Source organism: Ruegeria sp. HKCCA4812, assembly GCF_013034245.1.
Classification (GTDB): domain Bacteria; phylum Pseudomonadota; class Alphaproteobacteria; order Rhodobacterales; family Rhodobacteraceae; genus Ruegeria.
In genome coordinates this window covers 57,143-113,318 of sequence record NZ_WQFQ01000008.1, presented here as the reverse complement: position 1 = coordinate 113,318, position 56,176 = coordinate 57,143, and the positions used below count along the sequence as shown (strand labels likewise).

Genomic DNA, 56,176 nt, shown 5'->3' with positions numbered 1-56,176 from the left:
TCGAACCTGATCTGGAATACGCGCGGTGAACGCCAGTGTTTCCAGTTCAGCCCGCGGGACACTCAGGAAATCAACTGGTTTCTGGCGCGGGACAAGAACGCTCAGATTTCGGTCATTACCGGCGCTTGGGCGATCCCATTGTTCCGATCCAATATGAACTTCTCGGAAATCCGGAGTGAAGCGGCGCGCCTGCAACAGATTGAAACCAAGCAGCTGGAGGTGCTGACATCGGTCTGGACCAAGGCGCGGATGCGCAGTTGGACGCTGGCCGACTTCATTGAATCTCCGATGGATGCCTTGCAGGGCATTCTAGAAGAAATCGGAATGCAGCAGACCAGCCATCTGACCGAAGTGCCAACCATGGTCGATCTGTCCGGATTCGGGAAGTTCCTGCAAAACCTCAAGAATCAGGGAATGCACCCATATCTGATGGGCGATTTCCCGGCGGACGATGTGTTCGGTCGCCAGGAAAAGCCATACCGAAAACCGTATCTGGTGCAGTGATTGCCCATGTCAGCCCAATTTGACTACTTCGTGATTCTGGCCGCCATGCGCACAGGTTCGAACCTGCTTGAGGCCAACCTGAACGCGCTGGACGGGGTCACCTGTCACGGAGAGGCGTTTAATCCGCATTTTGCGGGCAGCCTGAAATCCGATCATCTGCTTGGCCTTTCGCTGGAAGACCGGGATGCGGACCCCATGCGAATGCTCAAGGCGATCAAATCAGCACCGGGTGACATCAATGGCTTCCGATACTTCGAAGACCATGACCCACGTATCCTGAAACCTATGCTGAACGACCCGCGCTGTGCCAAGATCATTCTGACCCGCAACCCATTGGACAGTTACCTGTCGCTGAAAATAGCACAGAAAACGCAGCAGTGGCTGCTGAAGAATGTGAAACGCCGCGTCGACGCGCAGGTTGACTTCGACGCCGACGAGTTTTCGGATTACCTGAACCAGCTGCAAGACCATCAGCTTATGGTGCAACGGCACCTGCAAAAGACAGGCCAAACCGGGTTCTTCATTCACTATGACGACCTGACCGAGCTGGAGGTCATAAACGGGCTGGCTGCATGGCTGGGGGTTGAGGGTCGGCTGACCCGACTGGATGATACCCTGAAACCGCAAAACCCGGCGCCGGCTTTGTCGAAGGTCACCAATCCTGATGAAATGAAACAAGCCCTGTGCGATCAGGATCGGTTCGGATTGCATCGGTCAACAAGCTTTGAGCCGCAGCGCGGCGCGGCTGTACCGCTTTATGTTGCCGCTGCAAGGTCTCCTTTGATGTATTTGCCCATTCGGGGCGGAATAGAGCCTGTTATCGTGCAATGGCTCGCTGATCTGGACGGATGTCAGACCGACAAGCTGATCACGGATCGAAACCGCAAACAGGTCCGCTCATGGAAACAGGGCCATCCCGGACATCGGCAATTCACTGTTCTGCGTCACCCTCTGGCCCGGGCACATACGGCATTTTGCAGTCATATTCTGAATACGGGGCCGGGCAGCTATAAGATGGTGCGGAATTACCTTCGCAACCGGCTTAAGCTGCCGATCCCGGGGCAAGTGCGGGACAACAATTATTCTGTCGAACAACACCGCGAAGCTTTTTCGGGCTTTCTGGATTTTCTGCGCCTCAACCTCAACGGGCAGACACCGGTCCGTGTGGACGGCACGTGGTGCAGCCAGTCCAGGACGTTGGAGGGAATCGCATCCTTCACTATGCCCGATCTGATTCTGAGAGAAGAGGATCTGATGACGGCCTTGCCGGATCTGGCGCGTAGCATGGGGCATTCAAACCCGCCTCAGCCTGGCTCCTGCGCACCGGATGAACCATACGCTTTGCACCTGATCTACGACAAAAACCTCGAAGCGCTGGCGGTTGAAGCCTATCAGCGCGACTATGAAGCATTCGGATTCAGTGACTGGGCGCCAGGATCGGCCTAAGGGCGCAGGGTTATCAGCGTACCTTTGTTGACCATCGCATAAATCTCTTCGATTTCGTCATTCTTGACTGCGATGCATCCAGCTGTCCAATCCCGCTTCTTTTTTGCGCGTCTCCGCTCTGAGCGCAGATTGGGTTCACCGTGGATGAAGATATCCCCACCCGGATCAACGCCCGCAGCCTTGGCTTTGGCGACATCCTGCGAGTTGGGATAAGAAATGCCCAGGGATAGGTGATACCGGCTTCTGGGGTTGCGACGGTCAATCAGATAGGTGCCCTCGGGCGTTCTACCGTCACCGCGCTGGTTCTTTGTTCCATTCGGGGCAAACCCCAAATCGACGTCATATTCCTTGAGGATCTTTTCGTTGTGCAACAAGTAAAGTTTGCGCGTGCCCTTGTTGACCACCAAAGAGGTCACCTCGGGTCCGTTATAAGTCAGAAATCTTGGGCCGCTAGAGGCACAAGCCGAAAGGCTCAGCGTTGCCAACGCGCCTAAACCGAATACTCGACGATCCATGTTTCACTGCCTGCTCTGCTTTTTTTCGATCATTATGCCAAAAATGGGAAAAACTGAAATCACTTTTTGATGTTCGACTGCTCGGCCAGTCGACGTTCGATGCTTTCCAGCCGTTCAAGAACCTCATCGCGATAGGCATCGGTTTTAACCTCATCCTCGGCATGATGGGCATCCTGCATCGAATTGACGATCAGACCCACCAACAGGTTCACCACCGCAAAGGTCGTGACCATGATGAATGGAACAAAGAAGACCCAGGCATAGGGATAAACCTCCATCACCGGGCGCACGATGCCCATCGACCAGCTTTCCAACGTCATGATCTGGAACAGCGTATAAGCAGACAGGCCCAGATCGCCGAACCAATCCGGGAACGATGCCGAAAACAGCTTGGTCGAGATTACCGCACCGATATAGAACAGGATTGCCATCAGCAGAAACACACTGGCCATGCCCGGAAGGGCCGAGATGAACCCTTCGACCACGCGACGCAGACGAGGCGCCACGGAAATCACGCGCAACACCCGCAGAATTCGCAGGGCGCGCAGCACCGACAGACCTCCGGCGCTGGGAACCAGGGCAATTCCTACGATCAGGAAATCGAATATGTTCCAGCCATTTGCGAAGAACCTGCGCCCGGTGGCAATCAGCTTCATGGAAATTTCAGCCACAAAGATCGCCAGGCAAAGCCTGTCCAGCGCCACGATCAAGGGGCCGGCCAGTTCCATCAGGGTCGGCGATGTCTCCATCCCCAAAAGAATGGCATTGAAAATGATCACGGCCGTTATGAACCGCCCGAAAACGGGCGCTTCGATAATATTCAGCAAACGCTGTTTGGACCCCATGTGTCAGTTTCCCCGGTAAGATCAAGATGCTGCGTTCAGAACAAACCGCGCAGCAAGTTCCGTGTGTGTTGACCATCGAAATTGGTCAACGACCTGTACCCATTCAAGGGTGTAACCCGCGTTAACCAGCGTTTTTGCATCACGCGCAAAGGTGACGGGATTGCACGAGACATAGGCGATCACCGGGCGTTGCGCCTGTGCAATCTCATCTACCTGAGCTTCGGCACCGGCACGAGGCGGATCCAGAACAATGGCGTCGAAAGATTTCAGCTCGTCCGGCATCAGCGGGCGGCGGAACAGGTCACGGGCCTCGGTCGTTACGCGTTTCAGCCCTTGTGCCCTGCGCCAGCCCTGATCCAGCGCCTCGATCATGGCGGCCTCGCCTTCAACCGCGTGAACTTCGGCGCTTTCCGCCAACGGCAAAGAGAACGTTCCGCTGCCCGCAAACAGGTCAACGATACGTTTCGCACCCCGTGTAGCCTCGGAAACTGCCTTTAACAGAGCCTTTTCTCCGTCCTTTGTTGCTTGCAAGAAAGCTCCGGGGGGTGGCGTGACTCCGGCTGCTCCAAAGCGCTGAACCGGCGCATGCCGCATGGCAATAACCTCATCATCCCAACTGAGCCGGGCCAGCCCATGTTTCTCGGTCGCCTGCGCCAACGCCAGTTCCAAGGGGCCGTCCAGCGGTTTGCCACCTGTTACGGCCACATCCAGACCAGCTTCGGACAGTGTGAGCGTGACAGCCAGAACGCCCTTGCGGCTTGCTCCCAGGGTGGCCAGCGCCTCGGCCACCGGAATGGCCGCGATCAAGGCCGGGTCAAGCAACCGGCAATCGGGTATCTCGGTGATCGTGTCGGATGCACGACCGTGAAACCCCGCCAACGTGCCCTTTTTCGTGCGCCTTACGGCAATCGTAGCCCGCCGACGTGACTGTTCGGGCGATGTGTGTATCGGGCGCAGTGGAGCTTTGAGATCCTGCGCCATCAGCGCCTTGCGGACGACTTGCAATTTCCAGTCGGTCACAAATGCATCGGATGCGTGCTGCAACTGGCAGCCACCGCACGCTTTGTAGTGGCGGCAAGGCGCTTTGACACGGTGTTCGGACGGTGTCTCGACCCGGATATCGGTCAATTGCTGACCGACAAGGGTGCCGCTGACGATTTCGCCGGGAAGTGTACGAGGGGCGTAAACAGGGCCATCGGCAATACCGTCGCCCTGATGTCCAAGCCTTGTGATTGTGAATTGCTGCGTCATGAGAGGCCTGATAGCCGGGCTTTCGCAGCAAAAAAACCCTTATTCCGCAGCTTCCGCCTGAATGAACCCGCCCGACTGGCGGTGCCAGAACCGCGCATACAGCCCACCCAGGTCCAGCAGCGCCTCATGCGTTCCGGTTTCAGCGATCCTGCCCTCGTCCAAAACAACAATCCGGTCCATTTCGCTGAGTGTCGACAGCCGGTGCGCAATGGCCAGAACCGTTTTGCCCTGCATCACCCGATGCAGCGCGGTCTGAATCGAAGCTTCAACCTCGGAATCCAGCGCCGATGTCGCTTCGTCGAGAACCAGAATCGGCGCATCTTTCAAAATGGCGCGCGCCAGAGCGATCCTTTGTCGTTGCCCGCCGCTGAGTTTCACGCCCCGTTCACCCAGATGAGCATCATAGCCTTTTCGACCATGAGCATCTTCAAGACTCAGGATGAAATCATGCGCTTCGGCCTTTTTTGCGGCCTCGATCATCTCGGCCTCTGAGGCGTCCGGCCGGCCATACAGAATGTTCTCACGAGCAGACCGGTTGAACATCGCCGTTTCCTGCGTGACCATACCTATCTGTCGGCGCAGGCTGTCTTGCGTTACCTGTGACACGTCCTGGCCGTCGATACAAATGGCGCCACTTTCCCTGTCATAGAGCCTGAGCAACAGTGAGACGAGCGTGGATTTCCCCGCCCCGGATGCTCCGACAATGCCCAGTTTTTCGCTCGGGTTGACGGTTAGGCTCAAATCCGTAACGCCACCGATATCGCGACCGTAAGCAAAGCTGACGCCTTCGAAAGAAATCGACCCTTCGGTCACGTCAAGGTCCTTCGCCCCGCGCATATCTTCGACCCGGTCGCGCTTGGCCAGCGTTTTCATCCCGTTTTCGATTTCACCGACATTGGCATACAGCCCCATCAAGGTGAAACTGACCCAACCGGTCATCTGAGCAATTCGGATCGAAACCGCCCCGGCAGCCACGATATCCCCGGCGGTCGCCATGCCGCCCTTCCAAAGCCACAAGGTCGCGCCCAGCAGCAAGACAGGCAGGACACCGGCCAGTGTCATGAGGATAAACCGGAAACTTGCCGACAACTTGCCGAAATCCAGCGATTTTTCACGCAGATCCACCATCGATTCACGCGCCGCTTGATCTTCGAATTCCGAGTGGGCGAACAGCTTCACGGTTTTGATGTTGGTGATCGTATCGACCACCTGCCCAGACACCATCGCCCGCGCCCCGGCCCGCGCGGCGGAACGTTTGCGGATGCGCGGCAGATACCAGCGCACCAGCATGAAATACACAGCCAGCCATGCTGCGAAGGGCAGCATCACCAAAGGATGAATAGACCCTAACAAAAGCAAAGACCCCACCAGAGACGCCAGGGCAAACACAATCGCGCTGATCGTTTCCGACACGACCGAAGCCATGGCGTTCGATGTCTGCATCTGCTTTTGCGCGATCCGACCGGCAAAATCATCGTCGAAATAGGTCACCGACTGACCCAGGGTCCAACGGTTCAGCTTGGCCAGAACCAAAGGTGTGATGTTTGGCATGACAATGTAGTTGTTCGACAAGGATGACAGGCCAAACAGGATCGGGCGAAGCAACATGAAGAAGGCGACCGCACCGAGGATCATACACATATTGGCAGCGGTCAGAAAATTCTCGGGCCCGCTGGCGGTCGCTACATCAATCACGCGGCCCAGTATCCAAGCCGTGACCGCCTCCATCGCGCCTGCAATGGCCGAGAAGAACGCCGCAACAAACAGCATTGGCCACGCCCCGGACAGGCTCCAGCGGATGAACGCCCCCAACGTCTGCGGTGGGGGCGTTTCGATGTTCCTGAACGGATAGATGAGGTCGGCAATCCTCATTCAGCAGCCTCCGGGTTCATGAAACCACCAGATTGCCGCGCCCAGAATTGGGCGTAAAGGCCACCTTGCGCCAGAAGATCAGAATGCGTTCCTTCCTCGACGATACGGCCTGCATCCATCACCAGAATGCGATCCATCTGCGCGATGGTACTGAGCCTGTGGGCAATGGCGATTACGGTTTTTCCTTGCATCATGCCGTAGAGGGTTTCCTGAATTGACGCTTCGACCTCAGAATCTAGGGCGGATGTCGCCTCATCCAACAACAAGATCGGCGCATCCTTCAGGATCACCCGCGCCAGCGTCACACGCTGCCGCTGGCCACCTGACAGCTTCACCCCCCGTTCACCGACATGCGCGTCGTACCCGGTCCGACCCTGCGGATCTTGCAAATCGAGGATGAACTCATGTGCTTCGGCCTGTTTGGCGGCGGCGATCATCTGTGCCTCGGACGCATCTGGCCGGCCGTAAAGGATGTTGTCGCGGACCGAGCGATGCAGCAAGGCGCTGTCTTGTTGAACCATACCGATATGGCTGCGCAGACTGTCCTGGGTGACATGTGCAATGTTCTGACCGTCAATATAAATCGCACCGCGCTCGACATCGTAGAACCGCAACAGCAGCTTTACCAGTGTCGATTTGCCAGCGCCGGAACGACCGATTAAACCAATCTTTTCGCCGGGCTGGACGGTCAGGTTGATATGGTCCAAACCGCCGGCCTCGCGACCATAGTGATGCGAGAGGTCGCGGATCTGGATCTCACCCTTGGCAAGCCGCAAGGGTTTCGCGTCAGGCGCATCAAGCAAGTCGATGGGCTGGGCAATGGTCTCCATCCCCTCGGACACGATACCAAGTTGGCGGAAAAAGCTGGTCAGGGCCCACATGATCCATCCGGTCATGGCATTCAGGCGCAGGGTCAAGGCGGTAGCCGCCGCAACGACACCGACCGAAGCGCTGCCTTGCATCCACAAGGCAATCGCCCAGCCCACAACACCCACGATCAGCATACCGTTCAAAGTGACCAGAACGGCATCCATAATAGTGAAAATCCGCATTTCGATCTGAAATGTCCGACGGGTTTCCTCGATCGCCTCGCGGGCATAGTCCAGCTCTTGCGGGCCATGGGCAAACATTTTGACCGAATGGATGTTGGTATAGCTGTCCACCACTCGCCCCGTGACCGTCGAACGCGCATCCGAGGCCGCTTTTGACGCCGGACCAACACGCTGAACGGTCCAGCGCACCAGTATGGCGTAGAATCCGAACCAGATCAGCAACGGGATCAACAAACGCGGATCCGCCGCATACAGCAGGATCGCCGCACCGATCAAATAGGCCAACGAAAAGGAAATCGCGTCAAAAACCTGAAAGACCACTTCACCCGCCGCTGGAGGTGTCTGCATGATCCGGTTTGCAATCCGCCCGGCAAAGTCGTTTTCGAACCAGCCAACCGACTGACGCAACACGTGTTTGTGCGCACGCCAACGGATCAGCGTACCAAAGTTCGGCAAAATCGTATTGTTCAGCAGAAGTACGTCGACCAAATGCAGAAGCGGACGCAACAGCAACACAAAGGCTGCCATCAACAACAATTCCGTTCCGTGATTTTGCCAGACCTCTGCCGGCGTGCCGCCCAACAGATCCACTACGCGACCCATGTAGTAGATCAGCCCGATTTCAACACCCGCGACGATTATGGAAACCAGCGCCGCCCAGAAAAATACCCGGAAAAAGGGCCGCGAATAATCCAGCATGAAGGGCCACAACCGCGTCGGCGGTGCGTCAGCCTCACGGTAGGCAACAAAAGGGTCAACAAGGTTTTCGAAATAGCGAAACATGGAAAGTGCTCCGATTGAGCAGGAAAATAGACGTGCGAAGAAAGATGGCGCCTGAACACCACCCTTTACGGGGCAGGTGTCCCGGCTTTAGCCGAACCAGATCCCGTAATACATTCGCATTCCTCCATCCATGTGACAGGCGCAACTAAGCACAAAGGATCCGAGATGTCATCCCCTTTTGAGACTTCGCGCTAATGTGCCAACAACTCTTCGCGTGACAGCGAAAAACCGGATGCGATCCAGCGTTTTTCCAGCTCGGCCAGCTTCTTGCCCAGCGCCGGGCCGGTGAAGTTGGGGATCAGATCTCTGGCCTGGACAGGGAAACGCGCTGCTGCGCCTGCATGCAGATCGCGCCGCAAATCTTCGGACCAGGGTTGTTCCAGAAAGGCGCAGCGCAAAAGCGTCTCGTGCAATCCCCCTTCATCGCCATAGCGGTATCCCAGTTCAGCAATACTGGTTGTGGACTGTGCTTCTTCACGCATCCTGATCAGGCGTTGCAACTGCGAACGGCTCAACCGCAATGTCGCGGCATCATCGGGCGAGGCAATGGCTGCCAGACGACGCACCGGATCGGGATCGGCACCAGCCGCCTGTTCCAGCGCGATCAAAGGGGCCAAAGACCGATCGTCCGCCCCCGGCAACACCCGGGCCAAAACACCGGTACTGCGCATGGTCGCAACGGCAGGGGCCGGATCAGGCGATGCCAGCAATTTCAGCAGCTCTGCCCCGATCCGCCCGCGCGACAATGACTCCAGCCCGTCAAGATTGGCGCCGATGGCGGCCAGGGCATCGGGGTCGAAACCGCCATCCGGATCCCCGTACCAGGCGTGAAAACGGAAGTAGCGAAGCGAGCGGAGATAGTCTTCGCGAATGCGGTTCTCGGCGGTTCCAATGAACCGCACCAACCGGGCCTCGAGGTCGGGAAGACCACCCAGAGGGTCCAGCACGGTGCCATCGGGTTGGGCATAGAGCGCGTTCATGGTGAAATCCCGTCGCGCCGCGTCTTCTTCGACATGATCGGAAAATGCCACCACCGCGCGACGGCCATCGGTTTCCACGTCACGGCGGAAGGTGGTGACCTCGTGCGGGATGCCCGCGCTGACCACCGTGATCGTACCATGCTCGATGCCGGTCGGAATGGCCCTGAGCCCGGCGGCCTGCGCCAGCTCGACGATCTGCCCGGGCCTTGCATCGGTGGCGATGTCGATATCCGACACTGGAGCACCAAGCAGCGCGTTGCGCACGCATCCACCCACGAAAAGCGCCTGAGCCCCGGATGAGGTCAGGGCCGAACAGACCTTTTGCGTCGCTGGTTCACTGATCCAAGCTTCGTCAATCAGCATCATTCATTCACCCGTGCAGCAAGCCCGCGCAATATGCGGGCGGTCGCGCCCCAAATGTAATAGGGGCCGTACGGAACTGCGTAGTATCTGCGTCTCTGGCCGCGCCATCGGCGCGACTCGACCAGATAATTCTCAGGATTCAAAAGATGGGCAAGGGGGGTCGAGAAAACTTCGTCCACTTCGCCGGGTTCAGGCACGGGTTGGAACCTGTCCCGCAAAACTGCGACAACCGGTGTTACTGTGAACGAGGTCACGGTCTCATGCGTCGGCAGAAATCCCAGGATCTCGGGCATTTCAGGGGGCAGGCCGATCTCTTCCTCAGCTTCCCGCAGAGCCGCAGCCGTAACATCAGCATCGGTTTCGTCCTGTTTGCCACCGGGAAAGGCGATCTGGCCCGGGTGATGCTTCAACGCGGATGAGCGTTTGGTCAGGATGACCTGCGGTGTGTCATCAGCCAGGGAAATGGCCACCAGAACACCGGCGGGTCGCAACCGTCGTCCGGGCGGCAGAACGGTATCCGGGTTCAAGTCAAAGTCGCTGGACCCGTGACCGGGGCGGCGCAGGGCCGCCCGGATCTTTTCAACCGGGTCATGCACCTTTGGGGTCTTCGGCATCGAATCCGACAGTTGCCGGGTCCAACACATAATGAGCCCCGCAGAACTGACAATCCGCGGTGACTTCGCCCTCGGGCGTGGTCATCTTTTCGATATCCTTGGCCGAATAGATCGACAGGCTCTGTCGCACACGATCCTCGGAACAGGTGCAGCCAAATTGCACGGACTGCGCATCATAGACACGCGGCTGTTCCTCGTGAAACAGGCGAACCAGAAGGTCGGTCGGCGCAACAGAGGGGCCGATCATCTCCAAATCCTCGACGGTATCCAGCAGGATATTGACGCGACCCCAGTTTTCACCTTCTTCGCCATCGACCAGATCGGCAGCGGTCAGGATGTCACCGGTTCCTTCACCCGACGCGGCAAAGGGCGACGCTTTGGGCATGTGTTGCAGCATGATGCCGCCTGCACGCCAATGCTCGCCCACGCCCGGCTCGGTCGATTTGCCGAAGCTCAGCGAAAACCGCGTCGGCAGCTGTTCGGATTGCGCAAAATACGACTCGGCGCAGGCGCTCAGCGATCCACCGGCCAGCGGAGTGATGCCCTGATACGGCTGCGTGCCCTCTCCCTGATCGATCATGATGGCAAAATACCCTTCGCCCACCTGATCGAAAGGCGCAGAATTGGAAAGCCGGTCCCGGTCAAAGCTGGCATAAGCCCGTATCTGGGCGGGCTGGCCCTCTTCCTGCGGCGCATAATAGTCGGTTGCGATCATGCGCACCGCCCCTTTGGACTGTACCTGCAACGACAGTTTCCAGCGCAACGCAACCGTTTGGCCGATCAACGCGGTCAGCAAGGCCATCTCGGCCACAAGCGCCTCGACCTGCTCGGGATAGTCATGCTGTTTCAGGATACCATCCAGCACGCCATCCAGACGGGCCACGCGGCCGCGCATGTCGGATGCATCAAGTTGAAAGGGCAGGACGGTATCGTCCCACGCGATTTTTGTTCCAAGAGACATGGGGTTTCCTTACACGCCACGGGTTGGCATACCGGCACCATATAGGTCGTACAGATCGGGTTGAAAGGGGCCATACATGATCAGGCGGTTCGGTGAAACCCCCGAGACGGGGCGGAAATACACCCGAAGGGTTGGCGTATATGCCCTTTTGCCACGTGGCGGCCAATTGCTGTTGACCTGTCAGACCGAACCGGGCCCGGATCTGCAATTGCCGGGTGGAGGCATCGATCCGGGCGAATCACCAATTTCGGCCTTGCATCGCGAAGTCTATGAAGAAACCGGGTGGCATGTTGCCAACCCGCGTCGCATCGGCGCTTTTCGCCGGTTCACCTATATGCCCGAATACGATCTGTGGGCCGAAAAGGTCTGCCTGATCTACCGCGCCCGTCCCGTACGCCGCAAAGGCCCGCCGAGTGAGGCATTCCACGAAGCACTGTGGATGGAAGCCGCCGATGCCGTTGAATTGCTGGGCAATGACGGTGACCGGCACTTTGCGGAAATGCATCTCAGTTCGCTTTAAGACCCGTTATATTCAAAGAAAACGGCGGATACGTCATCCCCAATGCCATCTTTGGGCGAAATCTCCTGGGTCAATCGCCAGAACATGTCGTCCAGAAACTCCGACCCGCCCTTTTCAGAAATGCACTGCTGGGCCATCTGTCGCAAACCGTCTTCCTCCAGCAAACCGCCTTCGGCAAGCTGACATTCGGTAAATCCGTCCGAATACACCAACAGTTTGTCGCCGGGTTTCATGTGAATCTCGATTTGCTGAAAACTCGCATCTTCGATCAGCCCGATCGGCAACCCGCCATCACCCAGAAATTCAGTGCTGCCATCCTGCCGCAGCAGAAGCGGATGCGGATGCCCGGCCTGCACCATTTTGAGATGCCCGTTTCGAAGATCCACAATGGCGTAGACCATCGTGAAATATTCCTCGATCCCTTCATCCGCCATCAATCGGGAATTGAGCATGCTTGCGACGTCTTCCGGAGGCAGCAGTGCATAGAATTTGTTGAACCTCTTTTCCATTGCGACGTTTTGATCGAAATGCTTGCTGGAAAGATAACCGCCCAGACGCGCCGTCATCATGGCCGAGGTGATACCATGCCCGGATACATCTATGCTGTAGAACCCCAGCCGATTGACCCCGGGCGAGAACATGCCAACAAGGTCTCCTCCGATATGGCCGCAGGGTTTCAACAACAGGCTGACCCGGGATTTTCCAAAGCTCCGCGTAAATTCCGGAACCAGCGATTCCTGGATTTTTCGGGCTTGAATGAGGTCCTTGTCGATCGCGTCATGCGCCAGCCTGAGTTCTTCCAGCGCAGATTCGATCAGGCGGTTTTTCTGTGAAAGCTCGCGCTGCATGTCCAGAATGCGCGCGCCTGCGGATATGCGCGCCCGCAACTCATCCGCCTCAAGGGGTTTGATCAGAAAATCATCTGCCCCGGCATCCAGTCCGCGCGCAACCTCCTGCTTTTCACTTTTGGAAGTCAGAAGGATGAAATAACAATATTGATCAGTATCCAGGGCGCGAAACGCATTGCAGAACTCAAGCCCGCTCATCCCCGGCATGACCCAATCGCTGAGAACAAGATCGGGCGGATCGTCCAGACAATGCGCCAAGGCGGCATCGCCCGTATCGGCCTCGACCACCTCAAAGCCCCATTTTCTGAGCGATGCGACCAGGATGCGCCGCTGCAGACGGCTGTCATCAACCACCAGCACCTTACGGATCGCGCCGAAATCCAGATCTGATCTGGTTTCCTCAAGACTCGCCCTTGGCACCATTTACCCTCTGACCTGATGCGTTCATTCACACTGGGCGATCCTAGTGGCGACGGTTTTAACATCCGGTGAAGACCGAAGGCCGCAATCCCGCTGGGCCGTTAACCCGGTTTTTACTGGTATTGCCTATTCCTGAAAACGCATGTTCAACGGCAGGTGACGCAGTATGATCCACTGGGGCAGAGTCCGACAATTGCGGGACGAGGTTGGCCCGGATGAGTTTGATGAGGTGGTCGACATCTTTCTGGAAGAAGTGCAGGAGGTCATCGCCCGCCTGCATCAGGATACAAGCCGGTCCGAACTGGAACAGAATCTGCATTTCCTGAAGGGCAGCGCGCTCAGTCTTGGATTCGACCAGTTCTCAAAACTCTGTCAGGACGGCGAACGGCAGGCGGCCGCGGGTCAGGGCGAGGATGTCGATCTGCCCGCCATTCTGGCCGTATTTGACAGCTCGAAACAGAAATTCGAGGCTGAGCTGCGCCAGAATCTGGATTAAATCACGAACTGCGCCAGCGTTTCGTCTTCGGTTATGTCGGTGTAGGTGAACCCTGCCTCATCCAGATGCGCAAACAGACGCATGAAGTTCTCAGGCTTGCGGGTTTCAATCCCGATCAGGACCGAACCGAAATTGCGGGCCGATTTTTTCATGTATTCAAAGCGGGCGATATCGTCCTCGGGGCCGAGAATACCCAGAAACTCTTTCAACGCGCCGGGGCGCTGCGGCAGGCGCAGGATGAAATACTTTTTCACTCCGGAATAGCGTTGAGCGCGTTCTTTGACCTCGGGCAGGCGTTCGAAATCGAAATTGCCACCGGATGTCACGCAGACCACGGTCTTGCCCCGCACAAAGCTTTGGATATCGCCCACCGCTTCGATCGCCAGCGCGCCGGCGGGCTCCAGAACGATGCCTTCGACATTCAGCATCTCGATCATAGTTGTGCAGATTCGGTCCTCGGACAGAACCAGCACATCCGACAGGTGGCGTGATTTCAACAATTCGAACGGTTTCTCGCCGATCCGTCCAACCGCAGCGCCATCGACGAAGGTATCCACATGATCCAGCGACACAGGATGCCCCGCAGCCAATGCAGCGCGCAAACAGGCACCTCCGGCCGGTTCGACAAACAGACAATGGCTGCGATCCCCGAACCATGTGGCCACGCCCGAGGACATGCCGCCGCCGCCAACCGGCAAAACGACGTGATCCGGCACACCGCCCATTTGCTCTTCGATCTCGACCGCCAATGAAGCCTGGCCTTCAATGACATCAGCGTCATCGAAGGGTGACAGGAAATACCCGCCCTGCTGCGCGCACCATGCTTGCGCGGCGGCCAGAGTATCGTCGAAATAGTCGCCAGTCAGGTGGATCTCGATATTGTCGCCGCCGAAAATGCGGGTCTTTTGAATTTTCTGCTGCGGCGTCGTCACCGGCATGAAGATCACGCCGCGCACGTCCAGATGCTTGCACATGAACGCCACGCCCTGCGCGTGGTTGCCAGCACTGGCACAGACGAACAGGTCCTGCCCCTGCTGCTTGCGCATGGCATTGAACGCACCACGGATCTTGTAAGAGCGCACCGGGCTGAGGTCTTCGCGCTTAAGCCAGATATCGGCCCCATAACGGTCAGACAAATGGGCATTCCGCTGCAACGGTGTTGCCGGAAACACGGTGCGCATCGCCTGTTCGGCAGCGCCGGCGCGGGTCATGAAATCAGTCATGTCGATTTCCCTGCCCCATCATCGCGATAAGGGCAAGGAATACATATGTGTACGCCGCTCAGGACAGTTCGCGTTTTTCGATGAAGATTCCGTACATCGTGGTCAGGATACTGACATTGATCATCGGCAGAATGAGCGTGCCAAAGAACACGGTCAGCAATACGCCCAGCACCGGTATTATTGCCAGAAGGGTGAAAGCCAGCTGCACCAGAATCTGGAACAGGAGGGCGACGAGTAGCAGCAACAAGATTGCACCGCTGACCCCGGACGTGTTGTTCCATGCCTCACCGATCGATATGGGATTTCCTATCGCCGCCGCGGGCAGAATAATTGACAGGCGATAGAAGCACACGACCAGAAAAACGGTGTAAACAATCACCAGAATGGTCGAAAGCACCGCAAGGCTTTCGCCTAGTGCAGCAGCGACCAGACCCATGGGGATATACGCGATCACCATCAAAATCCCCAACATCAGAAAACGACCGAAATAGGCAAGAATCCTGTCGAAGCGGAATGTCGGGAGTATTCCCGTGGGATACTCTTCCATCAGGATGAAGCGGTGCCATGACACCGCAATCCAGAACATCGTGACGGACATTACCGCCAGCAAAACGACCACAAAAACAAAGGCTGAACCTGCAGTTGCACCTGACGGTAACGCGCCTGCATTGTCTTCAAGCGCCTCAAGCGGAATACCAAGCGCCAAGAACACGCCCACGATGATGATCGTCGCAATAAGAGCAGGGCCAACCGTAATCTGCAGCACCTGCTTGATGTTTCCAAATACCATCCGCACAGAATGCAAGAAAATCTGCCATCCCAACATTTGAAACCGCCCCTTCAACCAATACTTGTTATTCTCTGCACCCGTTTCACCCCAATTCAGGTACTGCGTCAATCCTCACAACTTGCCCCCGCGCGTAAAACCCGCTAGGGGCCAATCGTCTTACGCATGAGGGGAAGTCAGATGTCCGCGCCCAAGAAAGTTGTTCTGGCCTATTCCGGTGGCCTTGATACCTCGATCATCCTGAAATGGTTGCAGACCGAATATGGTTGTGAAGTTGTAACCTTCACCGCCGATTTGGGTCAGGGTGAAGAGCTGGAGCCCGCCCGCAAAAAGGCCGAGCTGCTGGGGATCAAGCCCGAGAACATCTATATCGAGGATATCCGCGAGGAATTCGTGCGCGATTTCGTCTTCCCGATGTTCCGCGCCAACGCGCAGTACGAAGGTCTGTACCTGCTGGGCACGTCCATCGCTCGCCCCCTGATTTCGAAACGTCTGGTCGAAATCGCCGAGGCCACCGGCGCTGACGCCGTGGCGCATGGTGCGACCGGCAAGGGCAACGATCAGGTGCGGTTCGAACTGGCGGCCTATGCGCTGAACCCCGACATCAAAGTGATCGCACCCTGGCGCGAGTGGGATCTGACAAGCCGCACCAAGCTGCTGGAATTCGCCGAACAGAACCAGATTCCGATCGCCAAGGACAAGCGCGGCGAGGCCCCCTTCTCGGTCGATGCCAACCTGCTGCACACCTCGTCCGAGGGCAAGGTTCTGGAAGACCCCGCCGATATGGCGCCCGACTATGTCTATCAGCGCACCGTCCACCCCGAGGACGCGCCGAACGAGCCCGAATTCATCGAGATCGGCTTTGAAAAAGGCGACGCGGTCAGCATCAATGGCGAGGCGATGAGCCCCGCGACCATCCTGACCAAGCTGAACGAATATGGCGGCAAGCACGGCATCGGCCGTCTCGACCTTGTTGAAGGTCGCTTTGTTGGCATGAAGTCGCGCGGCATCTACGAAACTCCCGGTGGCACCATCCTGCTTGAGGCGCATCGTGGCATCGAATCCATCACCATGGACCGCGGCGCGATGCATCTGAAGGACCAGTTGATGCCGCAATATGCGGAACTGATCTACAACGGCTTCTGGTACTCGCCTGAACGTGAAATGCTGCAAGCCGCCATCGACAAGAGCCAGGAACACGTCACCGGCACCGTCCGCGTGAAGCTGTACAAGGGTCTGGCCTCGACCGTGGGCCGCTGGTCGGAACACTCGCTGTATTCCGAGGCGCATGTGACCTTCGAAGAAGACGCGGGTGCCTATGATCAGAAAGACGCCGCGGGCTTTATCCAACTGAACGCGCTGCGGTTGAAACTGCTGGCCGCGCGCGACAAGCGGTTGTCCAAGTGACTGAAGATGACGGTCTGAACGACGAACTGGAAATGTTCATCGAAGCGCAGGACACGGTCTGGGCCGATGTCCTGCGCGAACTGGAACAGGGGCAGAAGACCAGCCACTGGATGTGGTTCGTGTTTCCGCAACTGGCCGAGCTGGGCCAGTCCCATATGGCGCAGCTTTACGGCATCGAAGATCTGGATGAAGCCACGCGCTATCTGAACCACCCGGTACTGCGCCACCGTCTGACGCAAGCGGCCTCGTTGTTGTTGCTGCATCAGGGGCGCGCTGCCAGCGACATTCTGGGTGGGGTTGACGCGAAAAAGCTTCGCTCTTCGATGACATTGTTTTCCTCGGTGGCAGATGCTCCGGCCGAGTTTCAGGCAATTCTTGACGCTTTCTACGACGGGGAGCCTTGCGCGCGAACCGTTCAGAGCCTTGGCGCATCGTGATCGGAAGTTCCAGTCGGGTCAGCCTTGCCTGTTCGATACCTGACGTTTTACGCATTCGGAAACTGCGAAAGGAACCCGGATGCTTCAGCATATCGCCGACGAAATTCAAAAAGGCCTGAACGGCAAAACCTTTGACGGCTCGTTGAAATTCGATTGTGGCGAGGACGGCGTTATTGTTCTGGCCGACAGTCAGGCATCGACACAGGACCAGGAAACGGATTGCACGATCCGCATCTCGCAGGACAACCTGACCAAGCTTCTGACCGGAAAACTGAACCCCATGACAGGTGTCGCTTTGGGCAAGCTCAAAATCTCGGGCAATATGGGCGTTGCGATGAAACTGGGGCAGTTGCTGGGTTAAACCGAAGGCAGGTTCACCGCGGAATTCCACCTCGCCGGGGCGCCCCGTCCCACCGCCAAGACGGCCCGGCGCAAGGTGTTCCACTGACATCCGCCGCCGATAAACTTGCCTCACCAGCCCGTGACATCAGATGTCAGGCAATTGAATGTCATTCGGGTTCGGGTCACCTTGGTGCCGAAAGGAGACCCGACATGTCACGAACCGCTTTTCTGGAAGCCTTCAAACCGGCCATTCTGTTCACCCTGATCACGTTGGCTGCGATGTTGCGCGCTCTGCCCGCCCCCGCGGCAGGGACCGAAACGCTGACAGTTGCGGGGGGCTGTTTCTGGTGTGTCGAGTCCGATTTTGAATCGGTACCGGGCGTTGTCGGGGCCGTGTCGGGCTATACCGGCGGCAAATCGGCCAACCCCACCTATGATCAGGTCTCCAAAGGTGGAACCGGCCATTATGAAGCGGTTCAGATCACTTTCGATCCGGCCCGGGTGTCACGTGAAACGCTTCTGAACATGTTCTTCCGCTCGGTTGACCCCACGGATGCCGGTGGTCAGTTCTGTGACCGGGGCGACAGCTATCGAACCGCAATTTTCGTCTCTAACGCGGGCGAAAAGGCGTTGGCGGAACAGGCAAAGAAAGACGCAGAACGGGCATTGGGCCAAAAGGTGGTCACCCTGATCCTGAACGCGGGCACGTTTTACCCTGCCGAGGCCTATCATCAGGATTACTACAAAGGGAACAAGCTGATCTTTACCCGCTTTGGGCCCAAACGTCAGCAAAACGCCTATAAAGCATATCGCAAAGCCTGTGGCCGTGACGCGCGTGTCAAACAGCTTTGGGGTTCAGATGCGCCTTTTGCCGGTTCTTAATCGAAGGTCGCGTCGCGCACTTCTCTCAGATCGGGAATGACATCCGCGGTCCCGTGCCGCGTGACCATCAAGGCAGCGGCGCGGTTCGCTTGCAGAATGGCCTGTTCCATCGGCATTCCCCGATCCATTCCAGCCAGTACGTAGCCGGTAAAAGTATCACCTGCCCCGGTGGTATCCACGGCCTGCACCTTGTGGGCCGAAAATTCCACCGGGTCATTGCCCTGCTGCAAATACCTGGCACCTTTTGAGCCCAGCGTGACAATGACATGCCGCACAGGCAGATCAGCCGCACCCATCCCGGTTTCCTGCCGCAACTGTTCGGCCTCGATCTCGTTCAGGATCAGGAAATCCAGATAGGGCAAAACTGCCTGAACCGCCTGTGCCTGAAACGGCGCGGCGGCATAACACACGGTCAATCCAAGTTTACGCCCGAACTGCGCGGCTTCGACTTGCGCATTGGTTTCATTCTGCAAGATCAGCAGATCACCGGTACTTGCCGATGACAGAGCCCGCCCCAGATGTCTGACATCCAAGGCATGGTTGGCCCCCGGATAGAGGATGATCAGGTTCTCACCCTCGGCGTCCACCGCAATGATCGCGTGTCCGGTCGGCAGATCCACCTCAGAGATATAGCGTGTGTCCACGCCATATTCCGTCAGTCGATCCTTCGCCCAGCGCCCATCATGCCCAACGGCGCCAATATGGCTGACGCGTGATCCGGCCCGCGCAGCCGCCACTGACATATTGGCACCTTTTCCGCCAAGGAACCGGTCCAGCCCGTGGGCGGCCAGAGTTTCCCCTGGCGCAGGCAGATGCGGCAGGTCATAAACCATATCCGCGTTGATCGAGCCGAGGTTCCAGATTGTCATGGCTTATCCGATGTCGCACGAGGCCAGAATGGCCATGTTCAGAATATCGTTCGCGGTTGAGACGGTCGAGCAAATCTGAATCGGCTTGTCGACGCCCGACAGGATCGGCCCGATCACGGTGGCACCGCCCATTTCCTGCATCAGCTTGGTCGAAATCGACGCTGAGTGCCGCGCAGGGACGATCAGGATGTTCGCAGGCCCAGTCAGGCGTGAAAACGGATAAGCCGCTTGCTGATCCACGTTCAGGGCAACATCCACTGTCATTTCGCCCTCATACTCGAAATCGACACCGCGCTGGTCCAGAACCGCCGGCGCTCGGTGCATCTTCTCGGCACGTTCCGAAACCGGGTATCCAAATGTCGAGAAGCTGACAAAAGCAACCCGGGGCTCCAGACCCATATGTCGGGCCACTGCTGCGGAACGCTCGGCAATGTTGGCCAAATCGTTTTCATCCGGCCATTCATGCACCAGTGTATCGCCGATCAGAACGATCCGGCCTTTATGCAGAAGTGCCGTCACACCGGCAGCACCATGGGCGGCATCGGCATCGAACACATGATTGATACGATCAATTACGTGTGCCGATTTTCGTGTTGCACCTGTGACCAACCCGTCTCCGTGGCCATGGGCCAGCATCAGGGATGAGAACACATGGCGGTCCCGCGCGGCCAGTCGGTGAATATCCTTGCGGTCAAAGCCTTTACGCTGCAAACGCTCATAGAGGAAATTCGAATAGGTCTCGAGATGCGCGGTGTTGGCAGCGTTCACAACCTCGATTTCCCGCACAGCATCGCCAAGACCGGTGGCTTCCAGCTTGTCTTTGACATCATCCGCCCGACCGACCACGAGCGCCTTACCAAAGCCTGAACGTTGGTACATGACGGCGGCACGCAGCACGCGGGGATCATCGCCCTCGGCAAAAATCATGCGGCTTTGCGCCTGTCGCGCCCGGGCGTTCAGCCCGCGCAGGATGCTTGCGGTCGGGTCCATCCGGGACTTCAGGCTCAGCTCATAAGCGTCCATGTCGATGATCGGACGGCGGGCTGCGCCGGTATCCATTCCTGCCTTGGCAACAGCGGGCGGGATACGGTGGATCAGGCGCGGATCAAACGGCGTGGGAATGATGTAGTCGCGCCCGAAGGTCAGCGATTTGCCATAAGCCATCGCGACCTCATCCGGTACATCTTCGCGCGCCAGATTGGCGAGTGCATGGGCACAGGCGATCTTCATCTCGTCATTGATGGCGCGGGCGTGAATGTCCAGCGCGCCGCGGAACAAATAGGGAAAGCCCAGAACGTTGTTGACCTGGTTCGGATAATCGCTGCGTCCGGTCGCCACGATGGCGTCCACACGGACCTCGTGCGCCTCTTCCGGGGTGATTTCCGGATCGGGGTTGGCCATGGCGAAGATCACCGGATTATCGGCCATGCTTGCGACCATCTCCTGCGTGACCGCGCCCTTGACCGACACGCCCAGAAACACGTCCGCGCCCTTCATGGCCTCTTCCAGAGTCCGCAGATCCGTGGTGATCGCATGTGCCGATTTCCACTGGTTCATGCCCTCGGTCCGGCCCTGATAGATCACACCCTTTGTGTCGCAGACGATGCAGTTTTCGTGCCGCGCGCCCATCGCCTTGAGCAATTCGATACAGGCGATCCCCGCCGCCCCGGCCCCGTTCAAAACGATCTTCACATCCTCGATCTTCTTGCCCGAGATATGCAGCGCGTTGATCAGCCCGGCCGCACAGATCACGGCCGTGCCGTGCTGGTCGTCGTGAAAGACGGGGATGTCCATCTCTTCTTTCAGGCGCTGTTCGATGATGAAACATTCGGGCGCCTTGATGTCTTCCAGGTTGATACCGCCGAAGGTCGGCCCCATCAGTCGGACCGCGCGGCAGAATTCATCCGGGTCTTCGGTGTCCAGCTCGATATCGATCGAGTTCACGTCGGCGAACCGCTTGAACAGAACGGATTTCCCCTCCATCACCGGTTTCGAGCCCAGCGCACCAAGGTTGCCAAGACCCAGAACCGCCGTTCCGTTCGAGATCACAGCGACAAGATTGCCCTTGTTGGTATAGTCATACGCGGTTTCCGGCGCCTCGGCGATGGCTTCACATGGGACGGCCACACCCGGGCTGTAGGCCAATGACAGATCCCGCTGCGTGGTCATCGGGACGGTGGCCTGCACCTCCCACTTGCCGGGGGTCGGGTCGAGGTGAAAGGCCAGCGCCTCTTCTTTGGTGATCTTCGCTTTGGGCATCGGATATGTCGTTTCTTTACATCTGTTGGGCTTTTGCCTCATAGCGCAGGCAAAGGCGCGTCTCAACGACAATACGTTTTCACCTTTCGTCGCAGGGGCCGGGTTTGTAAGGTCGCGCCGGAATACGCCAGAGGGGAGCAGCCTTGTCCAACGTCACGCCGATGATGGCGCAATATCTGGAAATCAAAGAGGCCCACGCGGATGCCTTGCTGTTTTACCGCATGGGCGATTTCTACGAGATGTTCTTTGAAGACGCCGTGAACGCCGCCGAGGCACTGGACATCGCCCTGACCAAACGCGGCAAACACAATGGCGAAGATATTCCGATGTGCGGCGTGCCGGTGCATTCGGCCGAAGGCTATCTGCTGACGTTGATCCGCAAGGGCTTTCGCGTCGCCGTCTGCGAACAGATGGAAAGCCCGGCCGAGGCCAAGAAAAGAGGCTCTAAATCGGTGGTAAAGCGCGATGTGGTGCGCCTTGTCACCCCCGGCACCCTGACCGAGGACGCTCTGCTGGAGGCGCGCCGCCACAACTTTCTGGCCGCCTATGCCGAGGTGCGCGACGAGGCCGCGCTGGCCTGGGCGGACATATCGACCGGGGCGTTTCACGTGATGCCGCTGACCTCGGTCCGGCTGAGCCCCGAGCTGGCCCGGCTGGCCCCGTCGGAACTGATCGTGGCAGACAACGTGCAGGAAAAACTGAATGAGCCGGTCCGCGATTTGGGTATTTCTCTCACCCCTGTCGGACGGGCGAGTTTTGACAGCACGGCGGCTGAAAAACGCATCTGCGGGTTGTTTCACGTGGGCGCGCTGGACGCGTTCGGAAGCTTTGGACGCGCCGAAGTGTCCGCGATGGGCGCGCTGATCGATTATCTGGAGATCACACAGAAGGGCAAATTGCCCCTGTTGCAAACGCCGCTGAAAGAATCCGAAGATCGCGTCGTGCAGATCGACGCGGCCACCCGCCGCAACCTTGAACTGACACGATCTTTGTCGGGCGGGCGGGCCGGATCGCTGCTGTCGGTGGTGGACCGGACCGTAACCCCGGGCGGTGCGCGCCTGCTGGAACAACGCCTGTCCAGCCCCTCGCGCAATCTGGATGTCATCCACGCGCGGCTGGACGCGGTCGATTTTGCCGCCCAGGACAGCCTGATCACCGCCGATCTGCGCGAGGCGCTCCGCAAGACGCCCGATCTGGACCGCGCCTTGTCGCGCCTGTCGCTGGACCGAGGCGGCCCGCGCGACTTGGCCGCCATCCGCAACGGGCTGACCCAAGCCGCAGCGATCGCCGGGATTTGCGAAGGTCAAGACCTGCCGGTGCTGCTGGCGACTGCGGTGCAGAACCTTGTGGGATTCGACGATCTGCTCGACCTGCTGGATCAGGCGCTGGTCGCCGACCCGCCGCTGCTGGCGCGCGATGGCGGCTTCATCGCGCCGGGCTTTGACGCCGAACTGGACGAGGCCCGCACCCTGCGGGACGAAGGCCGCTCGGTCATTGCCGGGTTTCAGCAGAAATACGCCGAACACACCGGCATCGCCTCGCTGAAAATTAAGCACAACAACGTGCTGGGCTATTTCATCGAAACCACGGCCACCCATGCCGAAAAGATGCTGAACCCGCCCTTCAGCGAGACCTATATCCACCGCCAGACCACCGCCAACCAGGTGCGGTTCACCACGGTTGAGCTCAGCGAGATCGAAACCCGCATCCTGAACGCCGGCAACCTGGCTCTTGAGATCGAAAAAAGGCTCTATCAAAGGCTTTCTGATGAGATTTTGAGCTTCGCTGCGCGACTTAATCAAGCCGCCCGAGGGCTGGCCGAACTGGATCAGACCACCGCGCTGGCAGATCTGGCCCGCGGAGAAAACTGGTGCAGACCACAGGTAGACGCCTCCCGGGCGTTCAGTGTTCAGGGCGGTCGGCATCCGGTGGTAGAGCACGCGCTGCGCCAGCAGTCCGGTGATGCCTTCATCGCCAATGACTGCGACCTCAGCGCCGAGGACGGCGCCGCCATCTGGCTGCTGACCGGTCCGAACATGGCCGGTAAGTCGACCTTCCTGCGCCAGAATGCGCTAATCGCCCTGTTGGCCCAGATGGGCAGCTACGTCCCGGCCGAGCAAGCTCATATCGGCGTGGTCAGCCAGCTTTTCAGCCGCGTGGGCGCCTCTGACGATTTGGCAAGGGGCCGGTCGACATTCATGGTCGAGATGGTGGAAACCGCGGCCATCCTCAACCAGGCCGATGACCGGGCGCTGGTGATCCTCGACGAAATCGGGCGTGGCACCGCCACCTATGACGGCCTGTCCATCGCCTGGGCCACGCTGGAACATCTGCACGTCGCCAACCGCTGCCGCGCGCTGTTTGCCACGCATTACCACGAGCTGACCGCGCTGGCCGGCAAGCTGGAGGGCGTCGAAAACGCCACCGTCGCGGTCAAGGAATGGGACGGCGAGGTGATATTCCTGCACGAGGTCCACAAGGGCGCCGCCGACCGCTCCTATGGCGTGCAGGTCGCGCAATTGGCCGGGCTGCCCGCATCCGTGGTCGAACGCGCCCGCGTGGTTCTGGACCAGTTGGAGAAAACGGAACGTGAGGGCGGCAAGCAGAAGGCGCTGATCGACGATCTGCCGCTGTTTTCCGCCGCACCACCCCCGCCGCCGGTCCCGAAGGCGTCGCCCGTCACCGATATGCTGGACCAGATCCTGCCGGACGACCTGACCCCGCGCGAAGCCCTCGATCTGATCTACAAACTGAAAGAGGCGGCCAGATCCTGACCGCCCCTTCATCTTTTCCCAAATACTCTCGCCGAAGGCCGTGCCCTTGGGCGCGTATCAGCTTGCCGGGGTTGACGACACGCCCACCTGTGCCGGGCGCAGCAGACGATCGTGCAACATGAACCCTTCGGCGGACACCTGAATGATGTCTCCTGCCTTGGTTCCGGGAACAGGTGCCTCGAACATGGCCTCATGCACGTTCGGATCAAACCGGTCGCCCACTTCGGGTGTGATCACTTCGATTCCGTGCTTCTGGAACACGTCCTTCAAAGCGCGCATGGTCAATTCGACGCCTTCCAGCAAACCAGCAGCCACTTCTTTCTGCTCATCCGTCGCAGCTTCAAGGGCGCGCTTCATGTTGTCATAGACGGGCAGCATATCGCGGGCCAGCTTGGACCCGCCATACTGTTCCGCATCGCGGCGCGCCTTGTCGCTGCGCTTGCGCATGTTTTCGGCATCCGCCAGCGCGCGCATGAACTTGTCTTTATAGTCATCCCGTTCGGCCCGCAGCGCGTCCAGTTCCAGTTCTTCTTCGCTGATATCCATCAGCTCTTCGGCCAGCTCTTCGGCCTCGGCGGTTGCGATATCGTCCAGAAAATCTTCGTTCTTCGGCTCTGCCATCTTTTACCCTCTAGCTCCGGTCGGAAATCAGCTTGCCGACCAGTTGCGCCGTATAATCCACGATCGGTACGATCCGCCCATAATTCAGACGTGTGGGTCCGATAACCCCCACCGCACCGATTATCTTTCGATCAGCGTTCATATAAGGAGACACCACCAAAGAGGAACCCGAAAGTGAGAAAAGTTTGTTCTCAGACCCGATAAAAATGCGCACACCCTCGCCTTCTTCGGTCAATTCAAGGAATTCGGCGATGTCTCGCTTGCGCTCAAGGTCATCGAACAGGGTGCGGATGCGGTCAAGTTCTTCGGCCTGACCGGGTTCGTTCAACAGATTCGCGCGCCCGCGCACGATCAAACGGGCCGAGTCGCTTCCGTCTCCGTCCCAAACGGCCATTCCGCTTTCGACCATCTCACGGGCCAGAGTGTCGATTTCCTGCTTGCGCGCATCGATCTGCGTCTGCATTTGCCGCCGCACTTCGCTGAGTGTCCGCCCCTCGATAAGTGCGTTCAGGAAATTCGCGGCCTCGCGCATGGAACTTGGCGTTTGCCCAGGTGGCGGCGCGAACAGCCGGTTTTCCACATGTCCGTCCGAGAAAACCAAAACCACCAAAGCCCGATCATGGCCCAGAGAAACAAATTCGATATGTTTGATTTCCGATTCATGCTTGGGCGTCAGAACCAGCGAGGCCCCTTGTGTCACGTGTGACAAGGCAGAGCCGACACGGTCCAGCATTCCACCAACATCACCCGTGTTAGAGCCTAAAGTCTGCTCCAGTTTCTGCCGGTCATCGGCACCCAGGTCGCCGACCTCAAGCAATCCGTCCACAAACATTCGCAGGCCTTGCTGCGTCGGGATTCGGCCGGCGCTGACATGGGGGCTATCCAGAAGGCCCAGAAATTCCAGATCCTGCATCACATTGCGGACAGTTGCAGCGCTGACTTTTTCTGACAACGTACGCGTCAAAGTACGGCTGCCGACGGGCTCTCCGCTTTCCAGATAGCTCTCGACAATCAGCCGGAACACTTCGCGTGACCGGTCGTTCATCTCGTCCAGAATCTTGCTCGCTTCGCTCATCCGTGTTCCCCTGCTCGTTTGTCATTAAATAGCAGGCAAATGAAAGGTCAATCGGGGTTGCATCGTAACGCTGCGGGGCGTTATCCCCAACCCAGCAAACAAAGGAATTCCGATGCGACCCTCTGGAAGAGATTTAAGTGAAATGCGCGCCGTTTCAATCGAGACGGGAGTCACGAAACATGCCGAAGGTTCCTGCCTGATCAAAATGGGCGACACGCATGTTCTGTGCACCGCTACGATCGAAGATCGCGTGCCGCCGTTTATCAAGGGCTCGGGCCTGGGATGGGTCACAGCCGAATACGGCATGCTGCCCCGTGCCACCAATACGCGGATGCGGCGCGAGGCGGCCGCGGGCAAACAAGGGGGCCGCACGGTCGAAATCCAGCGCCTGATCGGCCGCGCCCTGCGCGCCGGCGTCGATCGGGTTGCTCTGGGCGAGCGTCAGATCACCGTGGACTGTGATGTGATCCAGGCCGATGGCGGCACCCGCTGCGCGTCAATCACCGGCGGCTGGGTCGCGCTGCGGCTGGCGGTGAACAAGCTGATGAAGACCGGCGACGTGATCTCGGACCCGCTGGTTGATCCGGTCGCGGCCGTGTCCTGTGGCATTTATGCAGGTCAGCCGGTGCTGGACCTTGATTACCCCGAAGACAGCGAAGCGGGCGTAGATGGCAACTTCATCATGACCGGATCCGGCAAACTGATCGAAGTGCAGATGAGCGCCGAAGGCTCGGTCTTCAGCCGCGCCCAAATGGATCAACTGATGGATCTGGCGGAAAAAGGCGTGTCCGAACTGGCGGCCGCGCAAAAGGCCGCCACCGCATGACCCGCAAGTTCGACGGCGACAGGTTGCTGGTCGCCACCCACAACAAAGGCAAGCTTGAGGAGATGGCGCATCTGCTCGAGCCCTTTGGCGTGACGGTCGTGGGCGCGGCCGAGATGGACCTGCCCGAGCCGGAAGAGACCGAGGACACATTTGTCGGCAACGCCCGGATAAAGGCTCACTCCGCCGCACAGGCCACCGGACTGCCCGCCCTGTCGGACGATTCCGGGATCACCATCGACGCGCTGAACGGAGCGCCGGGCGTGTACACGGCTGATTGGGCCGAAACCGGAAATGGCCGCGATTTTCTGATGGCCATGACCCGCGCCCATGATGAGCTTGAAGCAAAAAACGCACCGCATCCCCGCACGGCCCAATTCCGCTGCACATTGGTTCTGGCCTGGCCCGACGGGCACGACGAGGTGTTCGAAGGCGTCGCGCCCGGTCATCTGGTCTGGCCGATCCGCGGCAAGGATGGGTTCGGCTATGACCCGATGTTTGTCCCCGACGGCTACGACATTACCTTTGCCGAGATGGATCGCTGGGAAAAGAACAAGATCAGCCATCGCGGTCGCGCGGTGGAAATGTTCGTGAAAGGCTGCTTTGGCGGATGATTGGCGCAACGGGGGCTTTGGCCTGTACGTGCATTGGCCTTTTTGCGAGGCCAAATGCCCCTATTGCGACTTCAACAGCCATGTTTCCAAAAATATTGATCAAAAACAATGGCTTGACTCCTATCTGTCCGAGCTTCACCGATCCGCTGCCGAAACGCCCGATCGGGTTCTGAACACGATCTTCTTTGGCGGCGGCACCCCGTCGCTGATGGCGCCCGAAACCGTGGCCGCCGTGATCGACACCGCCCGCGCCCTGTGGCGGCCCGCCAATGACATGGAAATCACCCTCGAGGCCAATCCCGGTTCGGTCGAGGCCGGGCGGTTCGCCGCCTATCGCGATGCGGGCGTGAACCGGGTTTCGATGGGCATTCAGGCAATGAATGACGAAGACCTGAGGCGGCTGGGCCGCATCCACACCGCGGCAGAGGCCCGCGCCGCCTTTGACATCGCCCGCAACTGTTTCAACCGGGTCAGCTTTGACCTGATCTATGCGCGCCAACACCAGACACTGGACGCCTGGCAAGAGGAACTGACCCAAGCGCTATCGATGGCCATCGACCACCTGTCGCTCTATCAATTGACGATCGAAGACGGGACGGCCTTTGGGGATCGATACGCCGTCGGTAAGTTACGCGGCTTGCCCGAAGATGACAGTGCCGCCGACATGTATCTGGCCACGCAGGAAATATGCGAAGCACATGGCTTGCCGGCCTATGAGGTTTCGAACCATGCCCGCCCCGGCGCAGAATCGCAGCACAACCTGATTTACTGGCGATACGGCGATTATGTCGGCATCGGCCCCGGCGCCCATGGGAGGATTACCCTGAATGGTCGGAAATACGCGACCGAAACCTATCTGAACCCCCAGCGTTGGCTTGATGCCGCCAATCAAGGCAATGGTGAAAAGAACCGCAGCGCGTTGCCCCTTGAAGATCAGGCAAATGAATACCTTATGATGGGTATGAGAATTACTGAGGGACTAGATATGGACAGGTGGCAAAGTTTGTCTGGCCGCTCTCTTCCCTCTGAAACCATAGATCATCTGACCGAAATCAACATGGTTCGGCGCAGCAACGGGCGCCTCATCGCCACATCAGAAGGGCGCGCCGTATTGAACGCAGTCATCCGGGAGCTGTTGGACTGAGCATGCAGTATCTTTGGGCCGGACTGGGATTGCTTTGTGTTGCCATGGCGGCTGTTGGGGTTGTCCTGCCCCTTCTTCCTACGGTGCCTTTTCTTCTGCTTGCCGCGTTTTTCTTCGCCCGCTCATCCTCGCGGCTGCACAACTGGCTTGTGACCCATAACCTTTTTGGGCCACTGATTCTTGATTGGCAAAGCTCCGGCGCCATTCGACCAGCCGCAAAAAAGGCGGCAACCGTCTCGATCGCCGCCGTTTTCGGACTCTCTGTTTTGCTGTCAGCACCGCTTTTCGTGTTGATCATTCAGGCGGTTGTGCTGGGCGGTGTCATGATCTTTATCTGGTCACGTCCTAACGGCTGAGCTTGGCGCACAAGTCGTCCAGCTGATCCAGATTTTCGTAGGTCAGAACAACTTGTCCCGTTTCCGTTCCGGCCTTGTGATTGATTGACACTTTCATCGCCAGGATCGCGGACAGGTCTTTTTCCAAGGCACGTGTGTCTGCATCCTTTCCGGCATCCAGATTTCTGGAGCGGGGTGCAGAACGCTCGGCACTGCCTTGCTGCTGTTTTTTGACCAAAGCCTCGGTTGCGCGCACCGACAAGCCATCCTTGACGATCTGTTTCGCAAGCTCCGACGGATTTTCCGCCGTAATCAGTGCCCTGGCGTGCCCCGCAGACAATTTACCTTCAATAACAAGGGTTTGCACATCCAGCGGCAAGGACAGAAGCCGTAAAAGATTTGCGATGTGGCTGCGGCTTTTGCCCAGGGCCTCGGCAAGCTTTTCCTGTGTATGACCAAATCGGTCCATCAACTGCTTGTAACCGGCGGCCTCTTCCACCGCATTCAGATCCGCGCGTTGGATGTTTTCGACAATCGCAACTTCCAACACTTCCGTATCATCGAAATCACGTACAATAACCGGGATATCATGCAGCTGCGCCATCTGCGCCGCGCGCCAACGGCGTTCCCCCGCGACGATTTCGTATTCATCGGGCCCCGTCGCGCGAACGATCAACGGCTGAATGATACCTTTTTCCTTGACCGACGCTGCCAGCTCGTCCAACTGCTCGGGCATGAATGTCCGGCGCGGCTGGTTGGGGTTGGCTTTCAACTTTTCAATCGGGACTTTCAGATCCGGTCTGCGCGCATCCGTTGAAATCCGGCCATCTGATTCAGGATTCACATCCGCCATAAGGGCAGACAACCCCCGCCCCAAACCTCTGGACTTTGCTTTCTTGGCGCTCATGTCGCCCTCCTCGTTCCCGCTCAGGCAGCGGTCTTATTGTTCTTGTGCAAGATCTCACGAGCAAGATGCCGGTAGGCCATGGCCCCAAGCGATCCCGAGTCATATTGCAAAACAGGCAGCGCATATGACGGCGCTTCGCTGACCCGCACATTTCTGGGTATCTTCGTTTTAAAAACCATCTCACCCAGATTGTCACGCGCGTCCTTTTCAACCTGACGGGACAAGTTGTTGCGGTTGTCATACATGGTCAACACAATACCTTCGATTCTCAGATCTGGATTCGCCGTTTGGCGGACCTCTCGAATCGTCAGCATCAGTTGTGAAAGCCCTTCAAGGGCAAAGAACTCGCTTTGCAGCGGAACAAGCACCGAATGCGACGCAACCATTGCATTCACGGTCAGCAAGTTTAAGGACGGCGGGCAGTCGATAAGCACAAAATCCAGTTCAAACGCATCTATGGCTGGCTGCCTCAAAGCATCATGCAAAAGATAGCTGCGTTTTTCGTTGGAGATCAGTTCAATATCGGCGGAACTCAGATCAACGGTCGCCGGAACAACGAAAAGACCTTCGATTTCCGTCTCCTGAACGACGGCCTCCAATGGCGCGTCGTCAAGGATCAGATCATAAGTTGTCCAGTCTCGATCTTCGACACCCAAACCTGTCGAAGCGTTCCCCTGCGGGTCAAGGTCAACCACCAGGACCCGACACCGGGATTCAGCCAAACCCGCTGCAAGGTTGATTGCTGTGGTTGTTTTTCCGACCCCACCCTTCTGATTGGCAACAGCAATTATCCGAGGCCCTGAAGGTCGAGACAAATCAACCACGTGATACTCCATTTATCTTAAGGATAACGGCTTGAGGTTCAGTTAAACTTGTAATCGCCTCAGCTTCGAAATTCCATTCCTCACGTGCGTTTTCCAGCTCTTTTTTCCAATTTGCGCCTTTGGGCAACAACGCTGTCCCGTTGGTGTGTAAATGCCTGTCACAAAAGGATAACAGTGTGCGCAAGTCAGCCAGCGCTCGGGCGGAAACTATGTTTGCAGCCAAAGGATCAACTGATTCAATCCTTTTTGAAATCACTGTGCATTTTATGCCGCATTCCCGCGCAACGCTGCGCAAGAAAGCTGATTTCCGCTGGTCGCTCTCGATCATATTGAATGCGGCACCTGGGTTTTCCTCCGCAGCGATGATGGCGCAGACCATACCGGGGAATCCGCCTCCGCTTCCCAGGTCTGCCCAGGTGTCAAACCTGTCAGCGCACCGATAGACTTGCACCGAATCCAGAATATGCCGGTCCCAGATATGCTCCAAACTGTTCTTCGACACGAGGTTGATCTTAGGATTCCAGCGCTTCACCAGATCAACATAGGTCACGAGGCGATCAAATGTTTCACGTGAAACATTCATATCCTCAAACTTCGAGTATTCAACCATCATGCCTGACGAGCTCTTTGATCCCGGCGCAGTTTTGCCAGAACGAGCGTCAGCGCTGCCGGAGTTACGCCCTCGACACGGCTTGCCTGTGCGATATTTGCGGGCTTCGCTTGCGACAGCTTCTGTTTCATCTCCGACGACAGGCCGTCCAAGGCAAAATAATCGAACTCATGCGGTATGACATAGGATTCATCCCGCTTCATTGCTTCGACGTCCCGCTTTTGTCTGGCAATGTAGTTGGCATACAAGGCGTCCCGCTCGATCTGGAGCCTGATTTTTGGGTCAACGTCCTGCAAATCAGGAACGAGAGGCAACAAATCTTCAAACGAGGTATCAGGGAATGCCAGAATTGCCATCCCATCCCTACGGTTTCCGTCCTGATTAACGTTTATACCGGCAGCGAGAACTTCCTTGGGCGTATAAGTGCGTTCCGTTAGCTTCGACTTCACACTCTCAAGTTGGTTCATTTTATCTTCGAACTGAACCTTGCGCCCTTCTCCGACGCAGCCCAATTCCAAACCAAGCGGTGTCAGCCGTTGATCAGCATTGTCGGCACGCAGAGATAGCCGGAACTCCGCTCGCGACGTGAACATGCGGTAAGGTTCGGCAACTCCTCGAGTTGTCAAATCATCGATCATTACGCCAATATAACTGTCGGATCGTTTAAATTGGATGGGCTCCCGCCCTTGGGTCTCCAACGCCGCATTGAGGCCCGCCACCATGCCCTGAGCCGCGGCTTCCTCATATCCTGTGGTCCCATTTATCTGGCCCGCTAGATATAGTCCGGGAACAGCCGGCAAGGATAAGGAAGCGCTCAGGACACGCGGATCAACATAGTCGTATTCGATTGCATATCCCGGTTGCAGAATCTCTGCATTTTCCAAGCCTTTGATTGACCGCACATAGTCCAGCTGAACGTCTTGGGGCAGAGATGTCGATATTCCGTTCGGATAGATTGTGTGGTCGTTGACCCCTTCGGGTTCAAGGAAGATTTGATGCGATTCCTTGTCGGCGAAGCGTACGATCTTGTCTTCGATCGACGGGCAATAACGCGGGCCTACCCCATCGATGTGACCGCCATACATGGCAGATTTCGAAAGATTCGCCGCAATGATCTCATGTGTTCGCGCGTTTGTATGCGTAATTCCGCAAGAAATCTGGGGCGCGACAACGGAATTCGACATGAAAGAAAACAGGGTTGGTTCATCGTCGCCATCCTGCCTTTCAAGATCGGACCAATCAATGCTCCGCCCGTCCAGACGCGGCGGTGTGCCGGTTTTCAATCGCCCCATGGGAAGATCGTATCCATCCAACCGCTCAGCTAGTTTGATGGAAGGCCGATCCCCCATTCTCCCGCCTGGGCGAGACACGTCACCGATATGGATGACGCCCCTTAGAAACGTACCGGACGTCAGAATAACGGCGCGGGCGGTAAGCTCTGATCCATCGGAAAGAACAACACCTGCAACCTTTTCGCCGTTCATCAGGAAATCGACAACCTCGCCGACAACGACGGACAGGTTATCCTGCTTCTCCGTTACCTGTTGCATAGCAAGACGATAAAGGGCGCGATCCGCCTGCGCTCTCGGCCCCTGAACGGCGGGCCCCTTTCGACGGTTCAATAATCGAAACTGAATGCCGGCCTGATCCGCCACGCGACCCATGACGCCATCCAAGGCGTCGATCTCACGCACAAGATGGCCTTTCCCCAAACCGCCAATCGCTGGATTGCAGGACATGACGCCAATGTCCGTTGCAGACAGCGTCACCAACGCCGTTGTAGCGCCCATTCTGGCTGATGCATGAGCGGCCTCGGTTCCGGCATGACCTGCGCCGATGACGATGACATCAAACTTCGAATGTTTCACGTGAAACACTCCTTATTTTCCCAAACAGAAGCTGGAGAAGATTTCATCCAACAGAGTTTCCACGTCTATTCTGCCCACCAGGGATTCAAGGGCGCGAATGGCGGTTCTCAGCTCCTCTGCTGCGATATCATACAGGTCTGGGCCTGATTCCAGAACCGAGATTGCAGATGTGAGTGAGTCCAATGCTCTGGTGATTGCAATGCGGTGACGTTCCCGAGTTGCAATACCATGGGTAGTGGTTCGCTGACGCAGAACACACGATATATCGTCTACTAACGCATCTATTCCCTGGCCTGTTTTCCCTGACACACCCTTTCCCCCGATCCCCCGAAGGTCTGCTTTGGGCAAAACATGTATATCATCTTCCCGCATCTCCACCCCCAGGTCCTTCGGTGTTTCAGACAGGAAAACGCGAAGATCGGCGGCCTCCGCTCTGCTGCGCGCAAGCTCGATGCCCAGGTTTTCGACATGATCTTCGGTCTGTCGCAACCCCGCCGTATCCAGCAAGGTCACCGGTAGACCAGCCAGATCCATGCGAACTTCGATCACATCACGCGTGGTCCCGGCATATTCCGAAGTGATGGCCGCCTCACGGCCTGCCAAGGCATTCAAAAGGGTGGATTTTCCCGCATTTGGAAGGCCCACGATCGCAACCTCGAACCCTGAACGAATTCGCTCGGCAATCTTGACGCCATCTGCTTCACGATGAAGGTCCGACATGACACCTTGGATCAGCGCGCGTACTTCCGGCGTCACATCGGTTGGAACTTCTTCATCAGCAAAATCGATGACAGCCTCCAACAGGGACGCAGCCCGTATCAAATCCCGACGCCACCGTTCGGCCAATGTGCCCAGCTCGCCCGCCAGAATGGTCTGAGCCTGCTTCCGTTGTGCTTCCGTTTCTGCATCAATTAGATCGGCCAAGCCTTCAACCTGAGTCAGGTCCATCTTGCCGTTTTCCAGTGCCCGGCGTGTGAACTCACCCGGTTCAGCGATGCGCAATCCTTCCGTATCCGACAGGCAACGCAACACGGCGTTGACAGAGGCGGTGCTTCCATGAATCTGAAGCTCGGCCACGTCCTCACCGGTAAAACTGGCCGGAGCCTGGAAGGTCAAGACCAATCCGTCGTCCAAACGTGCTCCGCCATGATCGGTCAGAGTGCGCAGGACCATGCCACGCTTTGGCAGCGCACCACCCGTCAGGCGCGCTGCTGCTGAATGGGAGTCCGGACCCGAGAGGCGGATGACCGCCACCCCGGCTTTGCCCTGCGCGCTGGCCAAGGCGAATATCGTATCCATTCGAAGGCCTCGCTAGAGTTAAAGTCCAGTGTCAGGTGTTCATGGAATCGAAGAATTCGCTGTTTGTCTTTGTCTGCTTCAACTTGGACAACAAGAACTCGATTGCGTCGGTCGTGCCCATCGGGTTGAGGATACGCCGCAGAACGAAGGTCTTGGCCAGATCACCCTTGTCGACCAGAAGATCCTCTTTCCGCGTTCCGGATTTGAGGATGTCGATGGCCGGGAACACACGCTTGTCCGCGATCTTGCGATCCAGAACGATTTCCGAGTTACCTGTACCTTTGAATTCTTCAAAGATGACCTCGTCCATCCGGCTGCCGGTATCAATCAGCGCGGTCGCGATGATGGTCAGCGAACCACCTTCTTCAATGTTTCGGGCCGCGCCAAAGAAACGCTTGGGCCGTTGCAGGGCGTTTGCGTCCACACCACCGGTCAGAACTTTACCCGAGGATGGGACCACTGTGTTAAAGGCCCTACCAAGTCTTGTGATCGAATCAAGAAGAATAACAACATCTCGTTTATGTTCGACCAAACGCTTGGCTTTTTCGATGACCATTTCCGACACGGCCACGTGGCGCGTCGCTGGTTCATCAAAGGTCGAGGATACCACCTCCCCCTTTACCGAACGCTGCATGTCGGTGACTTCTTCCGGGCGTTCGTCGATCAGCAGGACGATCAGGTAGCATTCCGGGTGGTTCCGTTCGATCGAATGCGCGATGTTTTGCAGGATCACCGTCTTACCGGTGCGCGGCGGCGCCACGATCAACGACCGCTGGCCCTTGCCGATCGGCGCGACCAGGTCGATCACCCGTGCGGACTTGTCCTTGATGGTCGGATCCTCGATTTCCATCTTCAGCCGCTCATCCGGATAAAGCGGCGTCAGGTTGTCGAACAGGATCTTGTGCTTGGCCTTTTCCGGGTCTTCGAAGTTGATCTTGGTCACCTTCGTCAGCGCGAAATAGCGCTCATTCTCATCCGGGGCTTTGATCTCGCCTTCTACGGTATCCCCTGTCCGCAATGAGTGCTGGCGGATCATCTCGGGTGAGACATAGATGTCATCCGGGCCGGGCAGATAGTTCGCCTCGGGCGAGCGCAGGAAGCCGAAACCGTCCTGAAGCACTTCAAGCACGCCATCGCCACCAACGGTCCAGCCTTCATCAGCGCGTTCGCGCAGGATCTGGAACATCATCTCGCCCTTGCGCATGGTCGAGGCGTTTTCGATCTCCAGCTCTTCGGCCATCGCCAGAAGGTCTTTGGGGCTTTTGGCTTTCAGATCAGCAAGATTCAGGGATTCGGTTGTCATGATATATACCTTCACCGCTGACAGTGCGGCACGAAGTGGAATTTCAGTATGGAAGATACGCCGCCCGGACGGGCGTGTTGATCCCTACATAAGCGCAGTGCCGGGCGGAGTCAAACAGGCCCTCAGAACTTCAGAACAACCGCCAGAACGATGGCAACCATCAAAACGGTCGGGACCTCGTTCATCATGCGAAACTGCCGCCCACTGAGCATGTTTCGCCCTTCCAGAAAATCCTTGCGTCGCGCCATCAGCCAGTGATGGAACCAGGTCATGCCGATTACGGCAGCGCCCTTGACCCAAGGCCAGCTCCAATCCCACCCCACGATGCCCGGCGTGAACACCATGATCAAACCACAAACCCACGCAACGATCATCGCCGGTCTCATGATCACACGCAGCAGCTTTTCTTCCATTTCAAAGAAAATGTCCTGTGCGCCTTCTACGGCCTGTGCCTTTTCGACGTGATAGACAAACAACCTGGGCAGATAGAACAGGCCCGCCATCCACGAAATCACCGCCATGATATGGAGCGATTTCACCCATGGGTACAAAGTGAACAGAAGATCGGTCATTTCGGCTCCGGGCGTTGTTCGGGACCCTCCCTAATAAAAAAATAAGAAAAGAAAAAGGATGATGATTTTGTAGGGTGAGTAAAATCCGTGGATTACTTTTTTACACAAGTGTTTTCCCCAGGTGGACAGAACACGGAATTTTTCATGTGATTCTGTTGGTGGATATTTTTAACATTTAAAATCAATTATTTATTATCAGTATTCCTTGTTCCACTTGGGGATAACTGGTAGGAGAATTTGGGATATCGGGCTTTTCCAGAGAAACTGACTTATCCTTGTCCGGACGGGATGGGATTTGAGCGACTCGGGGATCTCTGGCGCGAAATCCCCGGGGTTGCGTGTCAACCGGAAAACCATACAAAGCACCCCTGAACTCTCAATGATTTGCACACGGGGTTTTCCACATGTCTGTCCCCATTCTTCTTGCTTCCGGGTCTGCCATTCGCGCGCAGCTGCTTGAAAATGCAGGCGTACCGTTTGTGGTTCAAACCGCGCGCGTGGATGAAGAGACGGCCAAACGCGCCCTGCTGGCTGAAAACGCATCTCCACGAGAGATTGCCGACACACTCGCAGAAATGAAGGCGCGGAAAGTCAGCGACAAAAACCCCGGTGCCATGGTTCTGGGATGTGATCAGGTTTTGGATTTTGACGGTCAGCTGATGTCAAAGCCGGAAACCCCCGAACAGGCGTTGGCTCAGCTGAAAGCCATGCGTGGCAAGCGTCACATGCTTTTGTCCGCAGCGGTGATCTATCAGAATGCTCAGCCGGTCTGGCGGCATGTGGGGCAGGTACGATTGCGGATGCGGGCCAGTTCCGACGCCTATCTGAAGGATTACGTGGCGCGAAACTGGGGCAGTATCCGCTACGCCGTCGGAGGCTACAAGCTGGAGGAAGAAGGTGTCCGCCTGTTCGCCACCATTGACGGCGACTATTTTAACGTTTTGGGTATGCCCCTGTTGGAGCTGCTCAACTTTCTGGCTGTCAAAGGGGTAATCGATCAATGACGGACTATCGGGTTCCTTTGGCCGGTGTGATTGGACATCCCATTGGTCACTCACGATCCCCCAAACTGCATGGCCATTGGCTGAAGACATACGGTCTTGCCGGTCATTACATCCCGATGGATGTCGCCACCGCCGACCTGGAAACTGTGCTGCGCACCCTGCCCAAGGCGGGTTTTGTCGGCGCCAATGTGACCGTTCCCCACAAGGAAGCCGCCTTGAAGATCGCGGATCATGCGTCTGACCGTGCGACGGTGATAGGTGCGGCGAACACTCTGGTGTTTCGTGAAGATGGCTCGATCCACGCGGATAACACTGACGGGTACGGGTTCATGGAGAATCTTCGCACCGGTGCGCCGGACTGGAACGCAAAGGACGGGCCAGCTGTTGTATTCGGGGCCGGAGGGGCTGCGCGCGCCGTGTTGCAGGCATTGTCTGACGCGGGTGTTCCGGAAATCCTGCTGACCAACCGAACCCGCGCCCGAGCGGATCATCTGAAAGAGGAATTCGGTCAACGTATCCACGTGGTGGATTGGGTTCAGGCCGGAAATGTCATCGAAAACGCAGAACTCGTGGTGAACACCACTTCGTTGGGCATGCAAGGCCAACCGGAATTGCGGGTTCCGCTTGACGGGTTGCAGCCCGGTGCCGTGGTGACGGATCTGGTTTATGCGCCATTGAAAACCCGCCTGTTGCAAACCGCTGAACAGGCTGGATGCACCGCAGTCGATGGGCTGGGCATGTTGTTGCATCAGGCAGTGCCCGGTTTCGAACGCTGGTTCGGCGTGCGCCCCGAAGTTGATGCTGATGCACATGCGGCGGCCTTGGCATGAGTTTTGCGCTTGGCCTGACCGGTTCCATCGGCATGGGGAAAAGCACAACGGCGCAGATGTTCGTCGAAGAAGGTTGTGCCTTGTGGGATGCGGACGCGGCGGTGCATCGCCTGTATTCCAGGGGGGGCGCGGCCGTTGGCCCCATGGAACGATTGTCTCCGTCGGCCATTCAGGACGGTGCGGTCAACCGGGAGGCGCTGAAACAGATAATTGCGGCCGATCCTGCTGCGCTGAAGGCCATCGAAGCCATCGTCCACCCTCTGGTCGCTGCTGACCGCGCAGCATTTCGTGAAGCCGCGACAAACGACATCCTGGTCTTCGACATTCCGCTTTTGTTTGAAACGGGCGGTGACGTGGCGATGGACGCGGTGGCTTGTGTTTCGATCCCGGCCAACGAGCAAAAGCGGCGTGTCATGGAACGTGGTACAATGACCGAGGCGCAGTTCGAGCAAATCCGCGCCAAGCAGATGCCGAATGAAGAAAAATGCGCGCGGTCGGATTACGTCATCGTGACCGACACTCTGGACCACGCCCGCGCGCAGGTGCAGGATGTGGTCAGGCAAATACGGGCGGGGATGGCAGATGCGTGAAATTGTACTCGACACCGAAACCACGGGTTTCGATCCCGAAAGCGGTGATCGGATCGTGGAAATCGGCGCCGTTGAACTGTGGAACCACGTCGCAACGGGTGAGACTTATCACGTCTACATCAACCCCGAACGTTCGATGCCGGAAGAGGCATTTGGCGTGCATGGCATCGGCCCGGACCTGTTGGAAAACCCACGTCCGCCGGAAAAGGGTGAAGTGACGCTGAAAGACAAACCGGTTTTTGCCAAGGTCGGTCACGCTTTTCGCGAATTCGTCGGCGATGCGCGGCTGGTGATCCACAATGCATCTTTCGACATGAAGTTCCTGAATGCCGAACTGAAATGGATGGGTGCCCCGCTCATCCCGATGGAACAGGCGCTGGATACGCTGGCGATTGCGCGCAAACGGTTTCCCGGTTCGCCGGCCTCACTGGATGCGCTTTGCCGTCGCTTCAATATTGACAACTCGAACCGTGTGCTGCACGGCGCGTTGCTCGACTCTGAAATCCTGGCCGAGGTTTATCTTGAGCTGATCGGAGGACGACAGCCCGATTTTGGACTGTCAACATCTGCATCATCCGTGGCAGGCGGCAGCGATGATTGGCGACCGGCACCACGAGCAACGCCACTGCCGTCTCGTATTACCGAGGATGAACGCGCGGCACATGATGCATTCATAGAAAAACTGGGCGAAAATGCCCTATGGACCCGCACCTGAACCCGTCAGGCACGGGCCAAACCCTCAGGCGTCTGTCTTCTGGGACTGTTCGGCCTGACGACGCATCAATTCGTTGCGGTACAGGGCGACGAAATCGATATTGTCCAGATTCACCGGTGGGAAACCGCCGTCACGGGTGATGTCGCTGACGATGCGGCGCAGGAACGGGAACAGCATCCGCGGGCATTCGATCATCAGGAACGGGTGCAGCTGGTCTTCCGGCACACCTTCCACGTGGAACAGGCCGCAATAGTCCAGTTCACACAGGAACAGAACGTCTTCCAGGCCTTTGGCTTTGGATGTCAGGTTCAGCTTGATCGACACTTCGAACTGGTGGTCAGCCGGGCGCTTCTTGGCATCCAGATTCACCTGAACCGCGATTTCGGGCTGTACGTCACCGGAAACACCCTTCTGGGCCATAACGTTCTCAAAGGACATGTCGCGGATGAACTGCCCCAGAACACGCATCTGAACTTGCGGGGCGGCTTTGGCCGCAGTGTTTTCTGCAGCTTTTTCTTCGGCCATGGATCTACTCCAAAAATGAAATTCGCCACTGCTTATCAAGTTGGGCGCGGCACCTCAATGCCGGTGGGGGCCTTCCACCCATTTAGACGGCTTTGACGGATCATTTTTTGGGCGGACCTCGGTAAAGTCACCATCTATGATGTCACCCTGATCGAACGGATTTCCCCGAGACTGAAAACCGGGGCCTTGGCCCATCTGAAACTGGGTAACGGTGACTTTCGATCTGAGATACCTGAAAACCGCAACCCGCACGCCGGGAACAAGCAACGCAAATCCAATGGCATCAGTGAAGAATCCCGGTGTAAGCAACAAAGCGCCCGACAACAGGATCATCGCACCATGAGCCAGCGGCTCGGTCGGGTCGTCCAGTTCGGCAAACGACCGTTGCAGGTTTCCCAACGCCATGCGACCTTGTGTCCGCACCAAAACAGTGCCCAAAACCGCCGTCAGCACTACGATGGCAAGGGTTGGCCACAAGCCGATCAACCCGCCAACCTGAATAAACAGCGCGATCTCGATGATGGGCACCAACAAAAATGCCAAGAACAGATACATTTGCGTTATCCTTTCCCTTAGGCCGGGCTGTGGACTTGCCACCTACGGTCACCTACATAGTGGCATGAGGCCGCGTATACAAAGCCGCGGTTCTGAAAAGAGGATGAAATGAACGAACCCATGATCCAGTTGCTGGTCCTGGCCGGAATTGCCGTTTTCCTGATCCTGCGCCTCAAGAGCGTGTTGGGCACACGTGAAGGTTTTGAGAAACCACCTGTGCAGCAGCAGCCCGAAGCGCATAAGTCGCGCCGCGATTTCGAAGTGATCGAAGGCGGCCCGGATCATGACATCACAGACCATGTCCCGGAAGACAGCGAGCTGGCACAGACGCTGGCGGCGATGAAACGCGTTGAACCCGGTTTTTCCGTCACCGAGTTTGTTCAGGGTGCGCGCGGTGCCTATGAAATGATCGTGATGGGGTTTGAGAAGGGCAACCTGGACGAGATCCAGCCATTCCTGTCGGAAGAAGTTTTTGAATCCTTCGTTGCGGGCGTCGCCGCACGAGAAGATCAGGGCCTGACGATCGAGGCCGAGTTCATCGGTGTCCGAGAGACGACCCTGACGGATGTGAAATTCGACAAGGATACCAATCAGGCCGAGATCACCATGAAATTCGTGGGTGAACTGACATCGGTCGTTCGGGATCGCGGTGGCGATATCGTCGAAGGCAGCCCCAACACCGTGAAACGCCAAAAGGACAGCTGGACCTTTGCCCGTGTGATGGGCAAGGACGATCCGAACTGGCTGCTTGTTGCCACGGACGCATGATTGCCACGCTCCGGTCGCTTTTACTGGTGGGTGCAATGACCACTGCCAGCGCTGCCGGGGCCGAGGCAACGCGATCCATTCTGTCGTTCGAAGATCTGCGTGGCTGGGCCGAGGATGACCACGGTGCAGCCCTGTCAGTTTTTCTGAACACCTGCGGGGATCTGAAGGATCCCGATTGGCGGGCCCTGTGCGGTGTGGCAAGAACCTATGATGCCGAAGCGGCACGGTTGTTCTTTGAGCTCTTTTTTCGCCCTGTTCTGGTCGAGGATGGTGAGGATGCCCTGTTCACGGGGTATTTCGAACCCGAACTTGATGGTGCACGTACCCGGACGGATCGTTTCAAATACCCCATCTACAAAATGCCGCCCGAGGCCCGCGCTGAGGGGCCCTGGCTGAGCCGGCGAGAAATCCTGACCAGTGATGTCATGCAGGGCCGCGGGCTTGAGATTGCCTGGGTCGATGACCCCGTAGAGTTGTTTTTTCTGCAAATCCAGGGTTCGGGCCGCGTTCGATTGCCGGATGGCGGCGCTTTGCGCGTCGGGTATGGCGGTGCGAACGGGCATCCCTACAGGTCAATTGGCGTGGAACTGGTGCGGCGCGGCATTCTTGGCGCGCATGAGGTCAGCGCGCAGATGATCCGCGCCTGGGTGCGCAAGAACCCCGAGGCCGGCGCGGAATTGCTGCTCCACAACCCATCATACGTGTTTTTCCGCGAAGTTTCACGTGTCGCGCCCGAGCTTGGGCCGCTGGGCGCCATGAACCGATCTGTCACGACCATGCGCAGCATCGCGGCTGATCCGGCCTATACCCCGCTGGGTGCGCCGGTGTGGGTGGAAAAAGACGGCAAGGAACCGATCCGCCGCCTGATGATTGCGCAGGATACAGGTGCGGCCATCAAAGGCGCGCAGCGGGCCGATATCTTTTTCGGAACGGGGGACGAAGCCGGTCAGGCCGCGGGCAAGCTGAAGGATCCCGGTCGGATGGTGCTGTTGCTGCCCATCCAGCGTGCCTATGCCCTGCTGCCGGATGAATTCTGATGACCCGGCGCAAACTGACAAGCGAAGAGATCGAGCTGTGGCGCAAGGTCGCCAAACAGGCCGAGAGGCTGCACCCCGAGATCCCGCAGACGATCCATCCGACTTCTTTGCCGAAACCCAAGCCCAAGAAAACCCCGAAACCGCGTTTTCAGGCATTCGAACTTGGACAGGCCCATCAGTCGAAACCGAAACCGAACGACCTGAAGCCGACGGTGACGGATGCGTTGCGAAATGCACCGGTTCAGATGGACAACAAGGCCTTTGGCCGGATGAAGCGCGGCAAGCTGAAACCCGAAGGCAAGCTGGATCTGCACGGTATGCGGGTGGCTTCGGCCCATCCCGCGCTGATCCGATTCATCCTGAGCGCGCAAGCACAGGGTAAGCGTCTGGTTTTGGTCGTGACCGGCAAAGGCAAGGATCGGGACGAGCCCGGTCCGATTCCGACGCCGCGAGGTGTTCTGCGAAATCAGGTTCCTCACTGGTTGTCGATCCCACCGCTGGCCCAGGCGGTGTTGCAGGTCACGCCGGCTCATATAAGCCACGGCGGAGACGGGGCGTATTACGTGTATCTCAGGCGGGTGCGTTAAAGGTCGCGACGGGCGCGGGAAATACCGACCCAAACAAGGCTGCATACCAGCACGAAGAACAGGCCAATCCAGAGAAACTGAATGCTCAGCGGGATACCAAGGTCAATCAGAACGCCGGTCAGACCGGGGCCGACGGCTGACCCCAGTACCATGACAGCCGCAGCCAACGCCTTGATGGCCCCGATATGCCGGGTCCCATAGAATTCTGCCCAGAACGCGCTGGGCAACGTGCTGTTCGCTCCGACCGTCAGGCCAAGAAACACCAACCCGATCGTCGCGCCGCTGATTGATTCAGTCATTCCCAGAACCACAAATCCAACCGCCATCGGAAGCTGATAGAATGGCATGATGCGCGCAGTGCCCCATTTGTCCAATGCCCAGCCCGCAGCAAACATCGACAGCAGTGATACTCCGGTAAAGATCGGGAACAGAGCGACCAGTTGGATATGCTGCCAGCCTTTGACCTCGGCGAAATAGACCTGATGGAAGAAAAACGCGGTGATGAATGCCGATGGCGCAAGCACGGCGGGCACCATGAACCAGAACAAGGGGTCAAACAGCGCGTCGCGACGGCTCCAGTGGCGACCCTGCATCCCAATGGCAGAGGATTCGCTGGCAAGGCTTTGCGGTGTTCGTTCCTCGCGCAACAGCCGCATCAGAACGGGTATTCCCAAGGCAGTCATCCCTGCCGCGACCACCCACAGCCAACGCCAGTCCTGGTAAACCATGGCTGCAACAAAGATCAGGGGCAGCAGGGCCTCACCGATGGCATAGCCGATGGATGCAATGGAAAGCGCCTTGCCCCGCGTGACCGTAAACCACCGCGCCATGGCGACCGCGGCCAGATGTGTGCTCATCCCCTGACCCAGCAGGCGCAACAGAAAAATCACCACTGGCAACAGGAGCAGCCAGGTATTCAGCGCCATGGCAAGGGCGGCCAGGGCCAACCCAGCCAGAACCGCCGGACCCAGCACCCGGACGCGAAAGATATCCGTCAGCCCTCCGGCCCAGATCATCACGATGGCCGACAGGGTTGTGCCCAATGTATATAGCCCACCCCACGCACCGTGGCCGAGGCTGAATTCCGCGCGGATTTCACCGGCAAAGATCGAGATGAAGAACGTCTGCCCGAAGCTGGATAAAAACGTCAGAAGAACGCCGGCGCCAAGCCAGGTGGCATTGTCTAGAAGATACCGACGCAGCTTGAACCGCGTCACGGAGTGGTAACCTGTGCCTGCCCGGTTTCCGTCAGAACAATTTCAGTGGCCCCGTCTGGATTGCGCTCGCTGGGTGGCACCAGAATATCAATGGTCGGTCGATCTTCCCGCCCGAAGGTATTGTTGACACGCCGCAACGAGTTGAGGATCGACAATAAAGCCGGAGAGGTCGCGGCAACGAAATGCGAGGATGCCGCGTCACTGTTGAAAGCAGTCGTGTCGATCACGCTGATCGGGAATTCCTCGAGCGAGTCAACCGAACTGATGTTCCCCAACCGCTGGCCCTCATCCGTGCCACGCAAACGGCCCGAGATGTTCAGGATCTTGTCCTTTTGGGATACCATAACGATGAACGGATCGGGGGGGTTGTCGATACGTTTCATCTGCGAGCGAAACAGATCAAGATCAAGATCAGGCGAGATCAGAACGACCCCTTCGATGTTTCGCTTGGCCCAGCCGGGTTCCTGCAATTCGGTTTGCCGCATCATCTCCATCGTCAACGCACCGCCCATGGAATGCGCGACCAGAATAACGCGTTTGACACCCATGGCTTTCAGTTCGCGGATGGTCTGTTCCAACCCGTCGCGGGCGAACAGCATACTGTCCAGATCATAGGCGTATCCATAGCCCGTCGCGCGGCTGGGCCAGGAATACACCAGCGTTGATCCGGGGAGGCCGATGTCATGTGTTAGCTGCGCCGCGCGGAAGATCGTTTCGGTCTGAGTCGAATTGTAGCCGTGCACAAAGATAGTGACGTCATCCTGTCCTCGCAGGTGTATGCGCAGCCCCTGCGGTCCATCCAACTCGGTCACGTCTGCCAGAACGAATTCTTTCCGCGGATTCGGGTTCGCGTAGGAGAAGCGGAGCGTACCCGGAGTATGCGTGGGTGGAATAGAAACCGTCGTTTCCAGGAACCTGAGCGTTTCACCGCGTCGGAATCCATAGGATCCATCGGCCTCACGCGCGCGGGTCGTGCTTGCGAAGATGGTTTCAGGTGTTCCGATGTTCACGGCACCGGGCACGACCTCGGACACCGTCCGGTCGACACAGGCGCCGAGCGAAAGGGATATGAACAGAATGACGAAGTATCGCAGCACGGGCCAGACCTCGGGGTGACTCGTGCACACGCTATCCTATTCCTGCCCGACGTCCAGCATGACAAGACCAAAACAACGGCAAAAACCGGCTGGCCATGTTACAAAACGTAACGGCTCAGATCAGAGGACTTGGTCAATTCACCAAGATTGTCGCTGACGAACTGTGCATCAACGGTGATCTCCGAACCGGCTTTGTCCGGTGCAGCGAAGGACAGTTCTTCGAAAACCCGCTCCATGACGGTATAGAGCCGCCGCGCGCCGATGTTTTCGATGCTCTGGTTCACGTCAGCCGCAATCTTCGCCAATGCCGCGATGCCGTCCTCGGTAAAGCTGACGGTCACGTCTTCGGTGCCCATCAACGCCGTGTATTGCAAGGTCAGGGCATTGTCGGTTTCGGTCAGGATGCGCACGAAGTCTTCTTCGGTCAGGGCGCGCAGTTCGACGCGGATCGGCAGGCGCCCTTGCAATTCCGGCAACAGATCCGACGGTTTGGCGATATGAAACGCACCTGAGGCGATGAACAGGATATGGTCCGTTTTGACCGGACCGTGCTTGGTGCTGACTGTGGTTCCCTCGATCAAGGGCAGAAGGTCGCGTTGCACCCCTTCCCGGCTGACATCGCCGCCGCGTGCGTCGGAACGGGCGCAGACCTTGTCGATCTCATCCAGAAATACGATGCCGTTCTGTTCGACGGAGTCCAGCGCGGTGCGGGTGACGGTTTCGTCATCCAGCAGCTTGTCGGCCTCTTCCCCGATCAGCGCATCATAGCTTTCGGCGACGGTCATGCGTTTCTTGACGGTCCGTCCGCCAAAGGCCTTGCCGAAGATGTCGCCCAGATTCATCATGCCCATCTGACCGCCCGGCTGCCCCGGAATGTCGAACATCGGCATCGGGTTCGAGGTGTCGGACAGTTCCAGCTCAATCACCGTGTCGTCCAGTTCGCCGGCTTTCAGCTTTTTGCGGAACATCTCGCGCGTGCCTTCGCGCGCATCCGCGCCTGCAATGGCTTCGATCACCCGATCTTCGGCGGCCTGATGCGCTTTGGCCTTGACGTCTTCGCGCATGAACTCGCGGGTTTGCAGGATGGCCGCATCTGCCAGATCGCGCACGATCTGTTCCACATCACGACCAACATATCCGACCTCGGTGAACTTGGTGGCCTCGACCTTGATAAACGGTGCGCGGGCCAGTTTGGCCAGACGGCGACTGATTTCGGTCTTGCCAACGCCGGTGGGGCCGATCATCAGGATGTTCTTGGGATAGACTTCTTCCCGGATGTCGTCCGGCAATTGCTTGCGGCGCCAGCGATTGCGCAGGGCGACGGCCACGGCGCGCTTGGCGTCCTTCTGCCCGATGATGAAGCGATCCAGTTCCGAGACAATCTCGCGCGGGGTCAGGTCGGTCAAAGGGCAGTCCTTTCGGTCGGCATTTGTGTCATGCGGCTTAGGTAATCACCGCGCGGGCGAAAACAACCAAGCCTGTATTCATGGCCGCGTTGGTTAGCAATGCCGGCTCAGGTTTGCAAATGCTTTGCTTGGGGAATGCGCGAACCCTCTGCTACAGTGATTTCAAGGGTTTGAGGGTCAGGAGCGTAAGACATGACAAATATTGCCAAGATTACCCTTCTGTTTGTGGTGTTTGTGGATCTGATCGGACAGGGGCTGGTCTTTCCCATCATCAACTCGCTGATCATGGAAACGAAATCCGGGTTTCTGCCCGAAAACACGCCCCAGGGGCGCAGGCATTTCTATTACGGCCTCGTGATCGGGTGCTTTTTCCTGTCCTGGTTTCTGGGCGTTGTCTATGTTTCGAAAGTATCGGATTCGATCGGGCGCAAGAACGCTTTGCTGGTGTGCCTGGGCGGTGCTCTGGCCGGGTATGCCCTGACCATTGCCGCGCTTTATCTCAACAGCCTCCTTCTGCTGATTGTCGGGCGTTCGATCACCGGATTTACTGCGGGCAACCAACCCATTGCGCAAGCGGCGATGATCGACGGCAGCACCGACGCGACAGACCGGGACCGGAACATGGGCTATATCGTGACGGGCGTCAGCTTTGGCCTTGTGGGCGGGCCGATCATCGGCGCGGTCTTGTCTGACGCCGCCCTGCTGGGCGGCTTCGCCACGCTGAGAACGCCTTTTTACGGTGCATTTGTCCTTGTCCTGATTGCAATCTTTCTGGTCCTGTTTTTCTTCCAGGATACCCGAACGGATCGCGCGCCTTTTGTCTTCCGTCCCCGTGACATAACAGACAGCCTGATGGCGGTGCGCGGTCATCCGATGGTGTTGAAGATCCTGCCGGTCTATTCGTTCTTCATGATCGCCAATGTCACCTTCTACGTCTTTGTCGACAATTTCCTGACCAGCGCCTTCGGATACGGAGTTATCGGTGGCAGCATGGCGATGGTCGTCATCGGTGTGGCGCTGGCCTTCTCCAGCACGTTCCTGGTGAAACCCGCGCAAGAGAAATTCAGCAAACATGCGATAATCCACACGTCACTCATCGTCATGGTGATCTGCGGTTTCGCGTTCGCCTTCAGCCCAAGCGGTGTGTTCAGTTATGTACCGGTCTTTTTCTTCTATTTCCTGTTCGGAATCGCCTACCCCACCATGCTTGGGCTGTTCTCTTCCAGCGTCAGCGAAGCGGATCAGGGCTGGGTCATGGGTGTGACCACTGCCGTGTTCTGCCTTGCCGGCGGGATCATGTCGCTGATCGGGGGCGGATTGATGAGCATCGATATCCGTGTGCCCTACTATGTCGTCATCATCGCAGCGATCATTGGCCTGATCGGCATGCATCGCCGCTGGAAAGGCAAGGAGATCTCGGCGCTGTTAGCCTGAGATCGTCTCAACCGTCAGATTACCATTGGTATAGACACAGATATCGGCCGCGATGGCCATTGCCTGACGCGCGACCTCTTCCGCCGACTTGTCACTGTCCATCATCGCGCGGGCAGCGGCCAGGGCAAAATTGCCCCCGGACCCGATGGCAGCCACGTTGTGTTCAGGTTCCAGCACGTCACCCGCCCCGGTGATCACGAACATGTCCTTGCCGTCCGTGACGATCAGCATCGCTTCGAGCTTTTGCAGGTATTTGTCGGTACGCCAGTCTTTGGCCAATTCCACAGAAGCACGGGCAAGTTGGCCCGGTGTCGCCTCGAGCTTGGCCTCCAGCCGTTCCAGCAAGGTGAAGGCGTCTGCCGTCGACCCGGCAAAGCCGGCGACAACTTCGGACCCTCCGGGGGACAGGCGACGCACCTTGCGGGCCGTGCCCTTGATCACGGTTTGACCCAGGCTGACCTGCCCATCACCGGCTATGACGATCTGCCCGTCCTTCTTGACGCCAATGATCGTCGTGCCGTGCCAACCGGGAAAGTCGTTGTCTGCCATGATCGTCTCCGTTTTCGCTGGCGGTATATATGGGCTGGGTCGCAGGTTGGCGCAACCCGTTCTTCAATTGCCTAAAAGATATGCAAAAAACGCATTCCGGGGTTACCAGACCAGCAATTGTGAGTCCGGGCATGCAGGACTACATGGGGCTTACAACCGACAACGGGTCGGCTGTTTCTTCACAAAGGACCGCGCACATGGCAACCACAGCTAACATTCATGCGCCGCTCGGAGCAGCTACCATCCTGCACGTAGTGGACGCGTTCACCAATGTCGTCAACACCGTTGTCGAATGGAAAGAATCCCGCAAAACCCGCAAACTCCTGTCGGAACTCAGCGACGCCCAGCTTGACGATATCGGCCTGAGCCGCGCAGACATCGCCGATCTCTGATGTTCCCGCAGATCAGCAACTCGAGACAGCCGCACGGATTTCCGAGCGGCTTTTTCTTTGTTCAGCCCTGAACGAATTTTCCAGAAAGATCAGGCAGAAACGCCTCGATCGCCGCAGTTGCAACCACGTGCCGCGTTCCCGCTTCTTCGTCGACAACGTCAAGCCCACCTTTGACTGCGCGAACCTCGGCCCTGCCCCGCGGCAGATCCGAGGCAACCAGATCGCAATCCACCTGTTCAGGATCCTGCACCCCGATCGTGACGCTGACGCGCATTTCGGAATGGTCGATCCCCAGCTTTGAAAACAACGTGATGGATGAATGGTGCAAAGCATCCTGCACCGCGCGGCGGGCTGCCTTGGTATAGTCTTGGCCGTACAGATCGTTACCTGTTCCCATCTCGAGTATGATGCGTTTTTCACTCATTGGGCGGGCTCCATGTCGAAGGAAACGATCAGGGCGGCGTTGGCGATGACCGTGTGCCCGTCACTGTGGGGCTTTGCGATGTCCAGCCCGCCTTTGGTGACAGTGATGTTGGGATGACCATAAGGAAAGACAGCTTTCAACGCTTCGGTGTCCACCTGATCCGGCTGCTGAACCCCTATTTGGGCATCAATGATCATCGCCTCTTTCGGAAACCCGAACAGTTCCGCCATGTTGACCGAGTTGTGCCAAAGCGCATCCTTGATCGCCCGCAGTGACGCCTGGGTATAATCCATCCGGCGCAGGGATGTGCCCATCCCGAATTCCACAAGGACCCGCGTTTTTGCCATTGGTGTCTCCGATGTCTTCAATAGAAAAGGCGCCCCGATCTGAGGCGCCTTCGAGATAATCTGTTAGGACCAGATCAGATGGATTCGTCGATCCAGCTTTGCAGGGCGGCTTTGGGCGCCGCGCCCGCGCGGTTGGAAACGACCTGACCGTCCTTGAAGATGAACAGCGCGGGGATGCCACGTACACCCATGGCGGCGGCAGAGTTCGGGTTGCTGTCCACATCGACCTTGGCGATTTTGACCTTGTCGCCATACTCGGCCGCCAGCTCTTCCAGCGCAGGGCCGATTTGCTTGCAGGGGCCGCACCATTCGGCCCAGAAATCCACGACCACGGGAACGGTCGAATTCTTGACTTCGGCGTCAAAGGTGTCGTCGGTAACGGCTACGGTCGACATATTCTGTCTCCTGAATGGGGTAAGCTTGGGAACAGAACGTATGTGCCGCTTCGGGTAAGGTCAAGATATCCGGGTGCGGGCCAAAGCATCTGTCACAAGATCGTGTGGCAACCACATCAGCCGCGCCGTGCGGGTCCACAGAATGGCGGTACGAATGCTGCGATCCGGATAGATCTGCGCCAGTGCCTGCGCGTATGCCCCCATCTGTCGCAGCAGGCCTTCGGGGCAGTCTTCCGCGCGCTCCGGAACGGTGGCATTTGATTTGAAATCAATCACATGCACTTCCGATTCCGACAGGATCAGACGATCGACAACCCCATGCATCCGCTGCCCGTTCAAAGCGGCAGTAATGGGCACCTCGGCCAACGTGTCAGGTGCAAAGACGGGCTGCAAACCTTCCGCTGTCAGCACAGTTACGGCTTCGTTCAAAATCTCTTGCCGGTCCGTTTCGTGCATATCGGGCAGCAGCCGCGCGCAAAGCTCTGGCCAAAGGTCTTTCTCGGCCGCGGGAAGGTGTTCCAGCAACAGGTGCAGGCGGGTTCCGCGCAGTTTGGCCGCATCTTCATCCAGGCCGGCATCGCCGGGCAACGCCTTAGGACCACCCAGATCCGAAGGGCTGAGCGTGCCGGCAGGCGCAACCGGATCCGGTGCCGGATGTTGGAACATATCCGGCAGTTCGACCTGCTGAACGACAGTGTTCGGTTGATCGATCAAGGGCAGCGCGTCCCAATCCCCGTGGGACAGGCGGCGGATATCGGTACCCGGCACCTGCGAGGCCCCGGCCCGATCCATCGCCGCCTCGACCATCTGATACCAGCTGTTGCCGTCTTTCCCCAAATCACCTGCCGCCGCCACGATCAACCACTTTTCCGCCCGTGTCAGAGCCACATACAGCAACCGAAGCCGTTCGTTTTCCTCGCGGTTGCGCGCCTCTTCCCGCGCCTGCGAGATCAGGTTTGGTGACGCGTCCGCCGACACTTTCCACAAGGGTGTTCCGCCGGCCAACATGATCTCGGCGTCACGCGGGGGCTGGCGTTTGCCGGTATCCGGCAGGATGACGATCGGCGCCTCCAACCCTTTTGAGCCATGAACGGTCATCACCCGGATCCTGTTGCCGACGCCGCTCATCTGTCGTTTGATTTCCAGATCGTCCGTCTGCATCCAGACCAGAAATCCCGTCAGGCTGGGGATATCCGTTCGCTCATAGGCCAGAGCCTGAGACAACAGCGCGTTGATGCCGTCTTCGGCTTCTGCCCCCAACCGCCCCAACAGCTTGCGCCGTCCGTCATGGCGGGTCAGGATACGTTCGATCAGATCATAGGGACGCAGAAAGTCGATCTGGCTGCGCAGATCATTCAGCACGGACAGTGTTTCCGGAAACTCTTCCGCGCGGTTGCGCAGTGCGGCCCAAAGGAACTGTTCCTTCCGACGGTGCGCCAGATCGAAAAGCTGCTGTTCGGACCAACCGAACAAGGGGGATTTGAGAACCGTCGCCAGAGACAGGCTGTCTTCGGGCGTGGCCAGAAAGCTGAGCAATGCCGCAAGATCCTTGACCGCCAGTTCAGCGCCCACTTTCAGCCGATCCGCTCCGGCGATGGGCAGGTGCAGCGCCTTGCAGGCACGGATGATCTCGGCAAACAGGTCCGAGCGGCGTTGCACAAGGATCAGAAAATCCCCCGGCTGCACTTTTCGACGAACGAATTGGCCGGATTTGTCATCTTCCGGGATCGTCTCGCCCCGTTCGATCATGTCTTTGATCGACTGTGCGACTTTCTCGGCCAGAATGACGGTGTGATGCCGTGCGCCGGGACGATCGACCGGGTCGGTCCAATCCCCGTCTTCGGCATCTGCCACTTTTTCGACGACGGGCCAAAGGTCAACACGACCCGGCAGATCGGCCTTGAAAGCACGGTGCTGACTGTCCTTGTGAAACCCCGCACCAGAGCGGTTTTCAAACAGGATATCGACCAGAGTCAGGATCGCGCTGGAGGATCGGAACGAGTATTCCAACGTCGAATCCCACAGTTTAGAGTCTGATTGAGCCAATTTTCGGCCAAACTCTTCCTGCATTCTGTCAAAGGCCTGTGGATCGGCGCCCTGAAAGGAATAGATCGATTGTTTCTTGTCGCCGACGACGAAGATCGTGCGCTCGACCCCGGATCGGGCCCCTTCCCCGCTGGTGAATTCCTGTGCCAGTTTTTCGATCACGTCCCATTGATCGGGGCTGGTGTCTTGCGCTTCGTCCACAAGAATATGATCGATGCCACCGTCCAGTCGGTACAGCACCCATTCGGCCACTGCCGGATCGTTCAACACCTGTCGCGCGCGCAGGATCAGGTCGTCGAAATCCAGCCAGCCGCGCAACTGCTTGCGCCGTTCATATTCCGGCAGGAAGGCTGCGGCAAAGCGGTGCAGAACCGCGGTTTTCTGCGCCGCGACCAGCGCCAGGCGTTGTTCACGCGCGGTTTCGATCCGCTGCATGAAGGCCTCGATCTGCGGCATCCGGTCGGCCAGCACACCTTCGCGCAGGGGTTTGGTCGGAAAAGCGTTGAGTTTGGCCGTGAAGGGTTCCTTTGCGCCCTTCCCGGTCAGAAACACGCTTTCCAACATGGGTAGATGTATCAATCTGGCTTCGTTGAAAGCGGCCAGTTTTGCGGCGGCCTTGGCATTGTTGCCTCCGCTTTCGGTCAAAGCGGGCAATATGGATTGGATGAGTTCGACTTCGCCGCCAAGAAAAACCCGCGCAAGCAGCGCTGTTTCGTCAAAGCCGGCGGGCAGATCGAAGCGTTGCAGCAGATCGGACCATTCGAGCAGCTGCGCAAAAAGACTGCGTTTTTGCGTGATCGCAGCGGTCAGTTTGTCAAACCCCGTGTCCGTGACGAACCGGGCCACATCTTCAATCAACCCGGCCTGCGGGCCTGCGGCGAAATCTTCGACAATTTCCTCTCGCAACAAGGCTGCTGCGCGGTCTTCCATTTCGGTGAACTGCGGGCTAACGCCCGCCTCCAGCGGAAAGCGTCGCAACAATGACGCGCAGAACGAGTGGATGGTCTGGATTTTCAGACCACCCGGCGTTTCGATCGCGCGGGCAAACAGGGTGCGCGCTTGCGCCAACCGGTCCAAGCCGATTTCGCCGGGTACACCCAGGTCGGTCAGTTCCTGCAACAAGGGGATATCATCCAGCATGGCCCATTCGCCAAGGCGCTTGAACAACCTGTTCTGCATCTCGCTGGCGGCGGCCTTGGTGTAGGTCAGGCACAGAATATGCTGAGGCTGGACCCCGCCCAGCAGCAGACGCGCCACACGGTCGGTCAGAACCCGGGTTTTGCCGGACCCGGCATTGGCCGCCAGCCAGGTCGAGGCATCGGGGCGCGCGGCCTGTACCTGCCGTTCAGTTGCGTCGTTGCGCGGGCTCATGTCAGATCCTCGGGGTAGGTTTCCGCTGTCCGGTCCCATTCGCCGAACCGCGCCAGGTGATCATAATCACCCATATCCGTATCCTTGTGCAGCATACGACGGGACGAAAACCCCTGATCAGGCTCTAAATAAGCGGAAATCAACTCTTTCAGCTCGGCAAGAACCTTGTCGGTCGGTTCTTTGTCCAAAGGCGCCGCAACCTCCTTATAGCTGCCACCCATACCGATGAAGATGGCTTGGGCCACGCTTGTCGGGTCAAGGCCCTCAATCCCGCCCTGCTCGGCTATGGCCACCTCGATCAGCAACTGCTTGTCAAATTTGGATTGCTGGCTTTCCGTCGGTGGTGCGCCGGTTTTATAGTCGATTATGCGCAACGCGCCCCGGCTGTTGCAATCGATTCTGTCCGCGCGCCCGACAATGGTGAAATCCAGGGGGCGCAGCGCCAGTTTCATCGCTGCCTCAAATGCCACGGGGCCACCATCCTTCCGGCGCGCGAGCTCTGCCCCGAGGAAATCATCCGCGATCCGCTCAAGCCGGGCCAGCCACAGTTTGCGGGCCGTCGGCCAGGCGACGTGTTGATCCAACAGAGCATGCGCCCGTTTCAGGAAGTTGTCCCGCGTCAGCAAAGCGCTGTCGAGGACGCTGTCCTTGATGAAATGCTCGAGGATTTCGTGAATCACAATTCCTCTCAGCAAGGCATCGGGGGCCTGTACAAGCGGGTCTAGCGGTTTCAGCCGAAGCACATGTTTGGCGTATATCGCGTATGGATCGCGGATCAGCCTCTTTATCTCGGTCACAGACAGACGGCGCGGACGCGCGGCGGCCGGTGGGCGCGGAGAAGGACGCGGTGCGGGGTCGATCGGCGGCGCATCTTCCAGTGCCTCGGACCAGTTCAACCATTTTTCGCCCTGAGCGCGCATTTTGGTCAGAGCTTCGGGGCCACCCTGACCCGGCAAACCCTGCAACAGGTTGGTCAGCCGGTTCAGCCAGCGCGACGGAACCGTCTCGGCATCATCCGAGCGGGTCGCGCGGGTCAACCACACTTCGGGTGCGCCGATGGCCTGCTGGAAGTCATGCGCAGACAGGCCGATCCGGCGTTCGGGCAGCAACAAGCCGGCTTTGTCACGCATCTGCCGGTTCAACCAGGGATCGGGCGTTGGCGCCTCTGGCCAACTTCCTTCATTCAACCCGCCAAGGATCAGCAGGTCGGTGCCCTGCACCCGTGCCTCGAGCGTGCCCCAGATCATGATGTGCGGATGCGGCGCATCCCGGTCACGAACCTCTTCACCCGCAAGCAGAGAACCCAGCAGATCGGCAAAGTCATGGGCCGTCATCAGGCCGCCATGCTGCGCCTCTGCGCTGAGGGAATTAAGCACCTCCAGCGCCTTTTGGCCTGCGTTTTTGTCCCACAGAGTACCCGTTTCACCCGTGCTGCCGGCCGAGATCGCCTCGGCCAGTGTCATCAAACGCTCCACCCAGTCTGCGAGGTGCAGTTCACTGGTGACCTGCTGGTCGCAGAAATGCTGCACGACCCATTTCACCCAGCTTTCCTGGGCCTCTTTACGCACCGCAAAAGCCGCAAGGCTTGCACTGTCAGGAAAGGGCGGGCCGTGACGGCGCAGGTCAAGTTCCAGGTCACGCGTGTGCAACAAATGAATTCCGCGGTCACCGCCATCATGACATAGCGGGTGCTTCAAAAGGGTCAGCAGCGCCTCGCCTTCCAGACGGCGTGTGAACAGGTTGGCCACATGGCGCAGAAAACGTCCCGGCGGGGAAAGTTGCAGCGGCAGGCCCGCACTGTCGTCCGGCACGATGTTCCACCGATCCAGCGCGGCGCTGACCTGGCGGGTCAACATGCGATCCGGCGTGATCAGAGCGGCGGTCTGTCCTGTTTCCGCCGCTTGCCGCAGGCGCAGGGCGATGGCCAATGCCTCGGCGCGAGGCGATTGAGCCTCGACCAGTGTCAGGCCGTCGGTTGCGCCTTTAATATCGGACAGTCTGGGGCCTTCGGTCATCCAGGCGTCAGTGACGGGTGCCGGACGTAAAGCTAGGGATATCAAGCGGTTACGCGAGGGTGAGGGAGCCGATAAATCCGTCCATTGGGTGATCTGACCCGGTGTAAGTTCCAGCGCGCGCATCAACTTGCGGAAACGGTATTGTGGGTGATCTTCAGACGTCAACGCATCATCCAACCCCTGCCAAACGTGATCCGGCTGGTCGAAATCAAATCCGGGCAGCACCAATGCGCCTTGCGGCAGGCGCGCGATGGCTTCCATCAACATCAGGGTGGTGCCACGGGACCCGGTAGAGCCCGCCAGAATGACCGGGTGTTGCGGGGGGGCAATCTGCCATCGCGCGATCAGGTTTTCGACCACGCGGCGCTGGCGGGCCTGTGCATCCATCGTCTGCCCGTCGGTGTCGATGAATTGATCCGCGATGCCG

55 protein-coding genes (2 of these 55 cut by a window edge) are annotated in these 56,176 nt (G+C 58.0%); 22 read left to right on the top strand and 33 right to left on the bottom strand.

What is annotated here, in order from left to right:
* Positions 1 to 504: the end of a beta-1,6-N-acetylglucosaminyltransferase gene (locus tag GOW04_RS18330; protein ID WP_171233547.1), read on the top strand. 1,197 nt of this gene lie to the left of the window's left edge; 504 of the gene's 1,701 nt are visible here — the last part of the coding sequence; the start codon falls outside the window, past its left edge; its stop codon occupies positions 502 to 504.
* A gap of 6 nt (positions 505 to 510) precedes the next feature.
* Positions 511 to 1,950 carry a nodulation protein NodH gene (locus tag GOW04_RS18325; protein ID WP_171233546.1) on the top strand — a complete coding sequence of 480 codons (1,440 nt, stop codon included), beginning with the start codon at positions 511 to 513 and terminating at the stop codon, positions 1,948 to 1,950.
* On the opposite strand, the gene GOW04_RS18320 is transcribed toward GOW04_RS18325, so the two are convergent.
* The 8 genes from GOW04_RS18320 to GOW04_RS18285 all read right to left on the bottom strand — a co-directional run bounded on the left by GOW04_RS18320 (position 1,947) and on the right by GOW04_RS18285 (position 11,186).
* Positions 1,947 to 2,465 (bottom strand): murein L,D-transpeptidase family protein, encoded by a 519-nt coding sequence (locus tag GOW04_RS18320; protein WP_171230125.1) that lies wholly within the window; start codon positions 2,463 to 2,465, stop codon positions 1,947 to 1,949. The two genes, GOW04_RS18325 and GOW04_RS18320, sit on opposite strands and share 4 nt — an antisense overlap.
* A 59-nt stretch (positions 2,466 to 2,524) precedes the next feature.
* Entirely contained in the window at positions 2,525 to 3,310 is a 786-nt protein-coding gene (locus GOW04_RS18315) for an ion transporter (RefSeq protein WP_171233545.1), read from the bottom strand.
* Between the two features lie 21 nt (positions 3,311 to 3,331).
* On the bottom strand, positions 3,332 to 4,561 hold the full coding sequence (locus tag GOW04_RS18310; RefSeq protein WP_171233544.1) for a class I SAM-dependent RNA methyltransferase: 1,230 nt from the start codon (positions 4,559 to 4,561) through the stop codon (positions 3,332 to 3,334).
* Between the two features lie 39 nt (positions 4,562 to 4,600).
* Positions 4,601 to 6,433, bottom strand: coding sequence for an ABC transporter ATP-binding protein (locus GOW04_RS18305; protein ID WP_171233543.1), 1,833 nt, complete (start codon positions 6,431 to 6,433; stop codon positions 4,601 to 4,603).
* A complete protein-coding gene (locus tag GOW04_RS18300; RefSeq protein ID WP_171233542.1) occupies positions 6,430 to 8,268 on the bottom strand; it encodes an ABC transporter ATP-binding protein in 1,839 nt (612 codons plus the stop codon). Before GOW04_RS18300 ends, GOW04_RS18305 begins: the two co-directional genes overlap by 4 nt.
* A 191-nt stretch (positions 8,269 to 8,459) precedes the next feature.
* Positions 8,460 to 9,614 carry a CCA tRNA nucleotidyltransferase gene (locus tag GOW04_RS18295; protein WP_171233541.1) on the bottom strand — a complete coding sequence of 385 codons (1,155 nt, stop codon included), beginning with the start codon at positions 9,612 to 9,614 and terminating at the stop codon, positions 8,460 to 8,462.
* Entirely contained in the window at positions 9,611 to 10,225 is a 615-nt protein-coding gene (locus GOW04_RS18290; RefSeq protein ID WP_152459591.1) for a CoA pyrophosphatase, read from the bottom strand. Before GOW04_RS18290 ends, GOW04_RS18295 begins: the two co-directional genes overlap by 4 nt.
* On the bottom strand, positions 10,200 to 11,186 hold the full coding sequence (locus tag GOW04_RS18285) for an Hsp33 family molecular chaperone HslO (protein ID WP_152459592.1): 987 nt from the start codon (positions 11,184 to 11,186) through the stop codon (positions 10,200 to 10,202). The genes GOW04_RS18290 and GOW04_RS18285 overlap by 26 nt, the downstream gene beginning before the upstream one ends.
* Before the next feature lie 76 nt (positions 11,187 to 11,262).
* On the opposite strand from GOW04_RS18285, the gene GOW04_RS18280 reads away from it, so the two are divergent.
* On the top strand, positions 11,263 to 11,706 hold the full coding sequence (locus tag GOW04_RS18280) for an NUDIX hydrolase (RefSeq protein WP_152459593.1): 444 nt from the start codon (positions 11,263 to 11,265) through the stop codon (positions 11,704 to 11,706).
* Here GOW04_RS18280 and GOW04_RS18275 read toward each other — a convergent pair.
* Positions 11,703 to 12,977 carry a PP2C family protein-serine/threonine phosphatase gene (locus tag GOW04_RS18275; protein WP_171233540.1) on the bottom strand — a complete coding sequence of 425 codons (1,275 nt, stop codon included), beginning with the start codon at positions 12,975 to 12,977 and terminating at the stop codon, positions 11,703 to 11,705. The two genes, GOW04_RS18280 and GOW04_RS18275, sit on opposite strands and share 4 nt — an antisense overlap.
* A 163-nt stretch (positions 12,978 to 13,140) precedes the next feature.
* On the opposite strand from GOW04_RS18275, the gene GOW04_RS18270 reads away from it, so the two are divergent.
* Positions 13,141 to 13,470 carry an Hpt domain-containing protein gene (locus GOW04_RS18270; RefSeq protein WP_170345824.1) on the top strand — a complete coding sequence of 110 codons (330 nt, stop codon included), beginning with the start codon at positions 13,141 to 13,143 and terminating at the stop codon, positions 13,468 to 13,470.
* Here the strand turns inward: GOW04_RS18270 and ilvA are convergent.
* Together ilvA and GOW04_RS18260 are read right to left on the bottom strand one after the other, a co-directional pair.
* On the bottom strand, positions 13,467 to 14,693 hold the full coding sequence (gene ilvA / locus GOW04_RS18265) for a threonine ammonia-lyase IlvA (RefSeq protein WP_171171498.1): 1,227 nt from the start codon (positions 14,691 to 14,693) through the stop codon (positions 13,467 to 13,469). The genes GOW04_RS18270 and ilvA overlap by 4 nt on opposite strands.
* A gap of 58 nt (positions 14,694 to 14,751) precedes the next feature.
* The gene (locus tag GOW04_RS18260) at positions 14,752 to 15,459 is read right to left on the bottom strand and encodes a hypothetical protein (RefSeq protein WP_254705322.1); all 708 of its coding nucleotides are present in this window, start codon (positions 15,457 to 15,459) and stop codon (positions 14,752 to 14,754) included.
* A 201-nt stretch (positions 15,460 to 15,660) separates the two neighbouring features.
* Here GOW04_RS18260 and GOW04_RS18255 point away from each other — a divergent pair, with 201 nt between their 5' ends.
* The 4 genes from GOW04_RS18255 (at position 15,661) to msrA (ending at position 18,548) form a co-directional block, all read left to right on the top strand.
* Positions 15,661 to 16,887: an argininosuccinate synthase gene (locus GOW04_RS18255; RefSeq protein WP_171233539.1), complete on the top strand. Its 1,227-nt coding sequence runs from the start codon at positions 15,661 to 15,663 to the stop codon at positions 16,885 to 16,887.
* 32 nt (positions 16,888 to 16,919) lie between these two features.
* Positions 16,920 to 17,324 carry a DUF1810 domain-containing protein gene (locus GOW04_RS18250; RefSeq protein ID WP_171233588.1) on the top strand — a complete coding sequence of 135 codons (405 nt, stop codon included), beginning with the start codon at positions 16,920 to 16,922 and terminating at the stop codon, positions 17,322 to 17,324.
* A gap of 79 nt (positions 17,325 to 17,403) precedes the next feature.
* The gene (locus GOW04_RS18245; protein WP_152459599.1) at positions 17,404 to 17,685 is read left to right on the top strand and encodes an SCP2 sterol-binding domain-containing protein; all 282 of its coding nucleotides are present in this window, start codon (positions 17,404 to 17,406) and stop codon (positions 17,683 to 17,685) included.
* 260 nt (positions 17,686 to 17,945) lie between these two features.
* A complete protein-coding gene (msrA, locus tag GOW04_RS18240) occupies positions 17,946 to 18,548 on the top strand; it encodes a peptide-methionine (S)-S-oxide reductase MsrA (protein WP_371814422.1) in 603 nt (200 codons plus the stop codon).
* Here the strand turns inward: msrA and GOW04_RS18235 are convergent.
* Together GOW04_RS18235 and GOW04_RS18230 are read right to left on the bottom strand one after the other, a co-directional pair.
* Complete coding sequence (locus GOW04_RS18235; RefSeq protein ID WP_171233537.1) at positions 18,545 to 19,417, bottom strand: ribokinase; 873 nt, start codon at positions 19,415 to 19,417, stop codon at positions 18,545 to 18,547. The two genes, msrA and GOW04_RS18235, sit on opposite strands and share 4 nt — an antisense overlap.
* 3 nt (positions 19,418 to 19,420) lie before the next feature.
* Complete coding sequence (locus GOW04_RS18230; protein WP_171230141.1) at positions 19,421 to 21,676, bottom strand: NADP-dependent malic enzyme; 2,256 nt, start codon at positions 21,674 to 21,676, stop codon at positions 19,421 to 19,423.
* Positions 21,677 to 21,837: 161 nt separating this feature from the next.
* Between GOW04_RS18230 and mutS the strand changes: the two genes are divergently transcribed.
* Positions 21,838 to 24,450, top strand: coding sequence for a DNA mismatch repair protein MutS (gene mutS / locus GOW04_RS18225; protein WP_171233587.1), 2,613 nt, complete (start codon positions 21,838 to 21,840; stop codon positions 24,448 to 24,450).
* Between the two features lie 57 nt (positions 24,451 to 24,507).
* Here the strand turns inward: mutS and GOW04_RS18220 are convergent, their stop codons facing one another.
* Positions 24,508 to 25,071 (bottom strand): nucleotide exchange factor GrpE, encoded by a 564-nt coding sequence (locus GOW04_RS18220; RefSeq protein WP_171116719.1) that lies wholly within the window; start codon positions 25,069 to 25,071, stop codon positions 24,508 to 24,510.
* Positions 25,072 to 25,081: 10 nt separating this feature from the next.
* Complete coding sequence (gene hrcA, locus GOW04_RS18215) at positions 25,082 to 26,146, bottom strand: heat-inducible transcriptional repressor HrcA (protein ID WP_171233536.1); 1,065 nt, start codon at positions 26,144 to 26,146, stop codon at positions 25,082 to 25,084.
* A gap of 112 nt (positions 26,147 to 26,258) precedes the next feature.
* On the opposite strand from hrcA, the gene rph reads away from it, so the two are divergent.
* The 4 genes from rph to GOW04_RS18195 are packed head-to-tail and all read left to right on the top strand — an operon-like array spanning position 26,259 to position 29,083.
* Positions 26,259 to 26,972: a ribonuclease PH gene (rph, locus tag GOW04_RS18210; RefSeq protein WP_171233535.1), complete on the top strand. Its 714-nt coding sequence runs from the start codon at positions 26,259 to 26,261 to the stop codon at positions 26,970 to 26,972.
* The gene (gene rdgB, locus GOW04_RS18205; protein WP_171233534.1) at positions 26,969 to 27,583 is read left to right on the top strand and encodes an RdgB/HAM1 family non-canonical purine NTP pyrophosphatase; all 615 of its coding nucleotides are present in this window, start codon (positions 26,969 to 26,971) and stop codon (positions 27,581 to 27,583) included. Before rph ends, rdgB begins: the two co-directional genes overlap by 4 nt.
* Positions 27,573 to 28,727, top strand: a complete 1,155-nt coding sequence (gene hemW / locus GOW04_RS18200) for a radical SAM family heme chaperone HemW (RefSeq protein WP_171233533.1) — start codon at positions 27,573 to 27,575, stop codon at positions 28,725 to 28,727. The genes rdgB and hemW overlap by 11 nt, the downstream gene beginning before the upstream one ends.
* Positions 28,728 to 28,729: 2 nt before the next feature.
* Positions 28,730 to 29,083 carry a YbaN family protein gene (locus tag GOW04_RS18195; protein WP_152459608.1) on the top strand — a complete coding sequence of 118 codons (354 nt, stop codon included), beginning with the start codon at positions 28,730 to 28,732 and terminating at the stop codon, positions 29,081 to 29,083.
* On the opposite strand, the gene GOW04_RS18190 is transcribed toward GOW04_RS18195, so the two are convergent.
* The 7 genes from GOW04_RS18190 to GOW04_RS18160 all read right to left on the bottom strand — a co-directional run bounded on the left by GOW04_RS18190 (position 29,073) and on the right by GOW04_RS18160 (position 36,445).
* Positions 29,073 to 29,969: a ParB/RepB/Spo0J family partition protein gene (locus GOW04_RS18190; protein ID WP_171233532.1), complete on the bottom strand. Its 897-nt coding sequence runs from the start codon at positions 29,967 to 29,969 to the stop codon at positions 29,073 to 29,075. The two genes, GOW04_RS18195 and GOW04_RS18190, sit on opposite strands and share 11 nt — an antisense overlap.
* Before the next feature lie 20 nt (positions 29,970 to 29,989).
* Positions 29,990 to 30,793, bottom strand: coding sequence for a ParA family protein (locus GOW04_RS18185; protein ID WP_371814419.1), 804 nt, complete (start codon positions 30,791 to 30,793; stop codon positions 29,990 to 29,992).
* Positions 30,786 to 31,403, bottom strand: a complete 618-nt coding sequence (gene rsmG / locus GOW04_RS18180) for a 16S rRNA (guanine(527)-N(7))-methyltransferase RsmG (protein WP_371814421.1) — start codon at positions 31,401 to 31,403, stop codon at positions 30,786 to 30,788. Before rsmG ends, GOW04_RS18185 begins: the two co-directional genes overlap by 8 nt.
* Positions 31,403 to 33,271, bottom strand: a complete 1,869-nt coding sequence (mnmG, locus tag GOW04_RS18175; protein ID WP_171233529.1) for a tRNA uridine-5-carboxymethylaminomethyl(34) synthesis enzyme MnmG — start codon at positions 33,269 to 33,271, stop codon at positions 31,403 to 31,405. Before mnmG ends, rsmG begins: the two co-directional genes overlap by 1 nt.
* Before the next feature lie 12 nt (positions 33,272 to 33,283).
* Positions 33,284 to 34,570 (bottom strand): tRNA uridine-5-carboxymethylaminomethyl(34) synthesis GTPase MnmE, encoded by a 1,287-nt coding sequence (gene mnmE, locus GOW04_RS18170; protein ID WP_171233528.1) that lies wholly within the window; start codon positions 34,568 to 34,570, stop codon positions 33,284 to 33,286.
* A gap of 31 nt (positions 34,571 to 34,601) precedes the next feature.
* Complete coding sequence (gene rho, locus GOW04_RS18165) at positions 34,602 to 35,873, bottom strand: transcription termination factor Rho (protein WP_152459614.1); 1,272 nt, start codon at positions 35,871 to 35,873, stop codon at positions 34,602 to 34,604.
* Between the two features lie 122 nt (positions 35,874 to 35,995).
* Positions 35,996 to 36,445, bottom strand: coding sequence for a CopD family protein (locus tag GOW04_RS18160; protein ID WP_152459615.1), 450 nt, complete (start codon positions 36,443 to 36,445; stop codon positions 35,996 to 35,998).
* Positions 36,446 to 36,849: 404 nt separating this feature from the next.
* Between GOW04_RS18160 and GOW04_RS18155 the strand changes: the two genes are divergently transcribed.
* The 4 genes from GOW04_RS18155 to dnaQ are packed head-to-tail and all read left to right on the top strand — an operon-like array spanning position 36,850 to position 39,584.
* On the top strand, positions 36,850 to 37,449 hold the full coding sequence (locus GOW04_RS18155) for a nucleoside triphosphate pyrophosphatase (protein WP_171233527.1): 600 nt from the start codon (positions 36,850 to 36,852) through the stop codon (positions 37,447 to 37,449).
* Positions 37,446 to 38,279: a shikimate dehydrogenase gene (locus tag GOW04_RS18150; protein ID WP_171233526.1), complete on the top strand. Its 834-nt coding sequence runs from the start codon at positions 37,446 to 37,448 to the stop codon at positions 38,277 to 38,279. The genes GOW04_RS18155 and GOW04_RS18150 overlap by 4 nt, the downstream gene beginning before the upstream one ends.
* A complete protein-coding gene (gene coaE / locus GOW04_RS18145) occupies positions 38,276 to 38,869 on the top strand; it encodes a dephospho-CoA kinase (protein ID WP_171233525.1) in 594 nt (197 codons plus the stop codon). The genes GOW04_RS18150 and coaE overlap by 4 nt, the downstream gene beginning before the upstream one ends.
* On the top strand, positions 38,862 to 39,584 hold the full coding sequence (gene dnaQ / locus GOW04_RS18140) for a DNA polymerase III subunit epsilon (protein ID WP_171233524.1): 723 nt from the start codon (positions 38,862 to 38,864) through the stop codon (positions 39,582 to 39,584). The genes coaE and dnaQ overlap by 8 nt, the downstream gene beginning before the upstream one ends.
* A gap of 24 nt (positions 39,585 to 39,608) precedes the next feature.
* Here the strand turns inward: dnaQ and secB are convergent, their stop codons facing one another.
* The gene (secB, locus tag GOW04_RS18135; RefSeq protein ID WP_152459620.1) at positions 39,609 to 40,109 is read right to left on the bottom strand and encodes a protein-export chaperone SecB; all 501 of its coding nucleotides are present in this window, start codon (positions 40,107 to 40,109) and stop codon (positions 39,609 to 39,611) included.
* Between the two features lie 54 nt (positions 40,110 to 40,163).
* Positions 40,164 to 40,664, bottom strand: coding sequence for an FxsA family protein (locus tag GOW04_RS18130; RefSeq protein ID WP_152459621.1), 501 nt, complete (start codon positions 40,662 to 40,664; stop codon positions 40,164 to 40,166).
* 108 nt (positions 40,665 to 40,772) lie between these two features.
* On the opposite strand from GOW04_RS18130, the gene GOW04_RS18125 reads away from it, so the two are divergent.
* From GOW04_RS18125 to GOW04_RS18115, 3 genes are read left to right on the top strand one after another with little or no spacing between them, the layout of a single operon-like run.
* Positions 40,773 to 41,432: a Tim44/TimA family putative adaptor protein gene (locus GOW04_RS18125; protein WP_152459622.1), complete on the top strand. Its 660-nt coding sequence runs from the start codon at positions 40,773 to 40,775 to the stop codon at positions 41,430 to 41,432.
* Positions 41,429 to 42,469, top strand: coding sequence for a murein transglycosylase A (locus GOW04_RS18120; RefSeq protein WP_171233523.1), 1,041 nt, complete (start codon positions 41,429 to 41,431; stop codon positions 42,467 to 42,469). The genes GOW04_RS18125 and GOW04_RS18120 overlap by 4 nt, the downstream gene beginning before the upstream one ends.
* Positions 42,469 to 43,056 (top strand): Smr/MutS family protein, encoded by a 588-nt coding sequence (locus GOW04_RS18115; protein WP_171230156.1) that lies wholly within the window; start codon positions 42,469 to 42,471, stop codon positions 43,054 to 43,056. Before GOW04_RS18120 ends, GOW04_RS18115 begins: the two co-directional genes overlap by 1 nt.
* On the opposite strand, the gene GOW04_RS18110 is transcribed toward GOW04_RS18115, so the two are convergent.
* The 3 genes from GOW04_RS18110 to hslU form a co-directional block, all read right to left on the bottom strand.
* Entirely contained in the window at positions 43,053 to 44,273 is a 1,221-nt protein-coding gene (locus GOW04_RS18110; protein ID WP_171233522.1) for an MFS transporter, read from the bottom strand. The genes GOW04_RS18115 and GOW04_RS18110 overlap by 4 nt on opposite strands.
* Positions 44,270 to 45,370 (bottom strand): alpha/beta fold hydrolase, encoded by a 1,101-nt coding sequence (locus GOW04_RS18105; protein ID WP_171233521.1) that lies wholly within the window; start codon positions 45,368 to 45,370, stop codon positions 44,270 to 44,272. The genes GOW04_RS18110 and GOW04_RS18105 overlap by 4 nt, the downstream gene beginning before the upstream one ends.
* A gap of 98 nt (positions 45,371 to 45,468) precedes the next feature.
* On the bottom strand, positions 45,469 to 46,776 hold the full coding sequence (hslU, locus tag GOW04_RS18100) for an ATP-dependent protease ATPase subunit HslU (RefSeq protein ID WP_171116680.1): 1,308 nt from the start codon (positions 46,774 to 46,776) through the stop codon (positions 45,469 to 45,471).
* Between the two features lie 192 nt (positions 46,777 to 46,968).
* Here hslU and GOW04_RS18095 point away from each other — a divergent pair, with 192 nt between their 5' ends.
* Positions 46,969 to 48,210 (top strand): MFS transporter, encoded by a 1,242-nt coding sequence (locus tag GOW04_RS18095; protein ID WP_171233520.1) that lies wholly within the window; start codon positions 46,969 to 46,971, stop codon positions 48,208 to 48,210.
* Here GOW04_RS18095 and hslV read toward each other — a convergent pair.
* Positions 48,202 to 48,759, bottom strand: a complete 558-nt coding sequence (hslV, locus tag GOW04_RS18090; protein ID WP_152459628.1) for an ATP-dependent protease subunit HslV — start codon at positions 48,757 to 48,759, stop codon at positions 48,202 to 48,204. The two genes, GOW04_RS18095 and hslV, sit on opposite strands and share 9 nt — an antisense overlap.
* Positions 48,760 to 48,956: 197 nt before the next feature.
* On the opposite strand from hslV, the gene GOW04_RS18085 reads away from it, so the two are divergent.
* Positions 48,957 to 49,151, top strand: a complete 195-nt coding sequence (locus tag GOW04_RS18085; RefSeq protein ID WP_152459629.1) for a DUF1127 domain-containing protein — start codon at positions 48,957 to 48,959, stop codon at positions 49,149 to 49,151.
* A 61-nt stretch (positions 49,152 to 49,212) separates the two neighbouring features.
* On the opposite strand, the gene GOW04_RS18080 is transcribed toward GOW04_RS18085, so the two are convergent.
* The 5 genes from GOW04_RS18080 to addB all read right to left on the bottom strand — a co-directional run.
* Positions 49,213 to 49,575: a Lin0512 family protein gene (locus tag GOW04_RS18080; RefSeq protein ID WP_171233519.1), complete on the bottom strand. Its 363-nt coding sequence runs from the start codon at positions 49,573 to 49,575 to the stop codon at positions 49,213 to 49,215.
* Complete coding sequence (locus GOW04_RS18075; RefSeq protein WP_171233518.1) at positions 49,572 to 49,922, bottom strand: Lin0512 family protein; 351 nt, start codon at positions 49,920 to 49,922, stop codon at positions 49,572 to 49,574. Before GOW04_RS18075 ends, GOW04_RS18080 begins: the two co-directional genes overlap by 4 nt.
* Before the next feature lie 74 nt (positions 49,923 to 49,996).
* Positions 49,997 to 50,317, bottom strand: a complete 321-nt coding sequence (gene trxA, locus GOW04_RS18070) for a thioredoxin (protein WP_152459632.1) — start codon at positions 50,315 to 50,317, stop codon at positions 49,997 to 49,999.
* A 60-nt stretch (positions 50,318 to 50,377) separates the two neighbouring features.
* Positions 50,378 to 53,734, bottom strand: coding sequence for a double-strand break repair helicase AddA (gene addA / locus GOW04_RS18065; RefSeq protein ID WP_171233517.1), 3,357 nt, complete (start codon positions 53,732 to 53,734; stop codon positions 50,378 to 50,380).
* Positions 53,731 to 56,176 carry the 3' portion of a double-strand break repair protein AddB gene (addB, locus tag GOW04_RS18060; protein WP_171233516.1) on the bottom strand. 479 nt of this gene lie beyond the right edge of the window, so only the last 2,446 of its 2,925 coding nucleotides appear in the window; its start codon lies beyond the right edge, outside the window; the stop codon is at positions 53,731 to 53,733. The genes addA and addB overlap by 4 nt, the downstream gene beginning before the upstream one ends.

What these genes read in the sequence shown, in the direction of transcription:
- GOW04_RS18325 (WP_171233546.1), top strand. Translation starts at nt 511, where the DNA reads ATGTCAGCCCAATTTGACTACTTCGTGATTCTGGCCGCCATGCGCACA.
- GOW04_RS18320 (WP_171230125.1), bottom strand. Translation starts at nt 2,465, where the DNA reads ATGGATCGTCGAGTATTCGGTTTAGGCGCGTTGGCAACGCTGAGCCTT.
- GOW04_RS18315 (WP_171233545.1), bottom strand. Translation starts at nt 3,310, where the DNA reads ATGGGGTCCAAACAGCGTTTGCTGAATATTATCGAAGCGCCCGTTTTC.
- GOW04_RS18310 (WP_171233544.1), bottom strand. Translation starts at nt 4,561, where the DNA reads ATGACGCAGCAATTCACAATCACAAGGCTTGGACATCAGGGCGACGGT.
- GOW04_RS18305 (WP_171233543.1), bottom strand. Translation starts at nt 6,433, where the DNA reads ATGAGGATTGCCGACCTCATCTATCCGTTCAGGAACATCGAAACGCCC.
- GOW04_RS18300 (WP_171233542.1), bottom strand. Translation starts at nt 8,268, where the DNA reads ATGTTTCGCTATTTCGAAAACCTTGTTGACCCTTTTGTTGCCTACCGT.
- GOW04_RS18295 (WP_171233541.1), bottom strand. Translation starts at nt 9,614, where the DNA reads ATGATGCTGATTGACGAAGCTTGGATCAGTGAACCAGCGACGCAAAAG.
- GOW04_RS18290 (WP_152459591.1), bottom strand. Translation starts at nt 10,225, where the DNA reads ATGCCGAAGACCCCAAAGGTGCATGACCCGGTTGAAAAGATCCGGGCG.
- GOW04_RS18285 (WP_152459592.1), bottom strand. Translation starts at nt 11,186, where the DNA reads ATGTCTCTTGGAACAAAAATCGCGTGGGACGATACCGTCCTGCCCTTT.
- GOW04_RS18280 (WP_152459593.1), top strand. Translation starts at nt 11,263, where the DNA reads ATGATCAGGCGGTTCGGTGAAACCCCCGAGACGGGGCGGAAATACACC.
- GOW04_RS18275 (WP_171233540.1), bottom strand. Translation starts at nt 12,977, where the DNA reads ATGGTGCCAAGGGCGAGTCTTGAGGAAACCAGATCAGATCTGGATTTC.
- GOW04_RS18270 (WP_170345824.1), top strand. Translation starts at nt 13,141, where the DNA reads ATGATCCACTGGGGCAGAGTCCGACAATTGCGGGACGAGGTTGGCCCG.
- ilvA (WP_171171498.1), bottom strand. Translation starts at nt 14,693, where the DNA reads ATGACTGATTTCATGACCCGCGCCGGCGCTGCCGAACAGGCGATGCGC.
- GOW04_RS18255 (WP_171233539.1), top strand. Translation starts at nt 15,661, where the DNA reads ATGTCCGCGCCCAAGAAAGTTGTTCTGGCCTATTCCGGTGGCCTTGAT.
- GOW04_RS18250 (WP_171233588.1), top strand. Translation starts at nt 16,920, where the DNA reads ATGTTCATCGAAGCGCAGGACACGGTCTGGGCCGATGTCCTGCGCGAA.
- GOW04_RS18245 (WP_152459599.1), top strand. Translation starts at nt 17,404, where the DNA reads ATGCTTCAGCATATCGCCGACGAAATTCAAAAAGGCCTGAACGGCAAA.
- msrA (WP_371814422.1), top strand. Translation starts at nt 17,946, where the DNA reads ATGTTGCGCGCTCTGCCCGCCCCCGCGGCAGGGACCGAAACGCTGACA.
- GOW04_RS18235 (WP_171233537.1), bottom strand. Translation starts at nt 19,417, where the DNA reads ATGACAATCTGGAACCTCGGCTCGATCAACGCGGATATGGTTTATGAC.
- GOW04_RS18230 (WP_171230141.1), bottom strand. Translation starts at nt 21,676, where the DNA reads ATGCCCAAAGCGAAGATCACCAAAGAAGAGGCGCTGGCCTTTCACCTC.
- mutS (WP_171233587.1), top strand. Translation starts at nt 21,838, where the DNA reads ATGATGGCGCAATATCTGGAAATCAAAGAGGCCCACGCGGATGCCTTG.
- GOW04_RS18220 (WP_171116719.1), bottom strand. Translation starts at nt 25,071, where the DNA reads ATGGCAGAGCCGAAGAACGAAGATTTTCTGGACGATATCGCAACCGCC.
- hrcA (WP_171233536.1), bottom strand. Translation starts at nt 26,146, where the DNA reads ATGAGCGAAGCGAGCAAGATTCTGGACGAGATGAACGACCGGTCACGC.
- rph (WP_171233535.1), top strand. Translation starts at nt 26,259, where the DNA reads ATGCGACCCTCTGGAAGAGATTTAAGTGAAATGCGCGCCGTTTCAATC.
- rdgB (WP_171233534.1), top strand. Translation starts at nt 26,969, where the DNA reads ATGACCCGCAAGTTCGACGGCGACAGGTTGCTGGTCGCCACCCACAAC.
- GOW04_RS18195 (WP_152459608.1), top strand. Translation starts at nt 28,730, where the DNA reads ATGCAGTATCTTTGGGCCGGACTGGGATTGCTTTGTGTTGCCATGGCG.
- GOW04_RS18190 (WP_171233532.1), bottom strand. Translation starts at nt 29,969, where the DNA reads ATGAGCGCCAAGAAAGCAAAGTCCAGAGGTTTGGGGCGGGGGTTGTCT.
- rsmG (WP_371814421.1), bottom strand. Translation starts at nt 31,403, where the DNA reads ATGGTTGAATACTCGAAGTTTGAGGATATGAATGTTTCACGTGAAACA.
- mnmE (WP_171233528.1), bottom strand. Translation starts at nt 34,570, where the DNA reads ATGGATACGATATTCGCCTTGGCCAGCGCGCAGGGCAAAGCCGGGGTG.
- rho (WP_152459614.1), bottom strand. Translation starts at nt 35,873, where the DNA reads ATGACAACCGAATCCCTGAATCTTGCTGATCTGAAAGCCAAAAGCCCC.
- GOW04_RS18160 (WP_152459615.1), bottom strand. Translation starts at nt 36,445, where the DNA reads ATGACCGATCTTCTGTTCACTTTGTACCCATGGGTGAAATCGCTCCAT.
- GOW04_RS18155 (WP_171233527.1), top strand. Translation starts at nt 36,850, where the DNA reads ATGTCTGTCCCCATTCTTCTTGCTTCCGGGTCTGCCATTCGCGCGCAG.
- GOW04_RS18150 (WP_171233526.1), top strand. Translation starts at nt 37,446, where the DNA reads ATGACGGACTATCGGGTTCCTTTGGCCGGTGTGATTGGACATCCCATT.
- coaE (WP_171233525.1), top strand. Translation starts at nt 38,276, where the DNA reads ATGAGTTTTGCGCTTGGCCTGACCGGTTCCATCGGCATGGGGAAAAGC.
- dnaQ (WP_171233524.1), top strand. Translation starts at nt 38,862, where the DNA reads ATGCGTGAAATTGTACTCGACACCGAAACCACGGGTTTCGATCCCGAA.
- secB (WP_152459620.1), bottom strand. Translation starts at nt 40,109, where the DNA reads ATGGCCGAAGAAAAAGCTGCAGAAAACACTGCGGCCAAAGCCGCCCCG.
- GOW04_RS18130 (WP_152459621.1), bottom strand. Translation starts at nt 40,664, where the DNA reads ATGTATCTGTTCTTGGCATTTTTGTTGGTGCCCATCATCGAGATCGCG.
- GOW04_RS18125 (WP_152459622.1), top strand. Translation starts at nt 40,773, where the DNA reads ATGAACGAACCCATGATCCAGTTGCTGGTCCTGGCCGGAATTGCCGTT.
- GOW04_RS18120 (WP_171233523.1), top strand. Translation starts at nt 41,429, where the DNA reads ATGATTGCCACGCTCCGGTCGCTTTTACTGGTGGGTGCAATGACCACT.
- GOW04_RS18115 (WP_171230156.1), top strand. Translation starts at nt 42,469, where the DNA reads ATGACCCGGCGCAAACTGACAAGCGAAGAGATCGAGCTGTGGCGCAAG.
- GOW04_RS18095 (WP_171233520.1), top strand. Translation starts at nt 46,969, where the DNA reads ATGACAAATATTGCCAAGATTACCCTTCTGTTTGTGGTGTTTGTGGAT.
- hslV (WP_152459628.1), bottom strand. Translation starts at nt 48,759, where the DNA reads ATGGCAGACAACGACTTTCCCGGTTGGCACGGCACGACGATCATTGGC.
- GOW04_RS18085 (WP_152459629.1), top strand. Translation starts at nt 48,957, where the DNA reads ATGGCAACCACAGCTAACATTCATGCGCCGCTCGGAGCAGCTACCATC.
- GOW04_RS18080 (WP_171233519.1), bottom strand. Translation starts at nt 49,575, where the DNA reads ATGAGTGAAAAACGCATCATACTCGAGATGGGAACAGGTAACGATCTG.
- GOW04_RS18075 (WP_171233518.1), bottom strand. Translation starts at nt 49,922, where the DNA reads ATGGCAAAAACGCGGGTCCTTGTGGAATTCGGGATGGGCACATCCCTG.
- trxA (WP_152459632.1), bottom strand. Translation starts at nt 50,317, where the DNA reads ATGTCGACCGTAGCCGTTACCGACGACACCTTTGACGCCGAAGTCAAG.
- addA (WP_171233517.1), bottom strand. Translation starts at nt 53,734, where the DNA reads ATGAGCCCGCGCAACGACGCAACTGAACGGCAGGTACAGGCCGCGCGC.